Consider the following 56877-nt stretch of genomic DNA (forward strand, 5'->3'; position numbering starts at 1 on the left):
AGCATCGTCACGGCTCCTCAAAATAATGCGGGCCGGCACACCCACGGCAAGGGCTCCGGCGGGGACGTCGGTGATCACCACGGCATTGGCGCCAATGTCGACGTCGTCCCCGATCCGTACAGCCCCCAGGATCTTCGCGCCGGCGCCGATATTGACGCGGTCGCCGATGTGCGGCGCCTCGAGCGGCCTGTCGATACGCTGGTTGCCGATGGTGACGCCCTGGCGGATGATGCAGTCGTCCCCGATCACGGCCCGGCCATGCACCACAATCGCACCGGAATGCTCAATCACCAGGCGCCGCCCAATTTGGGCCGAGACGCCAATCGTGACGCCGCAAAACATTTCAGCCAGTTTGGCCAGCACCAAGTGCACGGCACCCAGCGGATAACGCACCAACCTGGACTGAAACCGGTAGCGCAGGTGCCCCAACCGGTACACCTGCAATGCCCAGAAGCCCAGGGACAAGACGCCTTCCTGCGCCACCCGCAAGTCTTCAAGAAAAGCCATTGTTATTGAGCTTTCGTAACATGCATCAAGACGTGAAACCCCTCCCCCGGCCGCAGGCTCCAACGGGGACCGCTCGGGTTTGGGGGATGAAGTCCGCGGCAAGTCCATCAGAACCCGACAAAAGCCGGAGCAGAAAATTCAGCCCTTGCGGAAATGCGGCGCAAGATTCGTACCAATGGACTCACCCGGAACTTGCCTGGCTGCGGTACCACCGGCGCAAGCAAGCTGTCGGAAGGCCATTGTGCCGGGGATGATTGGGGTTCCCTGTCAGCCGGATTCCCGCATAAGGTTATGCATCTTTCGCCGTGGTTAGCCTTTGCCTAGTAAGGGCTTGCCCTGAGAGGTACCCGCCATAGTTGGGCTAGCATCCGCCATTGGCATGGTTCGTGCTGATGTCGACCTACTTATTGACTGGAGAATCCTCGTGATCAAACTCGTAAAGAAACATGGACTTGTTGCCCTTGCAGCGGCCGGCCTCACTGTTGCAGCCATGGCACCTGCCCATGCCGGCAAGACACTGGACGCCATCAAGGCACGGGGTCAGGTGATTTGCGGCGTGAACGTCGGGCTGGCGGGGTTTTCCTCTGCCGACAGCAACGGCGCCTGGACCGGGCTCGACGTGGACGTCTGCAAAGCCGTCGCGGCCAGCGTGCTGGGCGACGCCAGCAAAATCAAGTGGGTTCCCCTGAACGCCCAGCAGCGCTTTACCGCCCTGCAGTCCGGCGAGGTTGATGTCCTGTCGCGCAACACCACGTTCTCGCTGACGCGCGACGCCTCTCTGGGCCTGCACATGACCGCCGTCACCTACTACGACGGCCAGGGCTTCATGGTCCCGGTGAAAAGCAAGATCAAAAGCGCCAAGCAGCTGAAAAACGCCACCGTCTGCGTGCAGTCCGGAACCACCACGGAAAAAAACCTGACAGACTTCTCCAAGGCCAACAACCTCAACATGAAACCTGTCGTGTTTGAAAAGCAGGAAGCCGTCAACGCCGCCTACTTCTCCGGCCGTTGCCAGGCCTACACCACGGATGCATCCGGCCTGGCCTCGGTGCGCAACAAGGAGGCCAAAGTACCGGCCGACCACCTGATCCTGCCAGAGCTGATCTCCAAGGAGCCACTGGGCCCCATGGTGCGCCGCGGTGACGACGAATGGTTCGCCATTGTCAAATGGGTGATCTACGGCATGATCGAAGCGGAAGAATATGGCGTGACCCAGGCCAATGTCGATGCCATGACCAAGGAAAGCAAAGACCCGGTGGTCATGCGCCTGACCGGTAGTGGCGAAGACACCGGCAAGCTGCTGGGCCTGGACAAGGAATGGCTGGTTCGCGCCGTCAAGGCCGTCGGCAACTACGGTGAAATCTTCGACCGTAACGTCGGCCCCAAAACGCCCCTGGCACTGCCGCGCGGCCAAAACAATCAATGGAATAAAGGCGGCCAGATGTACGCCATGCCGGTGCGCTGAACGACTCCTTCCGATGCGCTGAACGCAACGGGCCGCTCGCAACCATCCGTTGACGAGCGGCCCGTTTTACTTGGGTAACCGCCTTATGTCCGAGCATTCCCTGATTCCCGCGCGGCCGGCGCCGGCGCTGCGGCGCAGAGTTTTTTCCTGGCGCAGCAAGCAGGCGCGCGCCGTTGTCTACCAGATCCTGGCCGTCAGCCTGATCGTCTTCCTCGTGTGGCTGCTCGTGAGCAACACCATGAGCAACATGAAGACGCGCGGCATCCAGAGCGGCTTTGATTTTCTGTTTCAGCCCGCCGGTTTCGACATCGGGGAAGGCTGGCTGAATTACGACTCGATTGATCCCTACTGGAAAGCCTTCCTCGTGGGGCTGGTGAACACGCTGCGCGTGGCCGTGGTGGGCATTGTGCTCACGTCCGTGCTGGGAACCCTGCTGGGCGTGGGACGCTTTTCGCGAAACGCCCTGATCCGCGGCCTGTGCTATGGCTATATCGAGATGTTCCGCAACATTCCGGTGCTGCTGCAGCTGTTGATGTGGTACCTGCTGTTCACGGAATACCTGCCGGCCATTGACCAGGCCCTGCATATCGGCAGCCTGGTGTATATCAGCAAGAACGGCCTGTCTTACCCCTTTCCGGTGTGGCATCTCGGGCAGACGCTGGCCCTCGTCGGCATGGCGGCCGGTGGTGTGGCGGGGTTTGTTTATGCGCGCCGGGCACGCCACCACTTTGACCAGACCGGCCATGCGCGCCCCGTGTTGTGGGTGGTGCTGGGACTGGTCGCGGCCGGTGCGCTGCTGGGCTGGCTGGCCGGTGGTGCACCTTCCGAATGGAACCTGCCGAAACTGACGGAAACCCAGGTGGAGGGCGGTGGCGCGCTGTCGCCTGAATACCTGGCGGTGCTGCTCGGGCTGGTGCTCTACACCTCGGCCTTTGTGGCGGAGGTGGTCCGCGCCGGAATTGCCTCGGTCTCGCTGGGCCAGCACGAGGCCAGCGCATCGCTGGGACTCTCGCGCGGCCACTCCATGCGCCTGGTGGTGCTGCCCCAGGCGCTGAGGGTCATCATCCCGCCGCTGACCAACCAGTACCTGAACCTCACCAAAAATTCGTCACTGGCCGTTGCCGTGGGCTACCCCGACCTGGTGTCGATTGCCAACACCTCGCTCAACCAGACCGGCCGCGCCGTCGAATGCATTGCCATCATCATGCTGATCTACCTCACCACATCGCTGGCCACCTCTGCGCTGATGAACTGGTTCAACAGCCGCGCCGCCATCAAGGAACGCTGACATGAACCAGACCTTTGTTCCCGTCGCGCCGCGCCCGGCCCCCATCAAGATGGAGGGCCCGGGCCCCTGGCTGCGCAACAACCTGTTTTCCAGCGTCGGCAATGCGCTGGTGTCAGTCGGGGTCATCGCCCTGTTGCTGTGGGCCGCCTCGTCGGCCCTTCGCTGGGCGGTGTTCAATGCCGTGACCGCGGCCGACGCGGATGCCTGCCAGGCCGCACGCGGCATAGGCGCATGCTGGGGCGTGATCAACGAAAAAGCCCGCATCATCCTGCTGGGCCGCTACCCCCTGACAGAGCACTGGCGGCCGGAGCTGGCAACCTTTTTGCTGCTGGGCCTGGTGGTTGCAAGCTGCAGCCGCTGGTTCTGGAAACCCTGGCTGGGATTGATCTGGGTCGTGGTCCTGACGGCGTTCTTCACGCTCATGAGCGGCGGCATGTTCGGGCTATCCAAAGTGTCGACCGACCAGTGGGGCGGCCTGCCGCTGACCGTCATGCTGACGGTGATCTCCATGACGATTGCCTTCCCGATTGCGGTGGCGGTGGCGCTGGGGCGGCGCTCCAACATGCCCGCCATCAAGACCCTGTGCGTCATTTACGTTGAGCTGATTCGTGGCGTGCCGCTGATCTCCGTGCTGTTCATGGCCAGCTTCATGTTTCCGCTGTTCATGCCCATCGGCAAATCGCCCGACGTGCTGATCCGGGTGATCGTCGGCATCACGCTGTTTGCCGCGGCCTATATGGCGGAGATTGTCCGGGGTGGTTTGCAGTCCCTCTCGAAAGGCCAGACCGAAGCAGCCGCCAGCCTGGGCTTGGGCTATTGGCAGACACAGATCAAGATCGTGTTGCCGCAGGCCCTGGGTACGGTGGTACCAAGCATCATGAACAACTTCATTTCGCTGTTCAAGGACACCTCCCTCGTGACCATCGTGTCGCTGTATGAACTCACCGGGGCCCTGTCGCTGGCTGTCGGGTCCGATCCGAACTGGCGGCCGTTCAAGATTGAGGCTTACCTCTTTATCGCCGCGATTTACTTTACCTGCTGCTTCGCCATGTCCCGCTACAGCCTCTGGATAGAGCGGCGGCTGGCTGTGGGCAAGGCCCGCTGACAAAAACCAAGGATCCCCATGAGCGACCCCATCATCCGCTTTGACAAAGTCAACAAATGGTATGGCAACAATTTCCATGTGCTGCGCGACTTGCAGCTGGACGTGCAGCAGGGCGAGCGCCTGGTGATTTGTGGGCCGTCCGGCTCGGGCAAATCCACGATGATCCGCTGCATCAATGCCCTGGAGGACTACCAGGAAGGCAAGCTCACCGTGGCCGGCTCCGTCCTCGGCGACGACATCAAGGCGATCGACTCCGTGCGCCGGCAGGTCGGCATGGTGTTCCAGCAGTTCAACCTGTTTCCGCACCTGACCGTGCTTGAAAACCTGACCCTGTCGCCCACCTGGGTCGCGGGCCTGTCCAAAAAGGAAGCGACCGAGCGGGCCATGCATCAGCTCGAACGCGTGCGCATCGCGGAGCAGGCGCAAAAGTACCCCCTGCAGCTGTCGGGCGGCCAGCAGCAGCGCGTTGCGATAGCGCGCGCGTTGTGCCTCACGCCGAAAATCATGCTGTTTGACGAGCCGACATCCGCGCTGGATCCTGAAATGATCAAGGAAGTGCTGGACGTGATGATCTCGCTGGCCGAGCAGGGGATGACCATGCTTTGCGTGACGCATGAAATGGGCTTTGCCAAGGCAGCAGCCGACCGCGTGATCTTCATGGACCAGGGCCAGATTGTTGAACAGAACACGCCCACGGACTTCTTCAACCACCCGCAGACCGACCGGGCGAAGGATTTCCTCTCCAAGATTCTGGGACACTAGCGGAATGTGCCAACTCCTCGGAATGAATGCCGCCAAACCCGCAGACCTTCGCTTTTCATTCACGGGTTTTGCCGCACGCGGCGGTCTGACGGACCATCATGGCGACGGCTTCGGCATCGGCTTTTTTGAAGACAAGGCCTGCCGCATTTTTATGGACAGCCAGCCAGCCGCCACCTCACCCGTGGCCGAGCTGCTCAAGAGCTATGCCATCAAGTCCTGCAATGTCGTGTCCCATATCCGCAAGGCGACGCAGGGCGATCCGCAGCGCCTGGAGAACTGCCATCCGTTCACACGTGAGCTCTGGGGCCGCCACTGGCTGTTTGCCCACAACGGCGACCTGATCAATTACTTTCCCGCCCTGGGCGGCAACTACCAGTCCGTCGGCACCACCGACAGCGAACGCGCTTTTTGCGCCCTGATGGAAAAACTCAAGGCCATCAGCCCGCGCGAACCCTGCTCGCTGGACACGGTGTTTGAAACCCTCTGCAGCATGAGCGAAGGCACGGGCGAGTATGGCGTATTCAACTACCTGCTCTCCAATGGGCAAGCCCTGTTCGCGCACTGCTCCACACGGCTGTATTACCTGGTGCGGGAATGGCCGTTTTCACACGCCAAGCTCGTTGACGCCGACCTGAGCATCGACTTTGCCCAAACCAATGTCCAGGAAGACCGGTTGTGTGTCGTCGCCACCCAGCCGCTGACGCTCAATGAAAACTGGCAGCAGCTGCAGCCCGGGCAATTGCTGTGGATTGAAGGCGGCCGTATCGTGCGGCAGGCGCAGCTGAAGGTCAGCGAGGATGTGCGGCGTAAAAACGAAGCCAACCTGGTTTGCGTATAAAAATCAGGCCTCAGACCAATAGTGACGGGCGCAAGCAGCTATTCTTTTGATAGCAATCCGGCCCTGACGGAGCGTCTGTAACAGCGCGTGTTCCTATTGCATGAACCCCATGGCCCGCCCTTCGCGTACCTCGGGCTTGATGCGGTGCTCTGCCTCCAGCTGGGCCAAAAATTCCTCGCTGGAAAACTCTGCCGCGAGAATATCCACCTGCCGCTTCACGGCCGCGAAATCACCCGGGCACAGCTGCACCAGTTTGCCGAGCCTCTCCCGCAGCGGGGCCGCAAGCCGGTCGGCATTGCCTCCAAGTGCTTCGGTGACAAACATCTGCTCACGCTGGGCATGAGTCAGCGGCATGAATTTGATTTTGAAGGTAAAACGCCGTAGCGCCGCCTGGTCCAGGCTTTCAAGCAGGTTGGTGGTGCAGATGAAGATGCCCGCATGGCGCTCCATGCCCTGCAGCATCTCGTTGACCTCAGTCACCTCGTAGGTCCGCTGGGCGCCGCGCCTGTCCTGCAGGAAGCTGTCCGCTTCATCCAGCAGCAATACGGCTTTTTCCGCTTCGGCTTCGCGGAACATCGCTGCCATATTCTGCTCGGTTTCACCGACATACTTGCTCATCAGGTCGCTGGCCTGCTTGATGATGAGCGGCAAATCCAGTGCTTTGGCGATGTGTTCGGCCAATGCCGTCTTTCCCGTGCCCGGCGGGCCGTAAAAGCACAGGCTGCCGTGGCTTCGGCTTTTCAGTGCCTCGACGATACGCGGTACCTCGAACCGGGATTCGACATTGAGCATGGAAAGGTCATAGGTGGTCGCGTTGCGCCGGCCGGAAGTTTCCGACCTGTTGCCCAGCGCCACATCGGCATTCTTGAGCTGGCGCTCGATCAGCGACTCCATCAACAGCGGCCTGCCGCCCGACAGGATGGCGTGCATGCCTTCTGCGTCCACCTGTGCGTCTACCGCGTCTTCAGGCGCGCTGGCCAGCCGGGCAAACCGGACAGCCGTGCGTATTTGCGCGGGCGTCAGGCCCTTGCGGGCCGTCAGCTTGGCCACAAAGGCATCGCTGACATGAACACCTTCCAGTGTTTTGCGCACCAGGCCTTCACGAGCACCCGGCGGCGGCGACCTGAGTTCCAGGTGGTAGGCAAAGCGCCGGCGAAAAGCAGGGTCGATCTGCTCGATGCGGTTGGTGACCCACAGGGTGGGCACGGTGTTGGATTCAAGGATCTGATTGACCCAGGCCTTGCCGCTGACCGACCCGCTGGCAGGTACGGGCAATTGTTCGGAGCGTGCCATCAGCTGCGCGGCTTCGCTGGAAATCGGGGGAAACACATCTTCGACTTCGTCAAACAGCAAGGCGGAGTGCGTGCTGCCCTTCAGGAAGACCTGGGCGATTTGCAGCGAACGGTAGCGGTCGCGGCCACTGAGCGAGTTGCCGTCACGGTCGGCATATTCGACTTCGAACAGGTCCAGGCCGGCGGCCTGCGCCACCACCTTGGCCAGTTCGGTCTTGCCGGTGCCGGGCGGGCCGTAAAGCAGCACATTCACGCCTTGCTCCTTGCCGGCCACCGCATTGCGCAACAGCGACACCAGCACCTGGGCATCGTCGTGCACAAAAGCGAAGTCCGCCAGACCCAGGCTGCTGTGCGCGGCCGGCCGTGTGAAGACCGCCATCAGCTCATTCTGGTCGCGGTATTCGCGCATCAGCACGGGTGGCAGTTTTTCACTCACCTTCATCAGGTCGGCAAGGTCGGTGATGTTGTGCTCGGAAATCAGGTTTTCAACCATGCCGATGCGCTCCAGGCGCGAGCCGGCGCGCAGCGCTTCGGCAACCTCGGGCGCCTTCACGCCGGCCACGTCGGCGATGGCGGCATACGCTTCGGGGGCATTGTTGACCTTGAACTCCACCAGCAGGGAGCGCAGGTCGCGCTGGTAGCGCGCCAGGGTGCCGTAGAGCAACAGCGCACGCTCGGCCCGGTTGAGCTGCAACAGGTTGGCCAGCGCGTCGATGTTTTTCTCGACCAGCGTGGATTGTTTCTTGAGCGCCTGGGTCAGCCATTCGCCGGTGGCGGCCAGCACGGAGAGCAGGTCCTTGGGCTGGTCCTTCGCATGCTCGTCTAGGTAGAAGAACAGCGTGCCTTCTTCATAAGGGCCGCGCCAGGCGCCGTGGCGCGCCATGAACTCGGTGTCGGTCAGGCTTTCATGGCCGCGCCAGAACTCGTTGTCCTTGCAGCGGCGGCCAAGAAACTCGCGCAACCGCTGCACCGCTGGCAGGGGCCACACGAGATGCCGGCCCGAAAGCGAGAGCAGGCTGTTGAGGTCGCGGCGCACATTGAACTTCGCGCCTTGCCTTGCCGCCAGCGTCAGCACGAAATGCGAGCACATCAGGTCCAGCACCGGCGCTTCTTTCAGCCCGGGGGACAGCAGCCACTGCTGCTCGCTAACGGAACGCTTGCTCATGGACAAACCTCCCTTTGCAACTACACGGTTGGTAGACATGCCTGTGAGATACCCTGCTTCGAGACCGTCGCCTCACTGGCTATGAGCACCGCAGATGCGACCTGGTTCAATGAGACTCCACCATAACGCAGCTTGAAGCATCATGGAAGACGCTACTTGTACCCCCACGTGTGAAATGCACCACAGAAACTCCTGCGAAGATGCGCAAAGATGATCCCGCACAATCCCACCATAGCCCCGCAGAGGAATTCCCATGCTTAGTCTCAAAGATATAGAAACAGCCGCCCAGCGCCTGCAGGGCCACCTGCTCGATACGCCCTGCGTGGAGTCCAGGACGCTTTCCCAGTTGACGGGCGCGCAGATTTACCTGAAGTTCGAGAACCTGCAGTACACGGCGTCCTTCAAGGAGCGCGGCGCCTGTAACAAGTTGGCCCAGCTCTCAGCCGATGAACGGCGCCGCGGCGTGATCGCGATGAGTGCGGGTAACCACGCCCAGGGCGTCGCGTACCACGCACAGCGCCTGGGCATACGGGCCGTGATCGTGATGCCGCGCTTCACGCCGGGCGTCAAAATCGAACGCACCCGGGGTTTTGGCGCCGAAGTGGTGCTGCACGGCGATACGCTGGACGAATCACGCACCCACGCGCTGACGCTGGCTGAGCGGGAGGGCCTGGTCTTCGTGCACCCTTACGACGACGAAGCCATCGTCGCGGGCCAGGGTACGGTGGTGCTGGAGATGCTGCACGCGCAACCCGACCTCGAAACGCTGGTTATCGCCGTCGGCGGTGGCGGCCTGATTGCCGGCATGGCCACGGCGGCCAAGGCGATCAAGCCCGGCATTGAAATCATCGGTGTGCAGACCTCGCGTTTCCCGGGCATGGTCAATGCGATCAAGGGCACCCGGCACCCCCAGGGCACCAGCACCATCGCCGAGGGCATTGCGGTGGGGACGCCGGGCGTCATCCCGCAGGCCATCATCGCGAAGCTGGTTGACGACCTGGTGCTGGTAGACGAGGGCGATATCGAGCAAGCCATGGTCATGCTGCTCGAGATCGAGAAAACCCTGGTTGAAGGCGCCGGCGCGGCCGGGCTGGCAGCGCTGCTGAAGTACCCGGAGCGTTTTGCAGGTAAAAAGATCGGCCTGGTGCTGTGCGGCGGCAACATCGATCCGCTGCTGCTGGCAGCCATCATTGAGCGCGGCATGGTGCGCGCCGGGCGCCTGGCCCGCATCAAGGTCAGTGTGCGTGACATTCCCGGCTCATTGGCAAAGATCACCGCCACTGTGGCCGACGCCGGGGCCAATATCGACGAGGTGCATCACCAGCGCGCCTTCACCATGCTCTCGGTCCAGAACGTGGAGATCGAGCTGGTGATCCAGACACGCGGGCGCGACCATATCCAGCAAGTGCTGGCGGCACTGAATGCGGCCGGCTTCGAGGCGTCAGAGCAGCACTGAGCGCTGCGAGGGACCCGTCAATTCCAGCCAATCACCTCAAAACCCTTTTCACTCAAGCAACGCTGCACAAAGCTGCGGTAGGTGCTGTTGGGTTTGTCGTTGTGAAACGCGCCTGACACCGCACCCGCAGAGCCGCCCACGGCGGCGCCCGCGGCGCCGGAACGCAGTACGCCTTCGCCGCCGCGCCCGGTGATCAGCGCACCCACCGCCGAAGCCACACCCCCGACGGCTGCGCCTTCACCGGCACGCCGGCCGACTTCGTTGGTGCTTTGCGACGGGCTGAGCCCGGCGGCCGAGGCCCGTGACATGCAGGCGCTGGCCTCCGCCTGGCCTTGCGCGTCACCTACCCGGTTAAGGGTGGCGTTGGGATAGAGCACGGGCTTTGCCGAGGCGCTGTTGGGACCGCCGGAAGCACATGCCGACAACAGGGCCACGGCGGACAAAACAGCACCGGCTGAAAAAAAACGGAACCGCCGCTGAGGCGCGAAATGGGCTGGGGATTTCATGTATTCCTTCCACAAATAAGCATGGCAAAGGGTACCGCAAGCCAGGCGCCGGGCATCTTTGTCGCCCGCATCTTCATGTAACCATCTTCATGCAGGTAAAATCTGCCAAGACTCTCAAGCATTTCAGGAATCAACCCCATGTCCAGTCCAGCCAGCCACACCACCAATGCAGCCCACGACAGCGCCACTCCCGCCCAGGAGCAGGATGCCGTCGACGCGATCGTTCCGTTGATCCCCATTGTTCTGCCCGTGGTGGGCGGCGTGCTGATGTTCCTGCTGGCGTTTATCGCCATCTACATGGCCTGAAAGCCCCCGCTCTCACCCCGAAAGTCCGCATCTTGCGGACTTTTTTGTTTCCGGGGCTCCGCGCCCTCTTCTCCACTCTCTTCCCGGCCCACTTCCCGACCCCTTCAGCCTGTTCACCGAGGAACCGGCCTGAAACTGCGGGCCGAAACGGCCGTCCAGGCATTCTTCACCCCGATGTCATGACTGCCGGAACCCCGGCGCAGTCTATGCATAACCTCATGCCGGTTATGCATAACTTTTGCCTGTAACTTACAGGTAACTCGCGCTGATCTTCTTAAAATGAATTGGACTGGCCGATCCGTGGAAGATGAAAAGCAGCCTCACGCTGCCGCTTTTTGTCATTGCGCCGCAGCACTTTTGAAGCTTGCGCACCGCCCGCCGACCGGGACCTGTTTGTTGTGCAAAGGGAAGCTTCCAAGCCTTATTTCGATAAACGTCTCCGTGTCGCAACCATCCAGGTTGCCGCGCGACGTTTCCCGAAATAACGCTTTTTAACTTTGGAGTTTTTTCGATGAACCACCCCGCGATGCAAGGGCTTAACCTCAACACGCCCCCCTACGTCAAGAATGCCAAACTGATTGCCTGGGTTGCCGACATGGTGGCCTTGTGCAAGCCCGACAACATTTATTGGTGCGACGGCAGCGACGCCGAATACCAGCGCCTGTGCCAGCAACTGGTCGGCGCCGGCACCTTCAAAAAGCTTAACGAAGCCAAGCGCCCGAACAGCTTCCTGGCCTGCTCCGACCCGACCGACGTGGCGCGCGTGGAAGACCGTACCTTCATTTGCTCGGCCAAAAAGGAAGACGCCGGCCCGACCAACAACTGGATGGCCCCCGCTGAAATGCGCACCACACTGCAGCCCCTGTTTGATGGCTGCATGAAGGGCCGCACCATGTACGTGGTGCCTTTCAGCATGGGCCCGCTTGGCTCGCCCATCGCGCACATCGGCATTGAACTGTCCGACAGCCCTTACGTGGCCGTCAACATGAAGATCATGACGCGCATGGGCAAAGCCGTGTTTGACGTGCTCGGCCTCGACGGCGAATTCGTCCCCTGCGTGCACACCGTGGGTGCGCCGCTGGCCGAAGGCCAGCAAGATGTGAAATGGCCTTGCAACAAAACCAAGTACATCGTGCATTACCCCGAAACGCGCGAGATCTGGTCTTACGGCTCCGGCTATGGCGGCAACGCCTTGCTGGGCAAGAAGTGTTTTGCGCTGCGCATCGCCTCCAACATGGGCCGCGCGGCTTCGCAAGACGGCTCCGGCAACCCTGGCTGGCTGGCCGAACATATGCTGATCCTGGGCGTGACCTCGCCCGAAGGCAAGAAGTATCACGTCGCGGCGGCCTTCCCTTCGGCCTGCGGCAAGACCAATTTCTCGATGCTGGTGCCGCCGGCAGGCTTTGAAGGCTGGAAGGTCACCACCATCGGCGACGACATCGCCTGGATCAAGCCGGGTGCGGACGGTCGCCTTTACGCCATCAACCCGGAAGCCGGCTACTTCGGCGTGGCACCGGGCACCAACATGCTGACCAACCCCAACTGCCTGCGCAGCCTGGACAAAAACGTGATCTTCACCAACGTCGGCCTGACCGACGACGGCGACGTCTGGTGGGAAGGCATGGAGCAGGACGCCCCCGGCAAGGCATTGCCGGCGCACCTGATCGACTGGCAAGGCAAGGACTGGACGCCACAAATCGCCAAGGAAACCGGCGCCAAGGCCGCCCACCCCAATTCACGCTTTACCGTGGCCGCCACCAACAACCCGGCGCTGGACCCGGCCTGGAACGACCCTGCCGGCGTGCCGATTGACGCCTTCATCTTTGGCGGCCGCCGTTCGAACACCGTGCCGCTGATCACCGAAGGCCGCAACTGGGTGGAAGGCGTGTACATGGCCGCCACCATGGGCTCCGAAACCACGGCCGCCATCACCGGCCAGGTTGGCGTGGTGCGCCGCGACCCGTTCGCGATGATCGCTTTTGCCGGCTACAACATGGCCGACTACTTCCAGCATTGGCTCAACGTGGGCCAGAAACTCGAAGCCTCGGGCGCGAAGCTGCCGAAAATCTTCACCGCCAACTGGTTCCGCAAAGGCGAAGACGGCAAGTTTGTCTGGCCCGGCTACGGCGAAAACATGCGCGTGCTGAAGTGGATGATCGACCGCATCGAAGGCAAGGGCCAGGGCGTCGAGCACATCACCGGCGTCAGCCCCCGCTATGAAGACATGAACTGGACCGGCCTGGACTTCAGCGCCGAGCAGTTCAAGACCGTGACCAGCATCGACAAGGCCGCCTGGCTCAAGGAGCTGGAACTGCACGCCGAACTGTTCAAGCAACTCGAACATCACCTGCCGAAAGAGCTGGAGGAGACCAAAGCCGCGATCGAGCGCCGCCTGGCCGTCTGACCGGCACACCACGCGCGGGGCGTTTCGCACAACCTGCGGTACGCCGCATTCCTGGTGCAATGACTGCGCCAAGGCAAGAAAAAGCCACCGATCCGGTGGCTTTTTTTGTGGGCCGCTGCAAAGAGCGGCGCGGCGTAGAGGCGCCTGGCGCTTAGATGTAGCTGCGGTGGTAAGCCCGCAGTTCCGCACCACCGAGGCGGCGGGCGCGCTGTGACAGTCCGGCTGGAGCAGATGCCTCATCAACCACAGCTTCGGCAGCGGCAACTTTCGTGTCGGCCTGGCTGCGCAGGAAAGCTTTCAGTTCTGCACCACCCAGGCGCAGGGCGCGCTGTGTCAGGCCGGCCGGAGCGGACACCACGGCTGCGGGGGCAGCAACAGCCTCTTCAACGGCGGCTTGCTGACGGGCCATTGCAACTTGCAGGTCGGCCATCACGCGGGGATCGTTCTTGGCGGCTTGCCACAGGCGCTGGTCGGCGCGGGCTTCAGCCAGGCTGCGTGACCAGGCGTCCAGGCCAACCTTGAGACTGACGGCTGCATTGCGCGCAGCGCCGGCGAAAATCGCCAGTACAGCAAAGGCGACAGCCCAGATGCCGATCCACATAACCAGCAGGTGACCTTCGGCGACGCTGTCCATCACCTGGTAAGCCACCACCATCACGGCGGCCGCAACAGCGGACAAGAGCAGCGTAGCCAGGCCGCGGGTGCCGGAGAAAGCACCGCCCAGCTGGCGTACGGCACCAAAGGCCGACTCAGCGCGGACAACGCCGGGGTGCTGTGTGGAATATTTGATATTGACGAAGCTGGTCATGGTGAACTCCCTTTGGGTTAACTCCGCTGAACCAAAATTGCAGCGGGTAGGAGGATATTAGGGTTATCACTGATGTTATTCAACTTTATCTTTATGATGTGATTCATTCACATTGGTGATAATTTGAGCTTTTCCACCCTCTTTTCACCCTCTTTTTCGCTCTTCAACACCCGCCCCAAGCCGTGACCCCGCTCAATTTCCGGACCCTGGACCTCAACCTGCTTCGCGTGTTTGACGAAGTGATGGCCGAGCGCAGCCTGACCCGGGCGGCGCGCAACCTGTCGCTGACGCAGCCGGCTGTCAGCAATGCCTTGCGCCGGCTGCGTGAGACCCTGGGCGACGAGCTCGTACAGCGCAGCGGCCAGGGCATGGCGCCCACCCCGCGCGCCGTGGCGATCTGGCCGGCCGTGCGCGAGGCCCTGCAGCAATTGCAGGAGTCGCTGGTGCCCAACGAATTCGTGCCCGGCGAAGCCACCACCATCTTCGTGCTGGCCATGGCCGACGCCACCGCGGCCGAATTGATTCCCGGCCTGGTGGAGACACTGGACCAGGAAGCCCCAGGCGTGTCGATCCGCGTGATTCCACTGACCACACGCGACCCGCGGCGCCTGCTGGACGAGGAGCTGTGCGACCTGGCGGTCGGCTACTTTCCCTCGGTGCTGGCCGATCTGACGGCCGGCGCGCAAAGTGGCGAGCCCCTGCCCTTTTTGCACCAGCGGCTGTATGACGGCGAATACGTCTGCGTCATGCGCAAAGACCACCCGCTGGCTACCGGCCCCTTCACACTGAGCAAGTTCTGCGCGGCGCGCCACATGCTGGTGAGTTTTTCGGGCCGTCCCTATGGTTTCGTCGACGAAGCCCTCGCCTCGCTGGGCCGGGAGCGGCATGTGGTGCTGACGGTCAACCAGTTCTTCACTGCCGGGCGCGTCGTGGCGAACTCGAACCTGCTCACCGTGCTGCCGCGGCATTTCGTCGGGGTGACGGGCATTGCCGACCAGCTGGTGCTGCGCCCCCTGCCGTTTGACGTGTCACCGGTGCACGTGGATACCCTGTGGCACCGGCGTTCGCAACAACGCAGCGCGCATGCGTGGTTGCGGCAGGTGCTGGTGCGTGCGGCCGACAGGGCATTTTTGGCCTGAAGCCCCTGACCCACCCAAAGGACTGGCCAGCCTGGCTATCCGGAGAGACGTCTACACAGCGCTATAAAAATCATAGCTGCTCGCGCAAGTCAGTATTGGGCGAGGGTCATTTTTGATGCCAAACCAGGCAGTTTTGGGCGCGGAAATCGTCGCCGGGAGCCATCGCTACTGCGGCGCGCTTCTCCAGCACACTTTTTTCCCATCATATTGGTGTTTTAGCCAACAAAGACGAGCGCAAGTCGCTAGCTATTTGATAGCAGCCGTGGCAAGCGGATCAAACCACTGCAGTTCCCGGCTGCGGTGTGGCCAGCACGCAACGCAGACACCAAAACAGCGCACTGAATGACCCGGATCCGGTGCCCTGCGGTGCGATTTTCAGCGTGTGGCGCCGCTTTTTCTGGCTACAGGCCAGCCTCCGGCCACTCTTAGTCAACGCCACAAGATCAAATTAATTCTTTAGTTCTCCCATTTGACGCTCTGGGCGTTATAAGTTGTCAAACGACCTACTTGCAAAAAAATGTAACGTGAAGCAAAGTCAAAACATGGACATCACACCCGTACGGAGCTCTTTCCGGAGGCCATAGTTACTGCGAGGCATACGTTAAGAAATGTTAGCTAAATTATTAACTGCGCCTGCAGCCGAAATCGCGATGTCCTCTGGCAAGGCAATCGTCTTTGGGTTCTGCTGACCGGCACGGCTTGAAGCCTCACCCCAAAACCGGCCCGCATGAATTCCCGCCCGCACTTTCCCCTCAAGCCGCTTGGCCTGGCGCTGGCATTCGCCGGCCTGGCCATGGCACCGCATGCCGGCCATGCCCAGGTCACCAACGATTTCTCGGCCGCAGGCACTCAGGACTGGAACGACGCGGCCAACTGGAGTGGCGGCACGCCTACAGCCGCCAGCTTGGCAAGGGTCCCGACGAACCAGCAGGTGGACATTATTAGTGGACCAGCCGCCCAGGTGGGCACGCTGCAAGTGGAGGAAAACGGCCAGGTGGTCGTCCATGCGGGCCGCACCCTGGCCGCTGGCACGCTCCTGCTGGGCACCACGCCGACGCCGGGTAACGCGGGATCAATGCTGATTAATGGGAGCGTCACGGCCACGCGGCTGAGCGTGGGCGACACGGTGACCGGAGGGCAGATCCTCATGGACGGCGCCGGCGCCAGCCTGAACGTGTCCCCCCTCAGCCTGGCTCCGGGCGACCAGTTCATTGTTGGCAACAATGGAGACGGGCTCCTGGGCATCCGCACCGGCGCCACCGTGACGGTGGGCGGCACCCGCACCCTGCACCTGGGCAATGTGGGCACCGGGACGCTGGTCATCGGCAACATCGGGCCCAGCGGCACCCTGAATGCTGACGCCGTGGTTTTCGGCAATGCCAGCTCCAGCATCAAGTTCAACCAAAACGACGCCACGCCCTACACCTTCTCCGCGGCGATCAGCGGCGCCGGATGGGTAGAAGTGTTCCGCCACCCCGGGGGCTCCTCCACCATACTGACGGGCGCCAACAGCTACACCGGCGGCACTTTCATCAGAACCAATGCCCGCCTGACCGGCAGCACCACCAGCCTGCAGGGAGCCATCAGCAACGACGGCGTGCTGACCTTCGACCAGACCACCAATGGCACCTATGCAGGGTCCGTCAGCGGCGGCGGCGCACTGGTCAAGGAAGGCAGCGGCACGGTGATTCTTTCTGGCACCAACACCTACACCGGCGGCACCACCATCAATGGCGGCACCTTGCGCGGTACTACCGCCAACCTGCAGGGCTTGATTACCACCAACGCCAACCTGGAGTTCTTGCAAGCAGGCAACGGAACGTTTGGCGGCGTCATCAGCGGCACCGGCAACGTGGTCAAAAGCGGCACCGGCAATGTCACCTTTTCCGGCACCCACACTTACAGCGGGACTACCGTCGTCAGCGGCGGCACGCTGTCGGTCAACGGCAGCCTGACCAACTCTGCCGTGCAGGTGCAGAACGGCGGCACGCTGGGCGGCACCGGTTCCGTGCGCAACACCACCATCCAGTCGGGCGGCACGCTGGCGCCCGGCAATTCCATCGGCACGCTCACCGTCGTCGGCAATCTGACTTTCAATGCGGGCTCCAATTACAGCGTGGAGGTCGATGCAGCCGGCAGCAACGACCGCACCAACGCCACCGGCACGCTGACCATCAACGGCGGCACGGTCAACGTGCTGGCCAGCGCCGGCACCTACTCGCCGACCACGCAGTACACCATCCTCAATGCCACAGGCGGGCGCACCGGCGTCTTTAGCGGGCTCACGACCAACCTGGCGTTTCTGACGCCGTCGCTCACCTACGACCCCAACAATGTGTACCTGACCCTGGCGCGCAACAGCACCGGCTACAACACCCTGCCCGGCATGACGCCCAACCAGCAGTCAGCCTCGAATGCGCTGCAAAATGCCTCCGGCAGCGCGAGCGGCGACATGAGCACGGTGCTCAGCGCCCTCAACAGCCTTTCAGTGCCGCAGGCCCTCGCCGCCTTCGATGCCATAGGCGGTGCCAACCTGGTCGCCTTGCGCCGTGCCGGCCCCAGCTTTGCCGCCGCATTCGGCGAACAGCTGCAGGCACGCGTGGGCCGAAGCAGCCTGGGCTCAGTCTGCGGCAGCGACGACGTTGCGGGCCGCGAAGCCCTGAGGGCGCTTTTCCCGGCCATCGAAGACGGCTGCGGTTTCTGGCTGCGCGGTTACGGCAGCCACCAAATCACCGACAGCGACGGCAATGCCATGGCCAGCCGCCTGAACAGCACCGGCCTGAGCGCGGGTTACGACGCCGAAGTGTCGCCAGGCTTGATGCTGGGCGGCGCCGTGACGATGGGCACATCAAGGGTCAGTTTTGATTCAGGTGACCAGGGCAGGGCTCGCAGCGCGGCGCTGGCGATGTACGCCGGCTACACCGACGGGGCCTGGCGCCTGAATGGCGTGACCAGCGTGGCGTTTCACGGCAACCACATGGACCGCGGCATCGTGGTCGGGCCGATCGCCCGCCTGGCCTCGTCGAATTTCGACAGCAGCACCGCCACGGCCTACGGCGAGTTGACCTACGACCTGGACATGACCGGCTGGACGCTGCAACCGATGGCCGCGCTGGCCTTCAGCCGCAACCAGACCAACGGTTTCGCCGAGCAGGGCGCCGGTGCGCTCAACCTGCAGGTTGCCGCGCAAACCGTGTACTCGACCAAATCGATGTTGGGGCTGAAAGCCGGCTTTGACGTGGGCCGGCTGCGGATCGAACCGCGGGTGGTGTGGGCACATGAGTTTGGCAAATACAACACCCCGATGACGGCGCAGCTGCAGGGCGCCGGCACGCCCTACCAGTTCCAGATCGCGGGCGTGGCCCTCAATGCCAACACGGTGGTCCTGGGCGTGGGCGTTTCGGGCCGCATCCACGACAACTTCAACCTCTTCGCCGACCTCCAGACCGAACAGAACGCACGCCAGCGCAACCTGGCCCTGCTGATGGGGGTGCGCGGCAAATGGTGAGCCGGGCATCTCAAGGCATGTTGCCCCCTGACCGACCTGATTCACAACACATTTAATCCAGCCACACCCGCGTCATATCTCATGGCTTACAAAAGCATGCCCCCCATCCCGCCATCCCTGCCGCCTCTCCCGCCGCGCCAACCCAAACCGAAACCCGGCAAGGACGCCGGCGCCCACCGATACGACACCATCGTTTTTTTGCTGATCATCGGCCTGGCGATTGTGGTGGCCGGCAGCGCAGCGCGTTACACCCTGGTAGACCGGCCTGCGGCCAAGGCACAGAAGGAAGCCCAGCTGCTGATGCAGCAGCTGATGGCCGCGAACCAGAAGAACCAGCAGCAGCTTGAACAAAAGCTCGCCGAAGCCAAGGCCCAGACCGAGGCATTGCGCGCCAACATGGAGCAGATGAAGGCCGAGATCCAGCAGCCCAAGGCCGCAGCGGAACCGGTTGCGGAGCCGGTGCAGAAACCGGTGCCCGACGCCCAGGCCGCGGAACGCAAGCGGCTGGAGCGCATCAAGGTGGTCGATGAACTGGTGGACTCCCTGACGCCTAACCTGCAGGTCAAGTTCCAGCAAAAGGTCACCTGGCTGGACCGCAGCGTCTCCTTCGGTTTTAGCCTGACCAACGCAAGCCGCCGCGCCGTCCGCGTGACCCCGCCGCGCATCGCCCTGACCCTCAACCCTCTTCCCAACACAAAGCTGGCACTGAAAGCCAGCGATGTGCAGGCTGACATCTGCCCTGGCGGCTTGATCGGGCCGGGAGAGACCATTAACTGCAATGTGGTGCTGCGTTCAGAAGCCACCTTCACCGGCGTCGGCCACATTCCGTTTCGCGCCGTCATCTCGGCACGCACGGAACTCCCGGCAACCAGCGAAACCTGGAAAACCGTGCGTTCCGCCTACAAGGAAGCCTACCTGGAGGAACACATGGTCAAAAGCGTCTCCTTTAACGGGGAGCTGTGGCGGTAGCCGCGGGCCGGCAGCAGGATCACGCACGCACCCTATCGAGGCGACTGAAGCCGGCGGCAGATTGCCATGCCATTCGCTATCAAATAGATAGCTGCTTGCGCCCGTTTGTATTGGGCTTTAGCCATCTTTGGCACTTGAAATCAGTGGTTTTCTCGGGGTTTCCGGCGTCGCCAAGGCTTTTGCGGCACCCCAGGGGCAGGCTGGAGGATAAAAAGCCCCCTGAATCGCTTTTTACCCACTCAATCGGGCTGCAATCCAATGAGAACAGGCGCTAGCCGCTATTAATTCAGTAGCATCTCGCCGACGCCGAACGCCCACGGGCAACCCCATTCAAGCGGCTCGCGGCGAGGGGCATGGTTTTTGCACACACTTTTGCACACAAACTGTACGCAGGAGCCGCGCATGCCAGACCACCCACACACCCCAACGCCCTCCCACCCACTTGCGCGCCGCACCGCGCTGAAGATCCTCGCCAGCGGCGCCGCGTCCATGGCGCTGCCGGCCCTGGCTGCCTGGCCGGACAAGCCGATCAAGATCGTGGTGACCTTTCCGGCCGGCGGCGCCAGCGACATCGTCGCGCGGGTGATGGCCGAGCAGCTGGGCAAAAAGCTGGGGCAGGCGGTGGTGGTCGACAACCGGCCGGGCGCGGGCGGCAGCGTGGGAGGCCTGGTGGTGGCGCAGGCGCCGGCGGACGGCTACACGCTGATGCTGAGCAACTCGACACCGGTTTCCATCGGCCCGTTCGCGCTGGAAAAGCAGCCCTATGACCCGGTGGAAGGCTTCACCCACATCGCGCTGATCGGCAATGCGCCCTGCGTGGTGATGGCCAACCCGCACGCGCCCATCAAGACGATTACCGATGTGGAAGCGCAGGCCCGCAAGGCGGGCCGGCTCGACTTCGGCTCGGGCGGCCCGGCTTCGATCGGCCACATCTACGGCGAGCTGATGAAAAAGTCCATGGGCGTGAACCTGGTGCACATCCCGTACCGCGGCGGTGCGCCCATGACGACAGACCTGATCGGGGGCGTGATCCCCGTGGGCATCGACGTGCTGACGGCGTTTGTGCCTTACTTCAAAAGCGGGCAGCTGGTGCCGCTGGCCGTGACGTCGGCCAGCCGCTCACCGCTGGTGCCGGATGTGCCCAGCGTGGTGGAGTTTGGCTACCGCAAGCTGGTTCTGGACAACTTCTTTGGCCTGAGCGGCCCGGCGCACATGCCGGCCGACGTCGTGGCACGGCTGAGCAGCGCCTGCAACGAAATACTGGCAACGGCAGAGATCAAAAAGAAGATGCTGGAGCTGGGCATCACCACCCAGCCCATGAGCCCGGCGGCGTTCACCGGCTTCGTCAAGGAGCAGGTAGCCGTACTGTCGCCCGCCGTCAAAGGAGCAGGGGTTAAGCTCTGACCGCATCCGCCCCGAGCAAGACCCCGTCTTTACCAGCTGAAGCCGCGGTCTGGCTTTGCCAGCCGCAAGGCGGGCAGCCCCGTACGAGAGAAAAGGGGCAGCGCGCCGCAGGCTCGAAGTGGGGAAGCGTGGGGGCTCAGCGAACCACGCTGAGGTAAGCGTAGGCGGCGCTGCGCAGTTCCTGGGCCTGCAGCGGATTGCGGCCGGCGCGTGCTTCGGCGCGTTCCATCAGGTTGTGGGCCACACCGTTTACAGGGGCCACGCGGGTTGCGGCGGGCAGGAAACGGGCGATCTGGGAAATCAGGCTGTACATGTCAGGGTCACCTTCATGGGGTGAAAAAGTTGCGGTGAATGAAGAATAAGGGTTTTCCCTAGGGTTTCAAGCCTAACCGAGGCCCAAACCCATGCAAAAAATGCATGTGATGCCCCGCGGCGACACATGCGGGTGATTTCTACGTGATTTCCGGGAAAAATTTCACGGAGCCGGCGGCTATGCTTGGGCTGTGGCCCATCCCCAAAATCCCTCCTCTTCCCTGCCCACGGCTGAGACCCCTGCTTCATCGCCGGACGGGGCGCTGGCGCTGCTGCGGCAGATCGCCTCGAATATTGACGCCATGCTCTGGTCCTGGGACCCGCAAACCGGCCGCATCACCTATACCAACCCGGCGTTCGAGGCGTTCTGGGGCCTGTCGGCCGACACCCTGGCAGACCGGCCCTGGCAATGGCTGGAGCATGTGGACCCGATAGACCGCGAGCGGGTGCTGAGCCTGCAGACCAGCCCCCTGAAGCGCAGCGAAGAGTACAGGGTCATACGGCCGCAGGGCGGCAACGCCCGGCTGAGCCAGCGCGCACTGCCCATGCACAGCCCTTCGGGGCAGTTGCTGCGCGTCATCCACCTGGCCAACAACATCACCTGGCAGCTCGACACCTCCAAGCAGCTGCGTGTGGAGATCGGCCGGCGCAACGACTCCGAGGCCAAGTACCGCGCGGTGGTGGAAAACGTCAGCGAGGGCATTCTTGTCACGGCGGCCGGGCGCATCCTGTATGCCAACCCCAAGGCGCTGGAGCTGACCTCGCTGGACGAGGAAACCGCCAAGTCCCGGCCCTTCATCGAATTCATCCACCCCGACGACCGCGAGAAGGTGCTGAGCAACCACATGAAGCGCCTGCGCGGCGAGCCGGTGGAGAACTACTACCAGTTTCGCGTGCAACACAGCCGCAGCGCCATACGCTGGCTGGAGATCAGCGCGGTGATGTTTGAATGGCAGGGCGCGCCCGCCACGCTCAACTTCCTGACCGATGTCACGCGCAAGCGCCAGGCAGAGGAAGACATGCGCAAGGCGCTGGCGCACGAGCGCGAGCTGTCGGAGCTGAAGTCACGGTTTGTCGCCGTGACATCGCACGAGTTCCGCACACCGCTGGCCGCCATCCTGTCGTCCGTGGAGCTGCTGGACGCCTACGGCGCCAGCTTTCCGGCCAGCGAACGCCGGGAGCTGCTGGGGCAGATCAAGACGGCGGTGGCCCGCATGAACAGCATGGTCGAGCAGGTGCTGCTGACCAGCCGCCTGGAGCTGGGCAAGTTCCAGTTCGAAGCCGCACCGCTGGCAGTGCCCGACTGGCTGGTTCAGGTGATGGGTGAGCTTGAGCGCGGCAACCCGCAGGCCGCGCGCGTGTCGCTGACCTGCGACGGCCTGGACGCGCCGCGCACGGCGGACCAGCAGTTGCTGCGGCACATCGTGGTCAACCTGCTGGGCAATGCACTGAAATATTCGGACCCGGACACGCCGGTGCAGTTTGCCGTTCGCGGCGTGGGCGACCAGATTCACCTGCGCATCACCGACCACGGCATCGGCATCCCGGAAGCCGACCTGCCGCGGCTTTTCGGCAGCTTTCACCGCGGCACCAATGTCGGCAATATTTCCGGCACCGGCATCGGCCTGCACATCGTGAAGGAATGCGTTGACCTGCACCAGGGGCAGATTGAAGTCACCAGCCGGCCCGGACAGGGCACGACATTCACCGTGCGCCTGCTGGCGCCGCTGGCCTGACGCACCCCGCCCGGCGCCGGCGGTTTTGCCGTTTCAGGGGCCTTTTTTCCGGTGGTAGGTCAGCGCCGCCTGAATGCAGAACGACAAGGCATCCCGCGGCAGTGGATCGGCCGCATCGAGCACGATGGCCCGGTTGCCCTCATAACGCAGCTCGCCCGGAAACAAGGTGCGGAAGGTGTCCACCAGCGTGGTGTTGCAATTGAAGTACAGGGCGTACTGCGACGGGCTGGACTTGACCGGCCCCAGGCGGACGGTGCTGCCGCTTTTGCTGACTGACGTGAGGTAGGCCGGCTCGCCCCACTTGAGGGTTTCCTCCAGCTCGCCCACGCCGGGTGTGGCCGATGCCGTGTCCAGGATCAGCGTGCGCAGGGCCAGCAGCTTGCGCCGCAGCGCCGGTGGGTAGGCCGCGAAGGTCTGCGCGACGGCTGCGTTTTCGATCTGCTTCACAAGCGGCTCCGGTTCATCTGCTGATGCCATGCGCAATCTAGCGCATGGGCGCAAGGTCGCGCAAGCTAAAACTCCAGCAAGGAAGAGATCGAAACATCTTCCCGCACAATGGGCGGGTGAACATCCAGCTCCTTTCCGATCTGCACCTTGAATCCAATCCCCACTTCACAGCGCAGCCCGTGCCCGGTGCCGACCTGCTGGTGCTGGCGGGCGACATCGGCTCCTACCAGAAGGGCTCGTTGCTGGACGAATTGAATATCGGCGACTTTGGCCTGGCGCGGTTTTCACCGTTGCCGGCAGAGCGCGGCGGCGCCGGCTGGCCGACGCCGGTGCTGTTTGTCCCGGGCAACCACGAATACGACGGCCTGGACTTTGATGAAACCCATGTGCGGCTGCGCGAAACCTGCGAGCGCCTGGGCATGGTCTGGCTTGAGCGTGAAACCGTGGTGCTGCAGGGTGTGCGTTTTGTGGGCAGCACGCTGTGGACCGACTTTGACGCCCTGAGCGCAGGCCAGGCCCAGGCATCGGACATTACGCCGGGCGAGCAATTGAAAGCTCGCGAAAAAGCATTCCGCGCCGCCAACTTTTACCTCCAAAAAAACCATTCCTTTCGCGATGGCCAGCCACTGCTGGCGGCCGATGTGCGCGAAGAGGGCCTCAAAAGCCAGGCCTGGTTGCGGCAGGCACTGGCCGTACCCTTTGAAGGGCCTACCGTGGCCGTGACGCATTTCGCCCCCAGCTTGCTGAGCGCCGACCCGCGCTATGGCCTGGTGCCGGGTACAGCGGGCTTTTGTAATGCGCTGGATGACCTGCTGCCGCTGGCCGACCTGTGGCTGCATGGGCATCTGCATTGCGTAATTAATTACATCAGCCGCGGCTGCCGCGTAGTGGCGAACCCGCTGGGTTATGCACGCAAGCATGAACAGGACGGGTTTTTACCCGACTTGCTGATCCGCGTCGGCCAATAGCACTCAAGCACTCAGTCGTCCTCTTATGTGCGTGGTGCCGACGTGCCGCTGGTGACTAAAGTCGTAGCGCCGCAGCGCACACGGCGGCGGCATTTTTTTGAACTTCCTGCGCATCGCGTAACCCAACCACGACCGGCAACGCGGAACCCAAGGGTCAGCACGAAGGTGATAACACTTTGTTCCAATTGTTGGTTTGCGCACTGTTCGGCTTGCATGTATCTTGCATGAAGGGTTCATGCAGGACTTCCTGTACCGCACCCGCATTGGGGAGAGCACCATGAAAAGCAACGTGTCCTATCTTGGCGCCTGGCTGGTTGCCGTCGGCCTTGCGTTTGCGTTTGCGTTCGCGTCGCCCAATGAGGCCAGCGTGATGGGGCACATGCCGGCCTTCATGGCGCAAACACTGCTGCGCCAGCCGGTCAACGTACCGGATGGCTTGCCCTCTGACCGCACCCTTGCACTGATCACCTTCCAGCGCGGCCAGCACGTCCAGGCCGAGAGCTGGATCCAGGGGCTGAACCTGCGTAACGACTCGTCCATCGCGTGGATGCGCATGCCGATCGTCAATGACCCCGGCACACCGACGGGGCGCAGCGCCGTCGAAAACAGGTTGCTCAAGCACTACACGGCCGACACCGAGCGCGCCAGGCTGGTGCCGGTGTTCACCGACCGGGCCAGTTTTGTGCGCGCGGCCGGCCTCAACGGCACGGACCAGGTCTACGCCGTGGTGGTCAACCGCCAGGGTGAAGTGCTGGCGCGGGTTGAAGGTCAGTTCGACGCAGATAAAGCGCAGACGCTGCGCGAAACTCTGCGCTCGCAGAGTTTCTAGACTAGCCCCCACGGTCGCTCACTTCGTGTAGCTCCCTGCCCCCCGAGGGGGCCGCCCGCCTGCGGCCCGGCAAAGCCGGTTCCGCGGCTCATGCTGGCTTGAAGATTCGGTGAATACGGCCAGTGATGGAGGTATTTCACCAATGGGGGCCGAGGGCCCGGCTTCGCCGGCCCCAGGCGCCGCCCCCTTGAGGGGGGAACAGGCTACACGCAGTGAGCCTGGACGGGGGTACTACAAAGTCCTCTCACCCAACGTGAAATAGAACGTGGCGCCCTGCCCCAGTGCTGACTGGGCCCAGACCTTCCCGCCATGCCGTGCCACGATGCGGTGCACCGTGGCCAGCCCAATGCCGGTGCCGGCGAACTCCGACAGCGAATGCAGGCGCTGGAACGCGCCAAACAGCTTCTCCGCATAGGCCATGTCAAAGCCGGCGCCCTTGTCCTGGACAAAATAAACCGTCTCTCCGTCTTCCCCGATCTCATGGCCGAAGGTGATTTCGGTGCGCTCCTGGTTGGCGCTGAATTTCCAGGCGTTGCCCAGCAGGTTGTCCAGCAACTGCATGAGCAGGCGCGGGTCACCCTGCCCCGTCAAACCCGCTTCAACATGGAGATCCACCGGCCTTTCGGGCTCGCGTTCACGGTAGCCATCAAGGATGCCCTGGACCAGCGCGCTGAGGTCGACCGGCTCCCAGCGCAGGCTTGAGCGCGACACCTGTGCCAGCGTCAACATCGCATCGATCAACTCCCCCATTTGCCCCACCCCGGCCCGTATGCGCGCCAGGTAATGCCGGCTGCGCTCCGACAGCGGTGTGCTGTCGGACTTGTTCATGGCACGCTGCAACAGGTCGCTGAATCCGTCGATGGCACTCAGCGGGCTGCGCAGGTCATGGGACACGGAATAGGAAAACGCTTCCAGTTGTTTGTTGGCAAATTCGAGCTGCGCGGTGCGCTGCTGCACGCGCTCTTCCAGGCTGGCGTTGAGCCGCAAAATTTCTTCACGCGCACGCCGGCGTTCTCGGATATCGGTGTTGATGCCGAGCACCCCGTTGACCTTGCCTTCTTCGTCGCGCACCACCGTCCAGCGTGCTTCGATGGCCACCGTTGAACCATCTCTGGCGTGCTGCTCCAGTTCACCGGTCCAGTCCCCTTCATTGGCCAGCGTGCGGGCCATGGCGTCCACAAGCACCTGGGGATCCTCGTACATGAACTCTTCCATCGATTTTCCCAGCACTTCTTCGGCCGTCCAGCCGTAAAGGCGTTCGGCACTCTTGTTCCAGAAACGTATGGTCCGGTCCAGGTTGCGGACCATGATGGCATCCTGGGCCCTGTCCAGCAGCGAGGCCTGTTCGCGCAGTTTGACTGCGGCCTGGCGCGCCGCCTCCTGGCTGCGCTGGCGCTCCAGCCGTTCTCTCAAGCTGACGATGCCGAATGCCAGGTTGTCGGCAAGCTCCTGCAGAAGCTTGATTTCTTCAGGGGTGAAGTGCTGCGCTTCGGCCGAATAAAGGCACAGCACACCAAAACTGCGGCCCCCTTCGCGCAAGGGCAGGCAGACCGCGCTCCGGTAGCCTCGCTTCATCGCGTCGGCATGCCAGTAGAAGTGATTTTCAGCCTGACCGATGTCGCCACTTTGCTGGGGCAGCCCCGTGCGAATGGCCTGGCCCGCGGGGCCCTGGCCCGTGACCTGGTCATCGCGCCAGGTCAAGCGGATCACCGTCAGGTAGCCACCCTCGTTACCGGCGTGCACCATGGGCTGTATGGTGCGCGCTTCGTCGTTCTGCGCATACCCGACCCATGCCATGCGGTAGCTGCCCACGTCGACGGCGACACGGCAGACCTCGGCCAACAGGGCCTCCTCGTCTTCGATCCGGTTGATGGCGATGCTGGACTGGCTCAGCATCTGCAGGGCCCGGTTGGTGTTTGCGAGCGCCAGGTCGGCAAGCTTGCGGTCGGTAATGTCGCGCGCGGTGCCCACCACACGTTCGAGCACGCCCGACGCATCGAGCACCGGATAGGAGTGGTCGTGTATCCACCGGAGCTTGCCGTCCGTGGACAGGATGCGGTATTCGATGTCGGAGGATTCGCCGGTTCGGTTGCGCTTCCTGGCGAGCTTCAGCAAAGGCTGATCCTCCGGCAGCGCCGCGTCGGCATATGACAGGGGGTTGGCATACAGGCTCTCGCGGCTGCGCCCCCACACCTTCTCATAGCCGGGGCTGATATAGAGAAGCTGGCCCGAGCGGGGATCCACGTTGTAAAAAACGTCGTTGATGTTTTCTGCAAGCTCACGAAAGCGCGCTTCGCTGCTGACCAGCGCCGCCTCGGCGCGGGCACGTACCAGCGCAATGCCGGCCAGCCGCGCCGCGGTGGCGATCAGCTCCAGGTCGTGCGCCTGGGGGGCACACGGATAGCGGTGGTAGATGGCAAACGTCGCCAGCGGCTCGCCAGTGGTAGACACCACGGGATGCGACCAACAGGCGCGCAGGTTGTGCGTGGCCAGGAGTTCGCGATAGTCTTTCATCAACGGATCCAGCCGGGTGTCTTCCACCACGACCATCTCGTTGCGAAACGCCGCGGTACCGCAGGCGCCCACCCCTTCACCAACCGGCAGGCCTTCAATGGCCTGGTTGTAGCTGTCCGGCAGGCTGGGCGCTGCACCCAGGCGCAGGTGCTGGCCATCCAGCAGCAGGATCGAGCACAGGCTGTCCGGGGAACTCGTCTCAATTAATTGCACCACGGCTTCGAGCGAGCGCTGCAGGGGCGCGCTCCCGGCAATCAGTGCCAGCACCTGTTCCTGTGCCTTCGCGAATTCTTCGGCGGCCTTGGCTTTGGTGATGTCGTTGAACACCGCGACGCCACCCACCAGCGTGCCGTCGTCACCGCGTAAGGGCCGGGTGCTCATGCGGAGCACCCGGTCTTCGGCGCCGGGCCTGCGAAATAGCAGGTCCCAGTTGTCGGTACTGACGCCGCGGGCAGCGCGTGTCAGCGGCCGTTCAGCTTCCGGCAAGTGGGTTTTGCCGTCAAGCATCAGTAGCTCATGGCTGCGCCGCCATTCCTCGACCCGCATGCCAGGGCCCGGTGTAGCCGCATTGAAGAGCTTGCGGGCCGTCGCGTTGAACACCAGGAAGCGGCCTTCGGTGTCCGCTGCGATTACACCCTCACTCATGCTGTTGAGAATGAGGTCGAGCAGGGAGCGCTCCTTGTCCACACGGCTGAGCGCGGCATCAAGCTCTTCCTGCCGCGCCTGAAGCGAGCCGGCCATGCGATTGAAAGTCTGCCCGATATCGCCAAGCTCCCCTTGGTACAACGGACCCAGCCTGACACGCGCCCCGAGATTGCCCTCTGCAACCTCATTAGCTTCTTTCAGAATCGCCTTGGCCGGGTTGACGATCAGGCGGTTGCCCATCCACCACGCACAGGCTGCGCTTGCCACGGCCACGGCGAGCAAGGCCGCCAGCTCCGAAAGCAGGTTGTCGCGGCTTTCCGCGCCGATGATTTCCTGCGGGACACTGACCGCCACAAATAGCCCATCGCGGCCTTCGACGGGAACCGGCGCAAAAGCGTAGACCCGCTGGCTTCCCTGCGCATCAGGCGCATGCAGTACGCCCAAGTGGCGAGTTTGCACTCCCTGGCGTACGGCGGAATCCGGGTGCTGCCGGCCCAGCCAGGAAGGCGCCTGCGGGGAAACAGCCAGAACCACGCCATCCCGGTCAAGCACCGTCAGCCTTGCACCCGGCATCATGGACGCGGTGGTCAAGGGTTCTGCGAGCGCCTTCAGGCCCAGGGAGGCAAAGGCCACGCCGCCCATGGCGCCGGAATCGGTGTGGACCGGTATGGCGAAGATCAGGCTCGGCAGGCCACTGCTGCGGCCAATGCCGTAAGTCCCGATGGCAAAACGCTGCCCGGCCATGATTTGCAGGAAAAATGGCCGGTCGTCTTCCTGGATACTGCCGGGAAGAAGGCCCAGTGAGCTGCAGACCAGCCGGCCGTCCGGCGCAGCAACGCCCACATGGGTGAACTCGGGGTGCTCCCGATGGATATTTTTAAGCTGTTGCCCGCACAGTCCGGGCTCGCGGCTTTTGATATGAGGCGCACTGGCCAGGCCGTTGAGAAGCTCATGGACCTTGTCCACCGTGCGCTGCTGGTGTGTGGCGAGCAGCGCGACCTGGGCCTGCAGGTCAACCTGCGCATGTTCCAGCGCAGTCCGGTGACCTTGTTCGGCGTAATACGCGAGCAAGCCGAACAGCGGGAGCAGCGCGAGCAGCACCAGCAAAACCAGACGGGTACGCAGCCCCAGCCATCCCAGCATTCGTTACCTCGTGCCTTTCACTGCAATGCAGCGCCAAGCGCGCATCAGGTCACAGTGTGCGGAAGCCGCTGCCTTTTGTAAATGGGATTACTCCCCTGCCTGTCTTTGTCAGCGAGTGAAACAGCGACACCGTACGGCCGCCCTGATGTCCCCGTCGGCCAGTCATGCGCGGCCATCACGCACTGCACCGCTCGTGTGATCAGAGTACCAGCGACTGCGCTGCAGACTGCTTGAGTGCGGCGGTGAGCGCGTCCAGCACTTCAGACTCGAGGTTCCAGCAATGCCAGTAGAGCTGGATGGGCAAGGTGTAGCTGGACGCCACGTTGACGAGCTGGCCTGTATCAATCAGTCCTTGCGCCAGCAGGCGCGGCACCACGCTGACGCCCCAGCCCGCCAGCACCGCCCTGACCATGCCTTCCGATGACGGCACAAAGAGCTGGTTGAGGGTGACGCGCTTGAGCCCGAAAGCTTTGCCGACGAAATCGACCGGCAGTTCGTCTTTGCGGTTGAACGCGATAAAAGGCACATCGCGAAAGTTGTACTGCGTCAGGGCGGCTGCATCCTGCTTCCCGCCCAGGCCAAGCCGCCTTTGCGCAAACTCCGGCGTGGCCACCGCGATGTACTGCATCGCGCCCAGCGGTTCCACCTTGCAGCCGCGCAGCGCCTGCTTGAGCGTGGTGACGCAGCCCAGCACCTGGCCTTCACGCAGCCACTCGTGGGTGAAGTTCTGGTCGTCATGGATGATCTCCATGGGCAGGCCCTGCTGCGCCAGGTCGGTCAGCGCCGGCAGGGCCCAAGTGGCAATGCTGTCGGCATTGATGGCGATGGAAATGCGCTCTTCCTCACGCGCACCACCAAGCGAGCTGGGCGCCAGCTCTTTCAGGTCGCGCTCAAGGTCGGCACGCAACAGGCGCAGCATCTTGGTGTGTTTCAGCAGCAGCTGGCCGGCTGAAGTAGGTTTGAGCGGCCTGCTGCGCACGATCAGCACGGTGCCGACCTGGGCCTCCAGTGCACGCAGGCGCTGCGACACCGCCGACTGCGTGATCGACAGGCGCTGGGCCGCCCGCTCAAAGCCGCCCTCTTCCACGATGGCTGCCAGGCATTCGAGCGCATCCGGATCAAAAGTGCTCATGCAGAGCCTCCTTTGTATTAGTTGTTCTGATGTTTTCACTGATAGTTTAATTTTTCTATTAATTGAAAGCAACATCCTTCACACTTGAAAGCTGTAAAGGGGCTTGTATGAAAGTAGTGGTTTTGGGAGCGGGAATCATCGGCGTCAGCACTGCCTGGCACCTGCTGGAGCGCGGCCATGAGGTAACTGTGGTGGACCGGCAGCCCGGAGCCGCCCTGGAAACCAGTTTTGGCAATGCCGCACAGATTTCGGTCAGCTATTGCGAACCCTGGGCCAACAAGGACGCCCCCCTGAAGGCCCTGAAATGGATGTTTCGCAACGATGCGCCCCTGCTGTTCCGGCCGCAATTGCCCTTCGGCGATGGCTGGCAGCAATGGCGCTGGGGCCTGCAGTTTCTGTCGCAATGCAACGACGCCGCGTTTGAGCGCAACGTGCAGCAGCTGGTGGCCCTCGGCGCTTACAGCCATATCGCGCTCAAGGAGGTGGTCAGGGCCACCGGCATTGAATACAACCGGCTGGAGCGCGGCATCGCGCACTACTACACCGACCAGAAGTCGTTCGATACCGCCGGTGAAGCGGCGGCGCTGATGCAGAAGTACGGCGTGGCGCGCCGCGTGGTGAGCACGGCCGAGTTGCTGGGCATAGAGCCGGCCTTCAAGGCATTTGCGCACCGCATCGTGGGAGGCACTTATACCGCCAGCGACGAAAGCGGCGACGCGCGCGTCTTCACCCAGGCGCTGGCACAGCGCTGCGCCGACAAGGGCGTACGCTTTCTCTACGAACACAACATCGAAGGACTGGAAAAGTCCGGTGGAGCGGTCCAGTCGGTCGCCGTCCGGGCACGCACCGTGCCGGGCAGCAGTGAGAGTCCCGTCATGAAACTCAAGGCCGACGAGATCGTGGTGGCTTGCGGTTCGTACACGGCGCCGCTGTTGCGCTCGGTGGGCGTTGACCTGCCGATCTATCCGGGCAAAGGCTACAGCGCCACCTTCAAGCTGCTCAAGCCGGAACTTGCGCCCTTCGTCAGCACCATTGACGACGAGGTCAAATGCGCCATGAGCCGCCTCGGCGATCACTTGCGCGTGGCCGGCACCATCGAAGTCGGCGGCTACGACCTTTCGCTGGACACACCGCTGGCCAGGGCGCGCTGCAAAATGCTGGCCGACCGCATCGAAGAAGTGCTGCCGGGCGTGTGCGACACCCGCCTTGAAGAACAGGGCGGTACGCCGAATTTCTGGACCGGCCTGCGTCCCGCCACGCCCACCAACATTCCCTACATCGGCAAGACCAAAGTCGGCCGCCTGTGGGTGAATGCCGGACATGGCACACTGGGCTGGACGCACGGCGCCGGGTCGGGCAAGGCCATGGCCGAGCTGATCTGCGGGGAGGTTCCGGCCATGGATTTCGGTTTTTATGGGCTGGCCCGAGCGCGCGGCAGCCTGGAACCTGAAACCGCCTGATCCGCACCTGCCTGTTCAGGCCGCATGCTGGTCCAGCGTGCGTTGTGCGTGGTCGCGCAGCGCGGTGCGCAGCGCAGGTGGCTCCTGGATTTCGAAAGCAAATGGCAACCGCGAAAGCTGTCTGGCGAACCACGGGATGTGGTCGGTCTGGCTGTGCAGCAGCACGCCTTCGTCACTGGGCTGGAACACGCCAATGCTGTCGGGGAGTTCCATTTGCGCCGTCTGCAAATCGGTGTGCAGCAACAGGCGCACGGTGTTTGTGCGCGGCATGGTGGCCAGCCCCAGGACGAGATGCTGCGCGGCGTTGAAATCTGCCGGCGGCGTAAACACCACATTGAGCGGCCGGACTTCCTGCACACGGTCCAGGCGGAATGAGCGCAGCGCCCCGCGCAGATGGCACCAGCCCACCACGTACCAGCGGCCGCGGCGAAATGCCAGGCCGTAGGCGTCAAAGTCTCGCTCGGTGACATCGTCGTCGGCTGAACGGTACGCCATGTGCACACGCTGCCAGCCATGCGCTGCGGTGCTCAAGGCCAGCAACGCCGTGTTGTCGCCGGGGGCCACCGCATGGCGCATGTCCAGCGTCACGGTTTCACCAAGCGCACGGACGCGGTTTTTCAGCTGGTACGGCATCACGCGTTCCAGCTTGGCCTGCGCGCTTTCCGCGGCAGGCGCTGCCTCAGCCAGCCCCAGGCCGCGCGCGGCAAGCAGGCCCAGCGACAGGGCCAGCGCTTCGTCGTCGGTGAACATCATCGGCGGCAGCTTGAAGCCGGCGATCAGGCTGTAGCACCCGTAGCGGCCACGCTCAGCCACCACCGGGATGCCCAGGTCTTCCAGCTTGGCGATGTAGCGGCGCAGGGTACGGCCATCCACCTGCAGCCGCCGCGCCAGCTCGGCACCGCTCAGCCGGCCGTGGGACTGCAGCAGTTCCAGGACGGTGAGCACGCGCGTGGTGGGGGAATACATGGTGAAAAGTCTACCGCTTAATTAGGGCCGAAACAGCCCTATTACCTTTTTAGACTGGTTTTCACATATCCACTGCGGTGCCACAAGCACTTCAAGCCATGACCACCACCCTGACTCATACACCGGACCTTGCCGAGCTCGCCGACGGGCGTCACGATTTCAATTTCATCACCGGGCGCTGGCTGGTCAGCAACAAGCGTCTGCGCCGGCGACTGGAGGGCTGTACCGACTGGGAAAGTTTCGAAGCTGTGCAGGACGGCGCGCTGCTGCTGGGCGGGCTCGGCAACATGAACGACCTTGTCACCGAAAACAAGGAAACCATCGGCATGGCCTTGCGGTTTTTCAATCCGCAAACGCGGTTGTGGAGCATTTACTGGGTCAGCCACAACAACGGCCTGCTGCAGCCGCCGGTGACCGGTTCGTTTGCCGACGGCGTAGGCCGGTTTGAGGGAAACGACAGCCATGAAGGCCGGCCCGTGCGGGTTCGCTTCACCTGGTCCGGCATCACACCTACCCACGCCCGCTGGGAACAGGCCTTTTCGGAAGACGGCGGCCGCCACTGGGAAACCAATTGGGTGATGAGCCTGTCACGCCCCGCTTACCACGCGGTACACCGCTAGAAACAAACAGGCTCATTGATGGACCACTTCGCACACCTCTGGCTGTTTTTCCTCATGGTGCTGGGCATCATCATCCTGCCCGGCATGGACATGGCGTTCGTCATGGCCAGCTCATTGACCGGCGGGCGCAGGGCCGGCCTCTTCGCCGTCGCGGGCATTGTGGCGGGCGGTATTTGCCACGTCGTGGCAGGCGCGCTGGGGCTGGGCATTCTGCTGCAACTGGTTCCGGGCATGGTCAATGTCATGCTGGTGGCGGGCAGCCTGTATATCGCCTGGATCGGGTGGTCACTGATGCGCAGCACGTCTGTTTTCGGCGCTTTGCCCGACATCGAGCCGCCGTCCCCGTGGCGCACCTTCCGGCAAGCCGCACTCACCTGCCTGCTCAACCCGAAAGCCTACCTTTTCATGCTGGCCATCTTTCCGCAGTTTTTGCGGCTGGAATACGGCTCGCTCTGGGTTCAGGCTGTGGCGCTTGGATTGATCATCGCCATTACCCAAAGCGGCGTATACGGTTCGCTGGCGCTGGCTGCCGCGGGTACCCGGCGATGGCTGGCGCAGCGGCCGGGCGCCAGTGTTGCCATGGCGCGCGCCGTGGGTGCCGTGCTGATCGCCGGCGCATGCTTCACGGCGTGGCAGGGCTGGCGGCAGTTTTAGGGTTGGCGCTCTCGGGCCATGCCGGCCCCTTGAGTTCCACGGTGTTGCCTTCGGGGTCGTTGAGATAAATCGAAGGCCCTTCGCCCTCGGCGCCATAGCGCGACTCCACCTTGCCTGCCTCAACGCCGTGGGCCGCCAGGTGGCGGCGAATGGCCTCCGCGTCGAAGGGCTCGACACGAAAGCAGACATGGTCGACGTTGCGGCCCTCCTTGCCTGGAGCCGCGCCGCCGGCCCGGCCCAGCGTGCCATCCACCGGCACCAGGTCCACCAGCGAACGCCCGGCACGCAGTTGCACCAGGCCGATTTCGTCCTGCCGGCGTTCCAGGCTGCAGCCCAGCACCTGCTGGTAAAAGCGCAGCATGCCCTGCAGATCTGTGACCCGAAGGACGATGTGGTCGATGTCGCGAATATGGATCATGGCGAGGAAGGCTCCAGTGAGGCTGCGTTTTATCGCTTTATTCTGGCACGCGGTACCCAGACCCTGTACAAGCAAAGGCCTGCATCAGCCAGTACCATGGCCGCCATGAATCCGAACCCCCGATTTCTTTTTCTTGCCACCTCCACACGCGAGCCCGGTGCGTTGGGCAACACCGAGTGGCTGGCGCAGCAAGCCGCCGCCGCACTGCCGGCCGGCACGCCCCAGGCCTGGCATCACCTGTCCCGCATGCGGATGCCGCTGTTTGTCGATCAGCGCCACACCACGGGTCAGTACGCCATGCCGGAAGGCGACATGAAGATGCTGCTGGACGCCACGATGGACGCCACCGACATTGTGTTTGTGGCCCCGGTGTACTGGTACAGCATTCCGGCGCCGCTGAAGATTTACCTCGACCACTGGAGCGCCTGGATGCGCGTGCCCGGCCTGCCCTTCAAGGACGAGATGGCGAAAAAAACCTTGTGGCTGATTACCACCAGCGGCGACCGCGCCAAAGCGCAGCCCATGGTGGACTCAATCAGGCTCTGCGCGCAGTTCATGGCCATGAACTACGGCGGCGAACTGTGGGGCAAAGGCGGGCCACCCGACGCCGTCAAAGCCGATGCCGCCGCCACGGCACAAGCCGCGACGTTCCTGGCCGCTTGAGCCGCGCGGGCTTCGCGCAGGCAAGGTGGCCGTTTCCTACAAACGCTGCCTTTTCGGGCTGACAGCCCTGCCGGGGGGCGGGGCCGACAGTAGGTGCCATGACATCTTCCAAATCCGCTGCCGCACGGCAAAACACCCTGGAGCAACCCGTCTCGGGCAAGGGCATGCCGGCGAAAACTCCGCGCGTCCAGAGCTCACGTCCTGAGCAGGCGGGTTCGCCCAAAGACACCTCCGTCGAGGCCAGCCTGGGACTGCCTCACGAGCGCGACCAGTCCGTTGACATGACGGGCGGGCAATCCAGTGCCGAAGTCGAACAAGCAGGGCGCGATCTGCGGCGGGGGTTGAAAGACACCAGCAAGGGCCCTGAAATGGGCCGCGCCTACAAGAAGCTCAAGTCCTAGCGCAAGCCCAGATGGCCCTCCCGGTGGCGGCCCTCACCCGGGCGCATCGCTGCTTCCCAACTCACAGTCACCCTTTAGTGCTATTGTTTTAATAGCTGCTTGCGCATGACCCATGGGCGCCGCAAGCCCTATTGACTTAAACAATGACGTACTGAACCGCATCAGCCTTCCGGCGCCGAAGCCTGAAACCCCGCGCCACGACACGGCCCTCATCGCCCCCCTACAACGCATCACAGTGCCTGAATTTGATTTGAAATGATCAAAAATTTCGTTATCATGAATTGTTTTGTAAATTTATATACATCCAGTTTTACTTCCAATCCTGATGGCGACATTCCCTGGCAACCCTTCAATGGCACAGCGTATTGGGCGTTTGTTGCCAACGCTGACCCGCTCGCACCGGCAAATGGCCGACTATGTGCTGGCCCACCCTTTGCAAGCGGCCACCATGCCCATCGACGAGCTGGCCGCCACGCTGGGGGTTTCGGTGGCCACCGCCAACCGGTTCGCCCGGGCGCTGGAATTTGACGGCTATCCGCAGTTCCGCGCCGCGCTGGTGCTGGGCTTCGAAGCCACGCTGGCCCCGGTGGAGAAGCTGCGCAACAAGCTGGAGCATTCCGCCACGGTGGCCGACGTGTTTTCATCCGCCCTGGCGCAAAGCCTGCACAACATCGACCTGACACGGCAGTCGCTGGATGCCCAGAGCTGCGAGCAGGCGGTGGCGGCGATCCTGAAGGCACGGCGCATTTACATTGCCGGCTTTGGCAGCAGCAGCTGGCTGGGCGGGCTGCTGCAGCGCTCGCTGGACCCTTACTGCGACAACGTCCAGCTCCTGGCCAGCATCGAGAGCTCGTCCTACGGCGCGCGCGTGCTGGCGCGCCTCAAGCCCGAGGACCTGCTGATCGCCATTGCCTACCCGCGCTATTTCGGCGACACCATCTTGCTGGCGCGCCGCGCACGCGATGCCGGTGTGCCGGTGCTGGCGCTGACGGACCGCGTAACGTCGCCGCTGGCGCCGCTGGCCACCGTCGCGCTGTACGCCCATACCGAGAGCCAGTATTTTGCGAACTCCGAAGCCACCGTCCTGGCCTTGATCGAAGCTTTGTGCAGCGCGGTCGCCCACAGCGCCAAAGGCTCGCTCAAGGCGGCAACGCAACTGGCCGAGTCGGTGCTGCCCTGGCTGCACGGCAACCATGCCGAACGGCTGCGCCCTGATGCCGATGCTGCAGCGCCCGCCCTCCGCAAGGCCCGCACCCCACCGAAATTGCCAAAGGCTTCCAAGTGACACTGTCCAGGCCTCTTCCCCTTATTGCCATCCACGGCGGCGCCGGCACGATGAGCCGCAGCCACATCAGTGCAGAGCAAAACGCGGCTTATCACGCCGCCCTGCAGGGCATCCTGCGGCCCGCGCAGCAATTGCTGGCCGGCGGCGGCGGCGCACTGGATGCGGTCAGCCTCGCGGTGGAGCTCCTCGAAGACTGCCCGCTCTTCAATGCCGGGCATGGCGCTGTCTTCACCCACGACGAGACCCATGAACTGGACGCTGCGGTGATGGACGGCGCTACCTTGCGCGCCGGTGCGGTGGCCTGCGTTGGCCGTGTACGCCGACCGGTGCGCGCAGCGCGTGCCGTGATGGAGTGCAGCGAGCATGTGCTGCTGGTTGCGGCCGGCGCCGAAGCCTTTGCCGAAGAGCAGGGGCTGGAGATGGTTTCACCCGATTATTTTTCTACCGATGCACGCCGCGAGCAGCTGCGGCGCGCGCTCGCCACCGATAAAGCGGTGCTGGATCACGACGGTGCGGCGCTGGTGTTCCGCTCGCCCGCAGCCGGCGCTGCGCCCCTGGACGAAGGCCGCAAATTCGGCACTGTGGGCGCCGTGGCCCTGGATGCGCTTGGCAACCTGGCCGCCGCCACCTCCACCGGCGGCATGACCAACAAACGCGCCGGCCGGGTGGGCGACACGCCCCTGATAGGTGCCGGCACCTATGCCGACAACCGCACGGCCGCCATTTCCTGCACCGGCTCGGGCGAAATGTTCATACGCGCCGCAGCGGCCTATGACATCTGCGCGCGCATGGCTTATGCCGGCATGCCGCTGGATGCGGCAGCCCGGGAGGTGGTCATGAACGTGCTGCCGGCCCTAGGCGGGCGGGGTGGCCTGATTGCCGTCGATGCACAGGGCAACCTGAGCCTTCCCTTCAACACCGAAGGCATGTACCGCGGCTGGGCCCGCGTGGGCGAAGCGCCGGTGAGCGCCATTTACGCAGGCGAAGCCGACGAAAGCGCCGCATGACTGCTTTGCCCGGACTCCTGGATGACATGACGCGCGCCGGTACGGTGCCCTGCGCACAGGGCACGCCCACTGCCGGCCGCCAGCGCGTGATCGAGGTCAATGACCTCAGCGTGAGCTTTGCCAGCGAACAGCGCACCGTGCATGCGGTGCGGCGCCTCAGCTTTCACGTCGACGCCGGGGAAACGCTCGCCATCGTGGGTGAATCAGGCTCCGGCAAATCGGTGTCATCGCTAGCCCTCATGCGCCTGGTGGAGCAAGGCGGTGGCCGCCTGGGCAACGGCAGCATGTGGCTGACGCGCCGCAACGGCGAGCGCCTTGACCTGGCGCAGGCCTCGCAATCGCAGATGCGCAGCCTGCGCGGCGCCGACCTCGCCATGGTGTTCCAGGAGCCCATGACCTCGCTCAACCCGGTGTTCACGGTGGGCGAGCAGATCGCCGAATCGATACGCCTGCACCAGGGGCTTTCACGCAAGGCAGCGCTGGCCGAAGCGCTGCGCATGCTTGACCTGGTTCGCATTCCGGAAGCCAAAAACGTGCTGGGACGCCATCCGCACCAGCTGTCGGGCGGCATGCGCCAGCGCGTGGTGATTGCGATGGCGCTGGCCTGCAAGCCCACGCTGCTGATCGCCGACGAACCCACCACGGCGCTGGACGTGACCATCCAGGCGCAGATCCTCGCGCTGATCCAGCAGCTGCAGCGTGAGCTGGCGATGGCGGTGATCTTCATCACCCACGACATGGGCGTGGTGGCCGAAATTGCCGACCGCCTGCTCGTGATGTACCGCGGCGACAAGGTCGAAGAAGGCGACTGCGCCGGCCTCTTTGCCAGGCCGCAACAACCCTACACCCAGGCCCTGCTGGCAGCGGTGCCCCGGCTGGGCGCTATGCACGGGCAGGACATGCCGGCGCGCTTTGCGGTGCCGGGTGCGCCGCAGCGCAAAGATGACGAAGGCGGCCAACCCTTCAGCGCCGCAAGCACCGTGCGCCATGACTTGCCGCCTGTCCTCAAGGTGCAGGACCTGGTCACGCGTTTTCCGCTGGCGGGCGGCCTGCTCGGGCGCGTGCGCCGGCAGGTATATGCAGTGGAGCAGCTCAGCTTCGAACTCAAGGCCGGTGAAACGCTGTCGCTGGTGGGCGAATCAGGTTGCGGAAAGTCCACCACGGGCCGCTCGCTGGCGCGGTTGCTGGAATTCAACAGCGGGCAGGTTGAGGTCGCGGGGCGCGACATCTCGGCGCTCAAGGGCCGGGCCCTGCAGGCGCTGCGCCGTGATATCCAGTTCGTGTTCCAGGACCCCTTTGCATCGCTTGACCCCCGGCTGACGGTCGGCTATTCGGTCATGGAACCCATGCTGATACACAAGCTCGCATCACCCCAGGAGGCGCAGGAACGCGTGCGCTGGCTGCTGGGCAAGGTGGGCTTGCCGGCCGAAGCGGCCCATCGCTATCCGCACGAATTCTCCGGCGGGCAACGCCAGCGCGTGGCGATTGCGCGGGCACTGGCGCTCAACCCCAAGGTGGTGATCGCCGACGAAGCGGTGTCGGCGCTGGACGTGTCGATCCGCGCGCAGATCATCAACCTGATGCTGGACCTGCAGCAGGAATTCGGCGTCGCCTTCCTGTTCATCTCGCACGACATGGCGGTGGTCGAGCGTATCAGCCACCGCGTGGCCGTGATGTACCTGGGCCAGATCGTGGAAATCGGCCCGCGCCGCGCCGTTTTCGAGAACCCGCAACACGCCTACACCCGGCGCCTGCTGGCCGCCGTGCCGGTTGCCGACCCGGCCCGCCGCAGCGCCGTGCGCGAACTCATGGCCGACGAGATTCCCAGCCCCATACGCGCCGTGGGCGACGCGCCGCAAGTGGCGCCGCTGCACCAGGTGGCGCCGGGGCATTTCGTGGCTCGGCATTCGGTGGGAGGCCCCTATTGACCCCACCCGTTGCACCGCCGCCTCTCCGTTTTGTCTTCTCGTCCCTCTTGCTTACCCCTCGTTTCCTTTCAAGGAGTTTTTCATGAACAAGCGTCTTTCCACCCTCACTGCCGCGCTGGCCGGTCTGATCGGCCTGGCAGGTCTTGCCGCCGCGCCGGCCCATGCCGCCAAAGACGTGGTCGTGGCCGTCCAGTCCAATTTCACGAGCACCGATCCGTATGACTCCAACGACACGCTGTCGCAGGCCGTGGCCAAATCTTTCTATCAGGGCCTCTACGGCTTCGACAAGGACATGAAGATGGTGCCGGTGCTGGCCGACAGCCACACGGTGAGCAAGGACGGGCTGGTCTACACCTTCAAGCTCAAGTCCGGCATCAAGTTTCATGACGGCACGCCTTTCAATGCAGAGGCCGTGAAAGTCACTTTCGAACGCGTGACCAATCCCGACAACAAGCTCAAACGCTACAACCTCTACAAGAACATTGCCAAGGTCGAGGCCGTGGACTCCACCACCGCGCGCTTTACCCTCAGGGAGCCGTTCTCGCCCTTCATCAATACGCTGGCCCACCCCTCAGGCGTGATCATTTCGCCCGCGGCATTGGCCAAGTACGGCAGCAAGGGCATTGCGCAGAACCCCGTGGGCACAGGCCCCTTCAAGTTCGTCGAATGGAAGGCCACCGACTACCTGAAAGTTGCCAAGTGGGAAGGCTACTGGAAAAAGGGCTACCCCAAGGTGGACAGCATCACCTGGCGCCCTGTGGTCGACAACAACACGCGTGCGGCCATGATGCAGACCAACGAAGCGCACTTCGCCTTCCCGATGCCGCCCGAAACGGTGGAAAGCCTGTCGAAGAAGCCGAGCCTGGAGGTGACGAGCGCGCCGTCCATCATCCATCGCTACCTCTCGATGAACACGCAGCAAAAGCCTTTCGACAACCCGAAGGTGCGTGAAGCCATCAACTACGCCATCAACAAGGAGGCGCTGGTCAAGGTGGTGTTCTCGGGCTATGCGATTCCCGCCGAAGGCGTGGTACCCCACGGTGTGGAATACGCCGCCAAGCTGGGCCCCTGGCCTTACAACCCGGCCAAGGCGCGCGAGCTGCTGAAGGAAGCCGGCTACCCCAACGGTTTCGAAAGCACCCTGTGGTCAGCCTACAACTACACCACCGCGCAGAAGGTGATCCAGTTCGTGCAGCAGCAGCTGGCCCAGGTCGGCGTCAAGGTACAGGTGCAGGCGCTGGAAGCCGGTCAGCGCGTGGAGCGCGTGGAGAGCGCGCAGGACCCCGCAACGGCTCCGGTGCGCATGTACTACGTGGGCTGGTCGTCATCCACCGGCGAAGCCGATTGGGCACTGCGCCCACTGCTGGCCTCCGAGTCCCTGCCGCCCAAGATGTTCAACACCGCCTACTACAAGAACCCTGAAGTAGACGCCGACATCGCCAGGGCGCTGGTCACCACCAGCGGCGCTGAAAAGGCGAAGCTGTACACCGACGCCCAGCAGCGCATCTGGAAAGACGCACCCTGGGCCTTCCTGGTGACGGAGAAACTGCTGTCAGTGCGTGCGCGCAACCTGGCCGGCTTTTATGTGATTCCGGACGGCAGCTTCAACTTCGACGACGTGGAACTGAAGTAACCCCGGCCGCAGCAACAGCAATCTGAAGAAACCCGCTCCTGCATGACCCTCTATCTCCTCAAGCGCCTGCTGGGCCTGCTGCCGACGCTGCTGATCGTGGCCGTGCTGGTGTTCCTGTTCGTGCACCTGCTGCCCGGCGACCCGGCACGCCTGGCCGCCGGACCCGATGCCGGCCCCGAAACCGTGGAGCTGGTAAGGCGCGACCTGGGGCTGGACCTGCCGATGCCGCAGCAGTTTGTGCGCTTTTTCAGCCACGCGCTGCAGGGTGACTTCGGTCTGTCCATCCGCACCAAGCGGCCCGTGGCCACCGAGATCTCCGAGCGTTTCGCACCCACCTTCTGGCTCACCATTGCGGCCATGAGCTGGTCGGTGCTGCTGGGGTTGGTGCTGGGCATGGTATCGGCCGTGTGGCGCAACCGCTGGCCCGACCGGCTGGGCATGTCGCTGGCGGTCTCGGGCATCTCGTTTCCGTCGTTCGCGCTGGGCATGTTGCTCATGCAACTCTTTTCGGTGCAGCTGGGCTGGCTGCCCACCGTCGGGGCCGACTCGTGGCGGCACTACATCCTGCCGTCCCTCACGCTGGGCGCGGGTGTGGCGGCCGTGATGGCGCGCTTCACGCGCAGTTCCTTCATCGACATCCTCAAGGAAGACTATGTGCGCACGGCACGCGCCAAGGGCCTGTCCGAAACCGTGGTGGTGGTCAAGCACGCGCTGCGCAATGCGCTGATCCCGGTGGTCACCATGATGGGCCTGCAGTTCGGTTTCCTGCTGGGCGGTTCCATCGTCGTCGAGGTCGTGTTCAACTGGCCCGGCATGGGCCGGCTGTTGGTGGACGCGGTAGAGATGCGGGACTACCCCGTGATCCAGGCGCTGGTGCTGTTGTTCTCGCTCGAATTCATCCTGATCAACCTGGTGGTGGACCTGCTCTACGCCATCATCAACCCGACCATCCGCTTCAAGTGACTACCACCGAACACCCACACGCTGCCATCGCAAGTGAACCTCTGCCTCCGGAAAGCGCACCTCTCGCCATGGAGCAACCCGGCGCAGAAACCGGCGTACCCATGGCCGCCCTTGCCGTGCGCACGCCTGCCTCCGAGTTCTGGCGGAAATTCAAGAACCAGCGCGTTGCCCTGGTGGCCGGCGGTTTCGTGCTGCTGCTGGTGCTGGTAGCCGTGTTCGCACCCTGGCTGACGCCTTTTGATGCGGAGAACTTCTTCGACTACGACGCGCTGAACACGCCGCCATCAGCCAAGCACTGGTTCGGCGTGGATGCGCTGGGGCGCGACATCTTCAGCCGCATCCTGATGGGCGCGCGCATCTCCCTGGCCGCGGGCCTGGTCTCGGTGGCCGTAGGCGCCGTGATCGGCACGCTGCTGGGCTTGCTGGCCGGTTACTACGAAGGCTGGTGGGACCGCATCGTCATGCGCATGTCCGACGTGCTGTTTGCCTTTCCCGGCATCTTGCTGGCCATCGGGATCGTCGCGATCCTGGGCAACGGCATGATCAACGTGATCATGGCTGTGGCTGTGTTCAGCGTGCCGGCGTTTGCGCGCCTGGTGCGCGGCAATGTGCTCTCGCTCAAGCACCAGACCTACATCGAGGCGGTGCGCTCCATAGGCGCGCCCGACTCGGTCATCATGCTGCGCCATCTGCTGCCGGGCACGGTGTCTTCGGTAGTGGTGTACCTCACCATGCGCATCGGCACCTCCATCATCACGGCGGCCAGCCTGTCTTTCCTGGGCCTGGGCGCGCAGCCGCCCACGCCGGAATGGGGCGCCATGCTCAATGAGGCGCGCGCCGACATGCTCAATGCGCCGCATATCGCGCTGTTTCCCAGCCTGGCCATTTTCCTGACCGTGCTGGCCTTCAACCTGCTGGGCGACGGCCTGCGCGATGCGCTGGACCCCAAACTTGACCGCCAGTAACCGGGGCAAGGCCGCGTCGTGACACCCCGCCATCTGCTGCCCCACATCGGCAGCCTGCCGCACGGGCAGCGCAACGCCATCACCGATGTAGCCGGCGTCACCGTGGGCCATTGCACGCTGGACGCGAACGAGGTGCAAACGGGTGTGACGGTGGTACGCCCCCATGCAGGCGACCTGTTCCGTGACCGGGTCCCGGCAGCGGCTGTCGTGCTCAACGGTTTCGGCAAGAGCGTGGGCCTGATGCAGGTCGAGGAGCTCGGCGTGCTGGAAACGCCGATTGCGCTCACCAATACCTTTTCGGCCGCCGCCGTGGCCACGGCGCAGATCCACCAGTGCGTTGCTGCCAACCCCGAAACGGGGCGCAGCCTGCCAACGGTCAACCCGCTGGTGTTTGAATGCAACGACGGCTTTCTCAACGACATCCAGCGCATGGCTGTCACCGGACAGCACTACCTGCAGGCCTGCGAACAGGCAGGTGTGGAGGTGGAGGAAGGTTCGGTCGGCGCCGGTCGCGGCATGTCGAGCTTCGGTCTCAAGGGCGGCATAGGCACGGCTTCGCGCCGCGTAGCGGCCCTTGGGGGCGGCGAGCACACCGTCGGCGCGCTGGTGCTGGCCAACTACGGCCAGCTGCCGCAACTGATTCTGGCGGGCCAGACCCTTGGCGCCCGGCTGGTGGCACATCGGGCGCAAGCGGCAGAGCCCGAAAAAGGCTCCATCATCCTGCTGATTGCTACCGACGCACCGCTTGACGCGCGCCAGCTGCGCCGGCTGGCGTTGCGCGCCGGCGCCGGGCTGGCCCGCACCGGCTCGGTGTTCGGCCACGGCAGCGGCGACATCGCCCTGGCTTTTTCCACTGCCTACACCGTGCCGCAGCAAACCGCCAGGCCCATGCCGGGCGTGGCGATGCTGCATGACGGCCTGATTGACCCGCTGTTTCAGGCCGTTGCCGACAGCACCGAGCAGGCCATCATCCATGCCCTGTGGCAGGCCCGCGCCGTGACCGGCCGCAACGGCCACCACCGGAGCGCGCTGGCCGACCTGCTGCCCGGCTGGCCCGCTTCATCCTCATTTTCATTTCCACCTTCAGCGGATCCCCCATGAAAGTCCTGATCTCCACCGACATCGAAGGCGTTGCCGGCGTTTTTCACCACGAACAGGTGCGCGCCGGCAACCCCGAGTACGAACGCGCCCGCCTGCTGATGACGCACGAGGCCAACGCCGCCATCGCCGGCGCCTTCGATGCAGGCGCCACCGAGGTGCTGGTCAACGATTCACACGGAAGTTTTCGCAACATGCCGCCCGACCTGCTGGACGCACGCGCCCAGGCCGTCATGGGCAAGCCGCGCTACCTGAGCATGATGGCCGGCGTCGAGGACGGCGTGAACGCCGTCTGCATGATCGGCTACCACTCGCGCGCGCAAGGCCGCGGCATTCTGGCGCACACCATCAACAGCTTTGCCTTTGCACGCGTGTACTTCAACGGCCTTGAACTGGGCGAAGCCGGAATTTACGGCGCGCTGGCCGGCGAGTACGGCGTGCCGGTGGTGATGGCCAGCGGCGACGATGTGTTCATCGAAGAACACCGCCCACTGTTTCCGCACGCCACCTTCGTGCAAACCAAGCGGGCAACCGGCCAGACCAGCGGCATCAGCCTTTCCCCGGCCCAGGCCTGCAGCGCCATCCGCGTTGGCGTTGCCACGGCCTTGGCGCAATACGGCTCAGCCCGCCCTTATGTGCTGAAAGGCCCTGTCGCTGTACGCATCCAGACCCAGTCGCCGGCGCTGGCGGACCTGTTTTGCCAGTGGCCGGCGCTGCAGCGGCTGGACGGGGATGAAGTCGGCTTTGACGCGCCCACGGTGGAGACCGCGGTGCGCATGGTCAACAGCCTGTCGGCCATGTCGAGCATGCTGCGCTAGGAAGCTGTTCGCGGCCCAAACGGGTTCTAAGGCACGCGCGGCGCGTGTTCCGCGCCCTGCCCCACGGCCCGCTCACTCATCCAGCGCAGCAGGTCCAGCCACATCTGGCGCATCTCGGCATCCAGCGGCGTGCGGGTGGAATTGGGCAGTTCGATGGTGACCACCGGCACGCCCTTGTGCACACCGCCATAGTTGCCCAGTGAGCCGGGAAAGATGCCCACCTGGTCAAGGTACAGGCGCCCCAGCCTGGAGGGCGGTACTGAGGGGCCGTCAAAGTCGAGCACGCCGTAAGGCGCATGAATGCTGACGATCAGGTTGGGTTTGAAGCTTTGCATCTGCTCATGCAAAAACCGCGACTCGGGCTCGGACAGCGGCTTGGGCCCAGGCCAGCGGCGCGGGTCCTTGCCGGTGCGCTTTTCCCAGTAAACCTTCGCGTCGCGCTCCCAATTGGGGGTGGGAAAGTTGCGGTTCAAATCCACACCATGTGCGTTGGTACGGCGAGGCGGCCTGGAAAGCACGCCGTCCGGATTGAGGACAGGAACGAATCGCCAGTGGATCGCCTGGGGCGAGTCCAGCGGCGGCTGGGAAGCCAGCCTGATCCAGTGCAGCGCCACGGCCCCTGAGGACAACTCGTCGCCGTGAATCGCACCGACGACCAGCACACGCAAGCCGGGCTGCTCGGGCTTGACGTCACGCACCCAGAGCACCCGGCCGTCAACCGAACGCGTCCCCGAAGCTTGCAGTTCTGCCGCCTCACACAGCTCACGCTTCACATTCGGGAGTTTGGAAGAGTAATCGGCGCAAGGTGAATCTGCACGAGCGCCAGCAGCTATTAAATAGATAGCAAAAAAACAGGCTGCAGAACGAAAAAATGGCATGGCACCCAGTTTAACTGCCGGGCCGCCAGTCCCTCGCAAGATGCGGCCTAAACCCTGACGCGGGTACGCCTGTACCGCTTCGGTTAAATTACCCTTCTATGCTGACCCCTGCCATCCCCCGCAAAGCGAGCAGCCCCAGCTTCTCCCAGCGGGAGTTCCGGGCTTCGCTGGCCATGTTTGCCACCGGGGTCACCATCGTCACCGCACGGACGCCGCAAGGCGCCTTGGTCGGGCTGACCGCCAACTCCTTCAACTCGGTATCGCTGCAGCCGCCCCTGGTGCTCTGGAGCCTGGCGCAGGCGGCCGGATCGATGGCCGCGCTCAGCACCGGATCACACTACGCCATCAGCATCCTCGCGGCTGACCAGAAAGAGCTGGCCGAGCGCTTTGCCAGCCGGCGCGAAGACCGCTGGAAAGGCGTGCTGTTTACGGAGGGTGTCGGCGGCGCGCCGTTGCTGACAGGCGCAGCCGCCACTTTCGAGTGCTTCAACCGCAGCCGGTACGAAGAAGGGGACCACGTGATCTTCGTGGGCGAAGTGGAGCGCTGCACCCACCGCGCGGGAGCCGCGCCGTTGCTGTTTCACGGCGGCAAGTTTTATACCGAGCATCCGCTGTAAACCGCACCTGCGCAGGCCGTGTTCAGCCCAGCCGGCCCAGCCGCACGGTCGTCACACCGGGCCGCAACTGCCGCACCGACGGCATGACCAGCACACAGTCGTCGTAGGGTGTCACCACCGGTTCGCCCGCATCATGCGCAATCGGCGTGCCGGCATGGCGTATGGTTTCGCCGCCGCAAAAGTCCTGCACAAAGGCAAAGTCCATTGATCGCGCAACCACGCGATGCGTCACCGTCACGGGCGGCGGCGGCGGCGCATCGGGCAGCAACCAGCCAGGCGGCACATCGCCGCGGTCAATCACACCCGCACACACCAGAAACCGCATGAGCACGTTGCGCGCCGCCTGCAGCGACGCCAGTTCCCAGTGCTGGCCGGCCTCCAGCAGCAGGGCAATGCGGTCGCCGTTTTCGTCGCCAAGCGGGCCGTAGTCCCGCATACGGACACCATCGGCGTGACCGGCATCAACGACCACCTGGCCCGAGGTACCCAGGCTTTGCGCAAAAGCAATATTGCGCGGCAGCATGCCCGTCACCAGCAAAGCGCCACCGGGCTCATGCATGGAATGCAGATCCAGCAGATGGGTGGCCCGGTCCACAAACGGCCGGATTTCGCGCGCGCGCAGCAGCTCGGTACTGCGCCGGGGGCCATCCAGAAGATCAGCGGACCACACGCGGTTGAAATCCTCGTCAACAAAACGGGAGGCGTCGGGCTTACGGGTGTCAAACCGCATGAAGGCCTCGGTGTTGCAGAACACGGCGGTGATGCGCCCCCGCCGCGGTTGCAGCCCGCTGAGAAGGAACGCGTCCAGCGCCCAGGCGCCCGAATATTCGTTGCCATGCACCAGCGCCGTCACCAGCACTTCCGGGCCGGCTTCGGTTGAAGTGCGCTCCTGCACATGCGCCACCCCTGTGGAAGAGGCCGCCCAGAATGACAACCCGGGCGGCTGAAGCTGCACCGCATGGGCTTTCCTGATCACTTCGCCAGACTTCGCTTGATCGCTTCCTGATCGTTTCATGTGTCAGTACCGCCAGAAGATTTTCTGCAACTCTTTGGTGTCCCTTGTCTTCGTCAAGGCCAAGGCCAGAAGAATTCGGGCCTTCTGGGGATTCTGGTCGTCAACAACGAGCCAGTCATTGACGTCATCCTTCACCGAATTGTTCCGAATCACTACACCGCTGCCGGTGCGGGTTGCCCGAACGACAAACACCCCCTTGGCGCGAATCTCGTTAAGCGGGCCAGCTATGTACTCAGGAACGCTTCCCGCGCCGACACCCGCATGAATGATGCCCTTGGCCCCGGATGCGACCAACGCGTCGTATGCCGCACGGTTCATGTTCTGATAGCCATAAGCAATGTCGACCTGCGGCAGAGTCTGTATCTTGTCAATGTCGAATTCACTCTGCACCGTATGAGGGCGAATCAGCGCACGGTAGAACCTGGCCTGACCTTCGATCACGAGACCGAGCGGACCGTAGGGAGATTTAAAGGTGTCAACCCGGGTGGCATTGGTTTTAGTGACATCGCGAGCGCTGTGAATCTCGTCATTCATGACCACCAAAGTCCCTTTTCCCACCGCTTCTTTACTCCCGGCGACCGCCACCGCGTTGTAGAGGTTAAGCGGCCCATCTGCGCTGAGCGCCGTGCCGGGCCGCATGGACCCGAGCATCACGACCGGCTTGCTGCTTTTGACGGTGAGGTTGAGAAAGTACGAGGTCTCTTCCAGGGTATCGGTGCCATGGGTGATCACGATGCCATCAACCTCGTCCGACCGAAGGAGTTCAGACACCCGCCGGGCCAGTTGGAGCAGGCGGTCGTTGGTGAGGTTGTGTGAGCCGACCTGAAAGATCTGCTCGCCCTTGACGTTGGCAATAGTCTGGATTTCCGGCACGGCGGCCATGATCTTGTCGACAGCAACCACAGCGGCCTGATAGGCGCCGATGTTGGTGCTCGATGCTCCGACGCCGGCAATCGTGCCGCCGGTGGCGATGAGCACCACGTTAGGTTTCTTCACTTCCTGGGCCAGCGCCGAAGCCGAAACAGCAAGCGGCAATAGCAGACCGCAGGCGAGCCCGCGCAACATTGATATGACAGATAAGTGCATGACAATTCCCTCCGTGTCGGGCTAAAAATATTGCTCGGCGTGCAGAGCCCCGCCAGTGCTCCGGAGGGGCCTGGCCAGCACGCTTCGCGATTAACAAATACAGATCATGGCGAGCCAGGGTCTTCTGTGGGCCTGCCGCCGTTGTCCCGGCCCGGCCCCCGCGGCTTCAGCTTCAACGGCACCGCATGGGTTTGGGTGAATTCCCGCTTACGACTTACGAGGTAGCGCCGGTCGCCACTGCCTTGTTGACCACGTTGCGCACGCGCTGGGTTTCAGCCCGGATAAAGGCCGTGAGCGCCTGTGGCGTGCCGCCGTCATTGGAGATGCCGGCTTTTTGGAGCTTTTGCCAAACGGCTTCTTCGCGCAGGATTTCGTTGAGCTCCTTGTTCAGGCGCGCCACCATGGGCGCCGGCAGCTTGGCGGGCCCGAAGAGGCCGAACCAGACGTTCATGTCGTAACCCTTGAGCTTGGGGTTCTCGCCGAGTGCAGGGATTTGTGGTGCAGCCCGCGAACGCGTCGGCGTGGTGACGCCCAAGGGGATCATCTTGCCGGACTCGATGTGTGGCAGCGCGGAGGAAAGCACAGAGACACTGAACTCGATATTGCCGCCCAGCAAGTCCTGCAGCTGCTGTCCTGCGCCGCGATACGGCACATGGCGGAAGGTGGTGCCAGCCATCAGGTTGATCAGCTCTCCCGACACATGCAGCGGCGTGCCTATGCCCGAAGAGGCAAAGCTCAGCTGGTTGCGTTCGCGTTTGGATTTGGCAATCGCTTCCTCCATGGTTTTGACGCCGGTCTTGGTGTTGGTCACAAAGACCATGGGCGTGACGCCTATCAGCCCGACCGGGCTCAAGTCGGTTTCACCGTTGTACTTGACCGCAGCGTTGAACAGTTTGGCAATCGAGATTTCGCTGCCCGAACCCAGCAGCAGCGTATAGCCGTCGGGCGCGGCACTGACCACTTTTTGGGCGCCTATGGTTCCACCGGCGCCGCCGATATTCTCGATCACCACGGGTGTGCCCAGGCGCTTGGCCAGCGGTTCGGCGATGATGCGCGCCACCAGGTCCACGCTTCCGCCGGCAGGGTAGCCCACCACCAGCGAAATGGGCTTGCCGGCAGGCCAGGCCTGGCCCCAGGCAGCCGGCAAACCCAACAGCCCTGCGGCGGCAAGGCAAAGTGTGCGGCTCACGCCGCGGCGATTGAGGGTAAACATTCCTGGCATGGCGCGCTCCTTGTTGATGGCGCCAGTCTAGGAGCCGCCCCTGCGCGGCCCATGCGTATCACGCATGGGCGCATGCGACCTGGATTCAGGAAGCAGCCGGCGTGCTGGCGGACCAGATGCGCTGCACCAATTCATTGCGCGGGCTGCGCGGCCGGTACAGGCGGATCTCAAACCGGACCGTCACGCCCTTGCCGTCCGCCTCGACCAGCCTTCCGCTGCGCAGGTCGCCTTCGACCAGTCCGCGCGGCAGCCAGGCCAGTCCCACGCCCTGCAAGGCCTGCTCATGCAGCGACTCGGCGAAGTCAGACTCGATCACGGTGTGCAGATGCAGCTCGCGCGCGCTGCGGCTGAGCCCGTCCTGAAGGATCTGGCCAAGCGCGAGCGTAGGCGCATAACCCAGTACCGGCACCGGCCTGCGGGCCGTACCGGGCAGGGCATGCTGCGGCTGGCCATCGGCGCGCGGTGCGCTGACGGCCACCAGTTCGTCGGTGCCCAGCGCGAGTCCTTCGAACGTCTGTTCGTCCAGCAACAGCGGCAGCCGCGGATGCGTGAACGACAGCAGGAAATCAGCAGCCCCCTGCTCCAGGGCCGTGGCGCCTTCATGGATGGAGCCTGTGAGAATGCGCAAGCGAAACTCCCCGGCCCCGCGCTTGGCGCGTGCGAGCCAGTCAGGTACGGCGCTGCGTGAGAGCGTGCGGCCTGTTGCCAACGTGACCCAGTCCAGCCCGCCCCGTGCATGGCGGATGCGGGAGCGCGCATCGTTAAGGCCCGCCGCTGCGCGGCGCGCCACCGGCAGCAGCTCTTCCCCGGCGGCCGTCAGGGCCAGAGGCATCACCGCGCGATTGATCAGGTCGGCGCCCACCCACAACTCCAGCGCGCGGATACGGCGCGAAAACTGCGGCTGCGTCACATGGCGAAGCTCTGCCGCTCTAGAAAAACTGCGTTCTCGCGCCAGTGCAATGAAATCTTCCAGCCATTTATGGTCCACAGCAGCACCTTGTCCAGGGATTTAATGCAATGGTATTCCTTGTTACCCCGGCCAGCGAGCTGCCAGGGGTCGGGCTACCATCAAGGCATGACGAAAGCCCGCAAAGCCAATCTCGATCTCCTCGCCATGTCCCTCCTGCTGGGCTGCTGCCTGTTCTGGGGCCTGCAGCAGGTCTTGATCAAGGCCACGATCAGCGAAATACCGCCGATGTTCCAGGCCTCGCTGCGGCTGGTTGGCGCCACGGCGTTGCTCTGGCTCTGGTGCCTGTGGCGCAAGATCCCTCTCTTCAGCCGCGACGATTCGCTGAAGGCCGGCCTGCTGGCGGGCGCGCTGTTCGGCGCAGAGTTCGCCTGCATTTATGTAGGCTTGCAATACACCAGCGCTTCCCGCCTCACGGTGTTTCTGTACACCTCGCCTTTCTGGGTCGCTCTGCTGGTACCGCTGTGGGTGCAGTCCGAACGCCTGCGCGGCGTGCAATGGCTGGGCCTGTTGTGCGCCTTCGCCGCCGTGGTGTTCGCGCTGCGTGAAGGTTTCACCGGTGATCATGCGTCGACGGCGCGGGGCGATCTGCTGGCACTGGCCGCCGGCATGCTGTGGGGCCTGACCACGGTGGTGATACGTGCCACCAAACTGGTCAGCATCTCCGCTGAAAAACTCCTGTTCTACCAACTGGCCGTTAGCGCCGCAGTGTTCCCGGCCCTGTCGCTCTACCTGGGCGAGCAATGGTCGTGGCATTTCAGCCCGTTTGCCATTACTTCCCTGCTGCTGCAGACCGTCATAGGCGCATTCGCCAGCTACCTGGCCTGGATGTGGATGCTGGGGCGCTACCCGGCAACCAAGATTTCGGTGTTCGTGTTTTTCACGCCGCTGTTCGCGCTGCTGTTCGGCGCGCTGTGGCTGAAAGAAAATATCACCACCGGCCTGCTGGTGGCGCTGGCCACGGTCGCGGCGGGCATTGTGCTGGTCAATCGCAAGCCGGCAGGCGCATAATTTTTCAGCATGACGCCTCATAAACGAATCCCCGGCCATCGCTTCCTCCATTCACCTGGCCCCACGCGGGTGCCTGACGAGGTCATGGATGCGATGCGGCGCCAGCCCATGGACCTGGCCGACCCGCGGCTTGATCGTGTGATCCAGGCCTGCGAGACCGGGCTCAAGGCGCTGCTGCAAACCACCGCGGCCGACGTCTTCCTGTATGCCTGCAACGGCCACGGCGCCTGGGAGGCCGTGATCGCCAACCTGCTGGCGCCCGGGCAGCAGGTGCTGATCGCCGGAACGGGGCACTTCTCCGAATCCTGGGCCATACAGGCCGAGGCCATGGGCGCAGCAGTCATCCGCACGCCCTGGCGCGAGGGTTACCCGATTGACGTGCCGGCCATAGAAGCCGCGCTGCGCGCCGACACTGCGCATGCCATCGTGGCGGTGTTTGTGGTTCATACCGACACTGCGAGCGGCATGACCAGTGACCCGGGCAAAGTCCGGCGGGTGCTGGAAGCCACGGCCCACCCCGCGCTACTGGTGGTAGATGTGGTCGCGTCGCTGGGCGCGTCGCCCTTTGCCATGGATGCGCTGGGCGCCAACGTCGTGCTGGGCGCCTCGCAAAAAGGCTTGATGGTGCCGCCCGGTCTGGCCTTTGTGGCTGCGGATGCCGCAGCGATGAAGGTAGCCGCTGCCAATCCCTCGCCGCGCTTTTACTGGGACTGGGCGCGGCGGCAAAACCCGCTCAGCTACCGCAAGTTCTGCGGCACGCCGCCGCAAAGCCTGCTGTTCGGCCTGGAGGCTGCACTGGGGCTGATCTTTCATGAGGGCGTCGAAGAGGTCATCGCCCGCCACCAGCTGATCGCCAATGCGGTGCACGCCGCTGTCGATGCCTGGAGTGAAGGCGGTGCTCTGGGCCTTTTTGTGCGCGAGCCTGCGGCGCGCTCGGTCTCCGTCACGACGGTGTCTGTCACTGCGGGCATTGATCCCGAAGCCTTGCGCACTGTTGCGCGCGAACGGTTTCAGGTGGCGATTGCAGGCGGTTTGGGCCCGCTGGCAGGAAGAACCTTTCGCATCGGCCACCTGGGTGACATGAACCCGGCCATGATCCTGGGTTGCCTGGCCGGCCTGGAAGCGGCCATGCAGGTGCAGGGCATTCCCATCGGCGGCGGCGTGCAGCATGCCGTTGCAGCCTTGGCAGGTAAACGCTAGTACCTACTGCGAGGCAGTGATGCCGCCGTCGAGGTAAAGCACCTGCCCGGTCACAAAGCGGGATGCGGGCGCCGCAAAAAAAACGGCCGCACCCGCCACGTCCTGCGGGTCGGCCACGCGACCCAGCGGAATGCGTTCCAGCACCTGCTTGCGCGTCTCAGGATTTTCGAGCCAGTGGCGCGCCATCTCCGTCTGCACCACCGTAGGTGCGATGCCGTTGACAGTGATGCCGTAGGGCGCCAGTTCACTCGCATGCTGGCGAATCAGCATGACCAGGCCGCCCTTGCTGCTGCTGTAGGCCGAATAACCACGGCCGCGCAAACCGAGCTGCGCGCGCACCGACAGCAGATGCACCTGAGCGCCGCCCCTGCCGCCTTCAATCTGTTTTTTTGCCGCAGCCTGCGCAAGAAACATGGCGGCCTTGAGGTTGACCTGCAGCACCTCGTCAAAGGCTTCTTCCGTCACCTCCAGCAAGACCTGCTCACGCTGCATGCCGACACAGTTCATCAAGATGTCGAGGGCGCCCCATTGCGCCGCCACCGCATCAACGGAAGCCTGCATCTGCGGCACCGAATGCGCGTCCATGGCCAGACCCATGGCCTCGTGCCCTGCCGCACGCAACGCGGAGGCAACGGCCTCGGCCTTGGCTTCGTCGCGCCCCGAAACTGCCACCCGTGCGCCGGCCATCGCCAGGCCCCAGGCAACGGCCTCGCCAATACCACCATAGCCGCCGGGCACGTAAGCGGTTTTGCCGCGCAGGTCAAAAAGGCCTGAAAGCGCAGTGTTGAAATCAATCCGGGGTGTGATGCTCATGGATGGCGAAATTGTGGGCGCAAAGCCGGCTAGCGGCGAAAGGGCTTTCCCTCAGTCCATCAATAGCCCGCCGTTCAGGTCGATGATCTCGCCCGTGATAAAGCCCGACAGCGGCGAGGCCAGGAAGCGCACCACGTGGGCGAACTCCTCGGGCTCGCAGAAGCGGCCGACCGGGATGTCCTTGAGCAGCTTCTGGCGTTGCTCTTCATTGAGCTGTTCGGTGATCATGGGCGTTTTAACGTAAGCGGGCGCGACGGCATTGGCCGTGACGCCAAAGGGCGCGAGTTCGCGCGCCAGTGAAAAGGTCAGCGAACTCATCGCGCCCTTGGACACCGAATAGGCCGTGCCTGCTGTCAATCCACCTGTCTTGGCCGCCAGGGAGCTGGTGTTGATGATGCGGCCGAAGCGCCGCGCCTTCATTGCCGGCACCACCTGCTGCGCAAGGTAAAACGCGCCGTCGAGGTTGGCGCCCATCACGCGCCGCCATTCACCCGCTTCGGTGGCCTCGATCTTGTTGTTGGACAGGATGCCCGCGTTGTTGACCAGGATGTCGACTGGCCCGAAGGCCTTGACTATGAGCGCATGGCCGTCGCTCACGGCGGCCGCATCGCTGATGTCAAACGAGAACGGCAGGACACGCGAGCCCAACTCATGTGCGAGCGCACGGTTGCGTTCATGGCTGACATCCACCATCGCGACCTTGCAGCCGTCTTCGAGCAAGGCCTTGACAACGGCCAGGCCCATAGTCCCTGCCGCGCCGGTGACCAGCGCGACTTTGTCTTGAAGCGGTTTCATTACTTAACTTTCCATAGCGAACCAAAGAATGACTAAACCAGTAACAGCGCGGAACTGGCTTTGCCAGGCCGCAGCTGTTGCCCCCTGCAAGGGGGGATCCGGCTACACGAAGTGAGCCGAGACGGGGATGTACCAAATGTCAAGCGTCCAGGACGCTCTTCTTGCCAAACAATCCACGTGAGCGGAATGTCACGACGGCAATGAACAAGAGGTACATGGACATCAACGACCATTCGGACGCATACGAACCCGTGAGCCCGACGACCATGCCGACCATCAGCCCGGCGATCACTGCACCCCAGAGCGAACCGACGCCGCCCAGCACAATGATCAGGAATGCCGGCACCACTGCGTCTACGCCCACATGCGGGCGAATACCCCAGATCGGCGCCATGACCACGCCGGCGATGGCGGCCAACGCCACGCCCAGACCAAACACAAACAGGCGCAGGCGCGACAGGTTGATGCCCAGCGCGCGCACCATTTCGCTGTCATGCGCGCCGGCCTTGATGATGGCGCCGTACGGTGTTTTCTGCAAAAACACCCACAGCAGCACAATCATGAGGATGGCGAATCCGCTGGCGAAGAAGCGATACTTTGAATAAACCAGGTCGCCCATCAGGAAGGCGCCGGAGATGACCTCGGGCAGCATCAACTGCTTTTCCGAGGAGCCCCACACCAGGCGTATGGTTTCCTCAATGACCAGCGCCGCACCGAAGGTCAGCAGCAGGCCATAGAGCGGGTCACGGCCATAAGTGCGCCGCATGCACAGCTCCAGCAACATGCCGAAAATACCCACCAGGATGGGCGCAAGAATGAGTGCCACCAGGTAACGCGTTCCCAGCGGCAAACTCATGTACCAGGCCTGCAGATTCGGAAACATGCCCAGCTGCGGTGCGATCAGGAAAAGCGCGAAGTACATGCCCAGCGCAAACAGCGAACCGTGCGCCAGGTTGATGGTTTCCATCACCCCCACGATGAGCATGAAGCCCAGCGCGATGAGCGCGAACAACAAGCCCAGCGAGATGCCGTTGACGAGGTGCGGAATAAGCTGAAGCAAGAAGTCCATTGCGGTCTTTGGAGCTTGAAGTAAATCAGACTTCGTAGCTAGGTGTCGCGTCGTAGCTCTCAAGCTTGCAGGCGCCGCCGGCATCCTTGTCCGCCACATCCTTGGGATCGGCCTGTGTGAGGATCTTGAAGATGTCGTCCTTCTCGGCGGGCTGGTCGTTGTAGGTCGCCATGTAAATCGTCTGCTGGCACTGGTGGGTGACGGGATCCATCCACGCGTCGTAGTGCTGCAGGCGGTCGGCCGCGCTCATCTTGCGACCTTCGAGTTTTTTGATCACGGCAATGTTGTTGGTGGTGCCGGCCTCTTCCACGCAACGCAGAAGTTCGCGCGTGGCCATATAGCCGTTGTGATACACATTGCCCGGCACGCGAATCGCCATGCCAGGGAACTGCTTCTGGTAGGCCGCCACAAACTCTTTGACGCCCGGCAGGCCCAGGCGCCAGTACCAGGTGGTGCCAAAGACGCCGAAGATGGCTTCAGGGCCCAGACCGTAGACATCTGGCCAGTCCTGCTGGTTGTTGATCCACGCCATGGACTGGTTCATCTTGAGCTGCACAACTTGCTGGCGCAGCGCCTTGATGTCGTCACCGCCCACCGCCGTGGCCACCACATTGGGCTTGAGCTGTTGCAGCTTGAGCAGGTAGGACGAGAAGTCGCGGGTGTTTTGCGGCACCAGC

Annotated in this window: 51 protein-coding genes (3 of these 51 only partly in view); 31 read left to right on the top strand and 20 right to left on the bottom strand. The window is 63.5% G+C overall.

Going from position 1 to position 56877, the window contains the following annotated elements; genetic code table 11:
• Positions 1-5, bottom strand: the beginning of a protein-coding gene (locus AC1DVV_RS20190) for a glycosyltransferase family 2 protein (protein ID WP_457281763.1). 1030 nt of this gene lie to the left of the window's left edge; the window shows 5 of its 1035 coding nt (coding positions 1-5); it begins with the start codon at positions 3-5; the stop codon falls past the left edge of the window.
• Positions 1-507, bottom strand: partial view of a serine O-acetyltransferase gene (locus tag AC1DVV_RS20195; RefSeq protein WP_477701552.1) — the 5' portion only. It extends 6 nt beyond the left edge of the window; 507 of the gene's 513 nt are visible here — the first part of the coding sequence; its start codon is at positions 505-507; its stop codon lies off the left edge, out of view. The genes AC1DVV_RS20190 and AC1DVV_RS20195 overlap by 11 nt, the downstream gene beginning before the upstream one ends.
• 490 nt (positions 508-997) lie before the next feature.
• On the opposite strand from AC1DVV_RS20195, the gene AC1DVV_RS20200 reads away from it, so the two are divergent.
• The 5 genes from AC1DVV_RS20200 (at position 998) to AC1DVV_RS20220 (ending at position 5965) form a co-directional block, all read left to right on the top strand.
• The gene (locus AC1DVV_RS20200) at positions 998-1972 is read left to right on the top strand and encodes an amino acid ABC transporter substrate-binding protein (RefSeq protein ID WP_457282080.1); all 975 of its coding nucleotides are present in this window, start codon (positions 998-1000) and stop codon (positions 1970-1972) included.
• 85 nt (positions 1973-2057) lie between these two features.
• Complete coding sequence (locus tag AC1DVV_RS20205; RefSeq protein WP_477646926.1) at positions 2058-3260, top strand: amino acid ABC transporter permease; 1203 nt, start codon at positions 2058-2060, stop codon at positions 3258-3260.
• A gap of 1 nt (position 3261) precedes the next feature.
• Positions 3262-4365, top strand: coding sequence for an amino acid ABC transporter permease (locus AC1DVV_RS20210; protein ID WP_477666994.1), 1104 nt, complete (start codon positions 3262-3264; stop codon positions 4363-4365).
• An 18-nt stretch (positions 4366-4383) separates the two neighbouring features.
• Complete coding sequence (locus AC1DVV_RS20215) at positions 4384-5127, top strand: amino acid ABC transporter ATP-binding protein (RefSeq protein ID WP_477701553.1); 744 nt, start codon at positions 4384-4386, stop codon at positions 5125-5127.
• Positions 5128-5131: 4 nt separating this feature from the next.
• Positions 5132-5965 carry a class II glutamine amidotransferase gene (locus AC1DVV_RS20220; protein WP_477701554.1) on the top strand — a complete coding sequence of 278 codons (834 nt, stop codon included), beginning with the start codon at positions 5132-5134 and terminating at the stop codon, positions 5963-5965.
• Positions 5966-6058: 93 nt separating this feature from the next.
• Here the strand turns inward: AC1DVV_RS20220 and AC1DVV_RS20225 are convergent, their stop codons facing one another.
• A complete protein-coding gene (locus tag AC1DVV_RS20225; RefSeq protein WP_477701555.1) occupies positions 6059-8422 on the bottom strand; it encodes an ATP-binding protein in 2364 nt (787 codons plus the stop codon).
• Positions 8423-8675: 253 nt separating this feature from the next.
• On the opposite strand from AC1DVV_RS20225, the gene AC1DVV_RS20230 reads away from it, so the two are divergent.
• Positions 8676-9878, top strand: coding sequence for a threonine ammonia-lyase (locus AC1DVV_RS20230; protein WP_457281770.1), 1203 nt, complete (start codon positions 8676-8678; stop codon positions 9876-9878).
• Positions 9879-9895: 17 nt separating this feature from the next.
• Here the strand turns inward: AC1DVV_RS20230 and AC1DVV_RS20235 are convergent, their stop codons facing one another.
• A complete protein-coding gene (locus AC1DVV_RS20235; RefSeq protein ID WP_457281771.1) occupies positions 9896-10384 on the bottom strand; it encodes a glycine zipper family protein in 489 nt (162 codons plus the stop codon).
• A gap of 138 nt (positions 10385-10522) precedes the next feature.
• Between AC1DVV_RS20235 and AC1DVV_RS20240 the strand changes: the two genes are divergently transcribed.
• Entirely contained in the window at positions 10523-10690 is a 168-nt protein-coding gene (locus AC1DVV_RS20240; protein ID WP_164483721.1) for a hypothetical protein, read from the top strand.
• 511 nt (positions 10691-11201) lie between these two features.
• Positions 11202-13094: a phosphoenolpyruvate carboxykinase (GTP) gene (locus tag AC1DVV_RS20245; RefSeq protein WP_477701557.1), complete on the top strand. Its 1893-nt coding sequence runs from the start codon at positions 11202-11204 to the stop codon at positions 13092-13094.
• A gap of 151 nt (positions 13095-13245) precedes the next feature.
• Here the strand turns inward: AC1DVV_RS20245 and AC1DVV_RS20250 are convergent, their stop codons facing one another.
• Positions 13246-13902, bottom strand: a complete 657-nt coding sequence (locus tag AC1DVV_RS20250) for a hypothetical protein (RefSeq protein ID WP_457281773.1) — start codon at positions 13900-13902, stop codon at positions 13246-13248.
• Between the two features lie 182 nt (positions 13903-14084).
• On the opposite strand from AC1DVV_RS20250, the gene AC1DVV_RS20255 reads away from it, so the two are divergent.
• The 4 genes from AC1DVV_RS20255 (at position 14085) to AC1DVV_RS20270 (ending at position 20922) form a co-directional block, all read left to right on the top strand.
• Positions 14085-15041, top strand: a complete 957-nt coding sequence (locus AC1DVV_RS20255) for a LysR family transcriptional regulator (RefSeq protein WP_457281774.1) — start codon at positions 14085-14087, stop codon at positions 15039-15041.
• A 727-nt stretch (positions 15042-15768) separates the two neighbouring features.
• Positions 15769-18549 carry an autotransporter family protein gene (locus AC1DVV_RS20260; RefSeq protein WP_457281775.1) on the top strand — a complete coding sequence of 927 codons (2781 nt, stop codon included), beginning with the start codon at positions 15769-15771 and terminating at the stop codon, positions 18547-18549.
• Positions 18550-18645: 96 nt separating this feature from the next.
• Complete coding sequence (locus AC1DVV_RS20265; RefSeq protein WP_457281776.1) at positions 18646-19518, top strand: hypothetical protein; 873 nt, start codon at positions 18646-18648, stop codon at positions 19516-19518.
• Positions 19519-19920: 402 nt separating this feature from the next.
• Entirely contained in the window at positions 19921-20922 is a 1002-nt protein-coding gene (locus AC1DVV_RS20270) for a Bug family tripartite tricarboxylate transporter substrate binding protein (RefSeq protein ID WP_457281777.1), read from the top strand.
• Positions 20923-21058: 136 nt separating this feature from the next.
• Here AC1DVV_RS20270 and AC1DVV_RS20275 read toward each other — a convergent pair whose 3' ends face one another.
• The gene (locus AC1DVV_RS20275) at positions 21059-21235 is read right to left on the bottom strand and encodes a hypothetical protein (protein ID WP_431099058.1); all 177 of its coding nucleotides are present in this window, start codon (positions 21233-21235) and stop codon (positions 21059-21061) included.
• 190 nt (positions 21236-21425) lie between these two features.
• On the opposite strand from AC1DVV_RS20275, the gene AC1DVV_RS20280 reads away from it, so the two are divergent.
• The gene (locus AC1DVV_RS20280) at positions 21426-22970 is read left to right on the top strand and encodes a sensor histidine kinase (protein WP_457281778.1); all 1545 of its coding nucleotides are present in this window, start codon (positions 21426-21428) and stop codon (positions 22968-22970) included.
• A 33-nt stretch (positions 22971-23003) separates the two neighbouring features.
• Here AC1DVV_RS20280 and AC1DVV_RS20285 read toward each other — a convergent pair whose 3' ends face one another.
• Entirely contained in the window at positions 23004-23447 is a 444-nt protein-coding gene (locus tag AC1DVV_RS20285) for a DUF1801 domain-containing protein (RefSeq protein ID WP_477707244.1), read from the bottom strand.
• 86 nt (positions 23448-23533) lie between these two features.
• Here AC1DVV_RS20285 and AC1DVV_RS20290 point away from each other — a divergent pair, with 86 nt between their 5' ends.
• A complete protein-coding gene (locus AC1DVV_RS20290) occupies positions 23534-24385 on the top strand; it encodes a metallophosphoesterase (protein ID WP_457281780.1) in 852 nt (283 codons plus the stop codon).
• Positions 24386-24662: 277 nt separating this feature from the next.
• Positions 24663-25214 carry a hypothetical protein gene (locus AC1DVV_RS20295; protein ID WP_457281781.1) on the top strand — a complete coding sequence of 184 codons (552 nt, stop codon included), beginning with the start codon at positions 24663-24665 and terminating at the stop codon, positions 25212-25214.
• 231 nt (positions 25215-25445) lie between these two features.
• On the opposite strand, the gene AC1DVV_RS20300 is transcribed toward AC1DVV_RS20295, so the two are convergent.
• Positions 25446-29516, bottom strand: a complete 4071-nt coding sequence (locus AC1DVV_RS20300) for a PAS domain S-box protein (protein WP_477701558.1) — start codon at positions 29514-29516, stop codon at positions 25446-25448.
• 199 nt (positions 29517-29715) lie between these two features.
• The gene (locus tag AC1DVV_RS20305) at positions 29716-30648 is read right to left on the bottom strand and encodes a LysR family transcriptional regulator ArgP (RefSeq protein WP_477689686.1); all 933 of its coding nucleotides are present in this window, start codon (positions 30646-30648) and stop codon (positions 29716-29718) included.
• Between the two features lie 107 nt (positions 30649-30755).
• Here AC1DVV_RS20305 and AC1DVV_RS20310 point away from each other — a divergent pair, with 107 nt between their 5' ends.
• Entirely contained in the window at positions 30756-32108 is a 1353-nt protein-coding gene (locus tag AC1DVV_RS20310) for a D-amino acid dehydrogenase (protein ID WP_457281784.1), read from the top strand.
• Positions 32109-32123: 15 nt separating this feature from the next.
• Here AC1DVV_RS20310 and AC1DVV_RS20315 read toward each other — a convergent pair whose 3' ends face one another.
• Positions 32124-33074: a helix-turn-helix transcriptional regulator gene (locus AC1DVV_RS20315; RefSeq protein WP_477670328.1), complete on the bottom strand. Its 951-nt coding sequence runs from the start codon at positions 33072-33074 to the stop codon at positions 32124-32126.
• 98 nt (positions 33075-33172) lie between these two features.
• On the opposite strand from AC1DVV_RS20315, the gene AC1DVV_RS20320 reads away from it, so the two are divergent.
• Both AC1DVV_RS20320 and AC1DVV_RS20325 read left to right on the top strand, forming a co-directional pair.
• A complete protein-coding gene (locus AC1DVV_RS20320; RefSeq protein WP_457281786.1) occupies positions 33173-33694 on the top strand; it encodes a hypothetical protein in 522 nt (173 codons plus the stop codon).
• A gap of 18 nt (positions 33695-33712) precedes the next feature.
• Positions 33713-34348 carry a LysE family translocator gene (locus AC1DVV_RS20325; protein WP_457281787.1) on the top strand — a complete coding sequence of 212 codons (636 nt, stop codon included), beginning with the start codon at positions 33713-33715 and terminating at the stop codon, positions 34346-34348.
• Here the strand turns inward: AC1DVV_RS20325 and AC1DVV_RS20330 are convergent.
• Positions 34317-34766 carry a VOC family protein gene (locus tag AC1DVV_RS20330; RefSeq protein WP_477701559.1) on the bottom strand — a complete coding sequence of 150 codons (450 nt, stop codon included), beginning with the start codon at positions 34764-34766 and terminating at the stop codon, positions 34317-34319. The genes AC1DVV_RS20325 and AC1DVV_RS20330 overlap by 32 nt on opposite strands.
• Before the next feature lie 96 nt (positions 34767-34862).
• Between AC1DVV_RS20330 and AC1DVV_RS20335 the strand changes: the two genes are divergently transcribed.
• From AC1DVV_RS20335 to AC1DVV_RS20380, 10 genes are all read left to right on the top strand, one after another.
• Entirely contained in the window at positions 34863-35429 is a 567-nt protein-coding gene (locus tag AC1DVV_RS20335; protein WP_457281789.1) for a flavodoxin family protein, read from the top strand.
• 98 nt (positions 35430-35527) lie between these two features.
• A complete protein-coding gene (locus AC1DVV_RS20340; RefSeq protein ID WP_457281790.1) occupies positions 35528-35830 on the top strand; it encodes a hypothetical protein in 303 nt (100 codons plus the stop codon).
• A 325-nt stretch (positions 35831-36155) separates the two neighbouring features.
• A complete protein-coding gene (locus AC1DVV_RS20345; RefSeq protein ID WP_457281791.1) occupies positions 36156-37115 on the top strand; it encodes a MurR/RpiR family transcriptional regulator in 960 nt (319 codons plus the stop codon).
• On the top strand, positions 37112-38122 hold the full coding sequence (locus tag AC1DVV_RS20350; protein WP_457281792.1) for an isoaspartyl peptidase/L-asparaginase family protein: 1011 nt from the start codon (positions 37112-37114) through the stop codon (positions 38120-38122). Before AC1DVV_RS20345 ends, AC1DVV_RS20350 begins: the two co-directional genes overlap by 4 nt.
• 26 nt (positions 38123-38148) lie before the next feature.
• On the top strand, positions 38149-40050 hold the full coding sequence (locus tag AC1DVV_RS20355) for a dipeptide ABC transporter ATP-binding protein (RefSeq protein WP_477701576.1): 1902 nt from the start codon (positions 38149-38151) through the stop codon (positions 40048-40050).
• 82 nt (positions 40051-40132) lie between these two features.
• Complete coding sequence (gene gsiB / locus AC1DVV_RS20360; protein ID WP_457281793.1) at positions 40133-41683, top strand: glutathione ABC transporter substrate-binding protein GsiB; 1551 nt, start codon at positions 40133-40135, stop codon at positions 41681-41683.
• Between the two features lie 42 nt (positions 41684-41725).
• On the top strand, positions 41726-42646 hold the full coding sequence (gene gsiC / locus AC1DVV_RS20365) for a glutathione ABC transporter permease GsiC (RefSeq protein WP_457281794.1): 921 nt from the start codon (positions 41726-41728) through the stop codon (positions 42644-42646).
• 68 nt (positions 42647-42714) lie between these two features.
• Positions 42715-43611 carry a glutathione ABC transporter permease GsiD gene (gene gsiD, locus AC1DVV_RS20370; RefSeq protein ID WP_457282082.1) on the top strand — a complete coding sequence of 299 codons (897 nt, stop codon included), beginning with the start codon at positions 42715-42717 and terminating at the stop codon, positions 43609-43611.
• An 18-nt stretch (positions 43612-43629) separates the two neighbouring features.
• Entirely contained in the window at positions 43630-44712 is a 1083-nt protein-coding gene (locus tag AC1DVV_RS20375; RefSeq protein WP_457281795.1) for a DmpA family aminopeptidase, read from the top strand.
• Positions 44709-45527: a M55 family metallopeptidase gene (locus AC1DVV_RS20380; protein WP_457281796.1), complete on the top strand. Its 819-nt coding sequence runs from the start codon at positions 44709-44711 to the stop codon at positions 45525-45527. The genes AC1DVV_RS20375 and AC1DVV_RS20380 overlap by 4 nt, the downstream gene beginning before the upstream one ends.
• Before the next feature lie 26 nt (positions 45528-45553).
• Here the strand turns inward: AC1DVV_RS20380 and AC1DVV_RS20385 are convergent, their stop codons facing one another.
• On the bottom strand, positions 45554-46300 hold the full coding sequence (locus AC1DVV_RS20385) for a M14 family zinc carboxypeptidase (RefSeq protein WP_457281797.1): 747 nt from the start codon (positions 46298-46300) through the stop codon (positions 45554-45556).
• A gap of 203 nt (positions 46301-46503) precedes the next feature.
• Here AC1DVV_RS20385 and AC1DVV_RS20390 point away from each other — a divergent pair, with 203 nt between their 5' ends.
• Positions 46504-47022, top strand: coding sequence for a flavin reductase family protein (locus AC1DVV_RS20390; protein WP_457281798.1), 519 nt, complete (start codon positions 46504-46506; stop codon positions 47020-47022).
• Positions 47023-47044: 22 nt separating this feature from the next.
• Here AC1DVV_RS20390 and AC1DVV_RS20395 read toward each other — a convergent pair whose 3' ends face one another.
• The 4 genes from AC1DVV_RS20395 to AC1DVV_RS20410 form a co-directional block, all read right to left on the bottom strand.
• On the bottom strand, positions 47045-48037 hold the full coding sequence (locus AC1DVV_RS20395) for a M14 family metallopeptidase (protein ID WP_457281799.1): 993 nt from the start codon (positions 48035-48037) through the stop codon (positions 47045-47047).
• A 3-nt stretch (positions 48038-48040) separates the two neighbouring features.
• Complete coding sequence (locus tag AC1DVV_RS20400) at positions 48041-49123, bottom strand: asparaginase (RefSeq protein WP_457281800.1); 1083 nt, start codon at positions 49121-49123, stop codon at positions 48041-48043.
• Positions 49124-49337: 214 nt separating this feature from the next.
• Positions 49338-50345 (bottom strand): Bug family tripartite tricarboxylate transporter substrate binding protein, encoded by a 1008-nt coding sequence (locus tag AC1DVV_RS20405; protein WP_457281801.1) that lies wholly within the window; start codon positions 50343-50345, stop codon positions 49338-49340.
• Positions 50346-50430: 85 nt separating this feature from the next.
• Positions 50431-51333: a LysR substrate-binding domain-containing protein gene (locus AC1DVV_RS20410; protein ID WP_457281802.1), complete on the bottom strand. Its 903-nt coding sequence runs from the start codon at positions 51331-51333 to the stop codon at positions 50431-50433.
• An 87-nt stretch (positions 51334-51420) separates the two neighbouring features.
• On the opposite strand from AC1DVV_RS20410, the gene AC1DVV_RS20415 reads away from it, so the two are divergent.
• Both AC1DVV_RS20415 and AC1DVV_RS20420 read left to right on the top strand, forming a co-directional pair.
• Entirely contained in the window at positions 51421-52323 is a 903-nt protein-coding gene (locus tag AC1DVV_RS20415) for a DMT family transporter (protein ID WP_457281803.1), read from the top strand.
• A 9-nt stretch (positions 52324-52332) separates the two neighbouring features.
• Positions 52333-53523, top strand: a complete 1191-nt coding sequence (locus AC1DVV_RS20420; protein ID WP_457281804.1) for a pyridoxal-phosphate-dependent aminotransferase family protein — start codon at positions 52333-52335, stop codon at positions 53521-53523.
• Positions 53524-53526: 3 nt separating this feature from the next.
• Here AC1DVV_RS20420 and AC1DVV_RS20425 read toward each other — a convergent pair whose 3' ends face one another.
• The 4 genes from AC1DVV_RS20425 to AC1DVV_RS20440 form a co-directional block, all read right to left on the bottom strand.
• Entirely contained in the window at positions 53527-54336 is an 810-nt protein-coding gene (locus AC1DVV_RS20425; protein WP_477667001.1) for an SDR family NAD(P)-dependent oxidoreductase, read from the bottom strand.
• 51 nt (positions 54337-54387) lie between these two features.
• Positions 54388-55131 (bottom strand): SDR family NAD(P)-dependent oxidoreductase, encoded by a 744-nt coding sequence (locus tag AC1DVV_RS20430; RefSeq protein WP_457281806.1) that lies wholly within the window; start codon positions 55129-55131, stop codon positions 54388-54390.
• A gap of 139 nt (positions 55132-55270) precedes the next feature.
• Complete coding sequence (locus AC1DVV_RS20435; protein WP_457281807.1) at positions 55271-56200, bottom strand: branched-chain amino acid ABC transporter permease; 930 nt, start codon at positions 56198-56200, stop codon at positions 55271-55273.
• Positions 56201-56225: 25 nt separating this feature from the next.
• Positions 56226-56877, bottom strand: the final stretch of a protein-coding gene (locus AC1DVV_RS20440) for an ABC transporter substrate-binding protein (RefSeq protein WP_457281808.1). The gene runs 701 nt beyond the window's last position; the window shows 652 of its 1353 coding nt (coding positions 702-1353); the start codon falls outside the window, past its right edge; it ends in the stop codon at positions 56226-56228.

It is taken from the genome of Polaromonas sp. P3_B4, from assembly GCF_056402835.1.

Excerpts from the sequence above, each read along its gene's own strand:
- AC1DVV_RS20345 (WP_457281791.1), top strand. The coding sequence starts at position 36,156 with ATGGCGACATTCCCTGGCAACCCTTCAATGGCACAGCGTATTGGGCGT.
- AC1DVV_RS20390 (WP_457281798.1), top strand. The coding sequence starts at position 46,504 with ATGCTGACCCCTGCCATCCCCCGCAAAGCGAGCAGCCCCAGCTTCTCC.
- AC1DVV_RS20295 (WP_457281781.1), top strand. The coding sequence starts at position 24,663 with ATGAAAAGCAACGTGTCCTATCTTGGCGCCTGGCTGGTTGCCGTCGGC.
- AC1DVV_RS20315 (WP_477670328.1), bottom strand. The coding sequence starts at position 33,074 with ATGTATTCCCCCACCACGCGCGTGCTCACCGTCCTGGAACTGCTGCAG.
- AC1DVV_RS20330 (WP_477701559.1), bottom strand. The coding sequence starts at position 34,766 with ATGATCCATATTCGCGACATCGACCACATCGTCCTTCGGGTCACAGAT.
- AC1DVV_RS20240 (WP_164483721.1), top strand. The coding sequence starts at position 10,523 with ATGTCCAGTCCAGCCAGCCACACCACCAATGCAGCCCACGACAGCGCC.
- AC1DVV_RS20215 (WP_477701553.1), top strand. The coding sequence starts at position 4,384 with ATGAGCGACCCCATCATCCGCTTTGACAAAGTCAACAAATGGTATGGC.
- AC1DVV_RS20250 (WP_457281773.1), bottom strand. The coding sequence starts at position 13,902 with ATGACCAGCTTCGTCAATATCAAATATTCCACACAGCACCCCGGCGTT.
- AC1DVV_RS20405 (WP_457281801.1), bottom strand. The coding sequence starts at position 50,345 with ATGCCAGGAATGTTTACCCTCAATCGCCGCGGCGTGAGCCGCACACTT.
- AC1DVV_RS20325 (WP_457281787.1), top strand. The coding sequence starts at position 33,713 with ATGGACCACTTCGCACACCTCTGGCTGTTTTTCCTCATGGTGCTGGGC.
- AC1DVV_RS20310 (WP_457281784.1), top strand. The coding sequence starts at position 30,756 with ATGAAAGTAGTGGTTTTGGGAGCGGGAATCATCGGCGTCAGCACTGCC.
- AC1DVV_RS20335 (WP_457281789.1), top strand. The coding sequence starts at position 34,863 with ATGGCCGCCATGAATCCGAACCCCCGATTTCTTTTTCTTGCCACCTCC.
- AC1DVV_RS20260 (WP_457281775.1), top strand. The coding sequence starts at position 15,769 with ATGAATTCCCGCCCGCACTTTCCCCTCAAGCCGCTTGGCCTGGCGCTG.
- AC1DVV_RS20420 (WP_457281804.1), top strand. The coding sequence starts at position 52,333 with ATGACGCCTCATAAACGAATCCCCGGCCATCGCTTCCTCCATTCACCT.
- AC1DVV_RS20340 (WP_457281790.1), top strand. The coding sequence starts at position 35,528 with ATGACATCTTCCAAATCCGCTGCCGCACGGCAAAACACCCTGGAGCAA.
- AC1DVV_RS20355 (WP_477701576.1), top strand. The coding sequence starts at position 38,149 with ATGACGCGCGCCGGTACGGTGCCCTGCGCACAGGGCACGCCCACTGCC.
- gsiD (WP_457282082.1), top strand. The coding sequence starts at position 42,715 with ATGGAGCAACCCGGCGCAGAAACCGGCGTACCCATGGCCGCCCTTGCC.
- AC1DVV_RS20395 (WP_457281799.1), bottom strand. The coding sequence starts at position 48,037 with ATGAAACGATCAGGAAGCGATCAAGCGAAGTCTGGCGAAGTGATCAGG.
- AC1DVV_RS20300 (WP_477701558.1), bottom strand. The coding sequence starts at position 29,516 with ATGCTGGGATGGCTGGGGCTGCGTACCCGTCTGGTTTTGCTGGTGCTG.
- gsiC (WP_457281794.1), top strand. The coding sequence starts at position 41,726 with ATGACCCTCTATCTCCTCAAGCGCCTGCTGGGCCTGCTGCCGACGCTG.
- AC1DVV_RS20235 (WP_457281771.1), bottom strand. The coding sequence starts at position 10,384 with ATGAAATCCCCAGCCCATTTCGCGCCTCAGCGGCGGTTCCGTTTTTTT.
- AC1DVV_RS20305 (WP_477689686.1), bottom strand. The coding sequence starts at position 30,648 with ATGAGCACTTTTGATCCGGATGCGCTCGAATGCCTGGCAGCCATCGTG.
- AC1DVV_RS20225 (WP_477701555.1), bottom strand. The coding sequence starts at position 8,422 with ATGAGCAAGCGTTCCGTTAGCGAGCAGCAGTGGCTGCTGTCCCCCGGG.
- AC1DVV_RS20320 (WP_457281786.1), top strand. The coding sequence starts at position 33,173 with ATGACCACCACCCTGACTCATACACCGGACCTTGCCGAGCTCGCCGAC.
- gsiB (WP_457281793.1), top strand. The coding sequence starts at position 40,133 with ATGAACAAGCGTCTTTCCACCCTCACTGCCGCGCTGGCCGGTCTGATC.
- AC1DVV_RS20425 (WP_477667001.1), bottom strand. The coding sequence starts at position 54,336 with ATGAGCATCACACCCCGGATTGATTTCAACACTGCGCTTTCAGGCCTT.
- AC1DVV_RS20265 (WP_457281776.1), top strand. The coding sequence starts at position 18,646 with ATGCCCCCCATCCCGCCATCCCTGCCGCCTCTCCCGCCGCGCCAACCC.
- AC1DVV_RS20430 (WP_457281806.1), bottom strand. The coding sequence starts at position 55,131 with ATGAAACCGCTTCAAGACAAAGTCGCGCTGGTCACCGGCGCGGCAGGG.
- AC1DVV_RS20220 (WP_477701554.1), top strand. The coding sequence starts at position 5,132 with ATGTGCCAACTCCTCGGAATGAATGCCGCCAAACCCGCAGACCTTCGC.
- AC1DVV_RS20210 (WP_477666994.1), top strand. The coding sequence starts at position 3,262 with ATGAACCAGACCTTTGTTCCCGTCGCGCCGCGCCCGGCCCCCATCAAG.
- AC1DVV_RS20435 (WP_457281807.1), bottom strand. The coding sequence starts at position 56,200 with ATGGACTTCTTGCTTCAGCTTATTCCGCACCTCGTCAACGGCATCTCG.
- AC1DVV_RS20245 (WP_477701557.1), top strand. The coding sequence starts at position 11,202 with ATGAACCACCCCGCGATGCAAGGGCTTAACCTCAACACGCCCCCCTAC.
- AC1DVV_RS20285 (WP_477707244.1), bottom strand. The coding sequence starts at position 23,447 with ATGGCATCAGCAGATGAACCGGAGCCGCTTGTGAAGCAGATCGAAAAC.
- AC1DVV_RS20400 (WP_457281800.1), bottom strand. The coding sequence starts at position 49,123 with ATGCACTTATCTGTCATATCAATGTTGCGCGGGCTCGCCTGCGGTCTG.
- AC1DVV_RS20230 (WP_457281770.1), top strand. The coding sequence starts at position 8,676 with ATGCTTAGTCTCAAAGATATAGAAACAGCCGCCCAGCGCCTGCAGGGC.
- AC1DVV_RS20275 (WP_431099058.1), bottom strand. The coding sequence starts at position 21,235 with ATGTACAGCCTGATTTCCCAGATCGCCCGTTTCCTGCCCGCCGCAACC.
- AC1DVV_RS20380 (WP_457281796.1), top strand. The coding sequence starts at position 44,709 with ATGAAAGTCCTGATCTCCACCGACATCGAAGGCGTTGCCGGCGTTTTT.
- AC1DVV_RS20205 (WP_477646926.1), top strand. The coding sequence starts at position 2,058 with ATGTCCGAGCATTCCCTGATTCCCGCGCGGCCGGCGCCGGCGCTGCGG.
- AC1DVV_RS20415 (WP_457281803.1), top strand. The coding sequence starts at position 51,421 with ATGACGAAAGCCCGCAAAGCCAATCTCGATCTCCTCGCCATGTCCCTC.
- AC1DVV_RS20200 (WP_457282080.1), top strand. The coding sequence starts at position 998 with ATGGCACCTGCCCATGCCGGCAAGACACTGGACGCCATCAAGGCACGG.
- AC1DVV_RS20270 (WP_457281777.1), top strand. The coding sequence starts at position 19,921 with ATGCCAGACCACCCACACACCCCAACGCCCTCCCACCCACTTGCGCGC.